Here is a 41457-nt window from a genome sequence, read left to right on the forward strand (position 1 = left end):
CCCACCCGCCCGGTCTGCCACCCCGGCGTGCGGATGCCGGTCCAACCGCTATGTTGTGGGCGTGCAGGCGATCCGGGGGAAGCAGGACCGACGGTGATCCATTTCCCGGCGCAGCGGCGGGGCCCGCTGAGCGCGTTGAGCCTCCGGCTGGCCGCTGCCCTGGGCCTGGTGCTGCTGACCATCGCGGTGGTCTTCCTCGACCGGAACGGCTACCGCGACGTCGACGAGCACGGGCTGACCCTGCTCGACTGCGCCTACTACGCGGTGGTCACCCTCTCCACGACCGGGTACGGCGACATCACCCCGTTCTCGCCGTCGGCCCGGCTGGTCAACGTCCTGTTCATCACCCCCGCCCGGGTGCTCTTCCTGATCATCCTGGTCGGCACCACCCTGGAAGTCCTGACCGAGCAGTACCGGACCGGCCGTCGGCTGGGGCGGTGGAGGAGAACCGTGAAGGACCACGTCATCATCTGCGGCTACGGCACCAAGGGCCGCAGCGCGGTCTCCGCCCTGCTGGAGAACGGCCTGGACAAGTCCCGGATCGTGGTGGTGGAGCGCAGCGGCACCGCGCTGCGGCAGGCGACCTCCGCCGGCCTGGTCGCCATCGAGGGCTCCGCCACCCGCTCGTCGGTGCTGGAGGAGGCGCACGTCCGCAACGCCAAGGCGGTGATCATCGCGACCGACAGCGACGACGCCTCGGTGCTGGTGGCGCTCACCGCGCGGCAGCTCACCGCCGGCCAGGTCCGGATCATCGCGGCGGTCCGCGAGGCGGAGAACGCCCCGCTGCTGCGGCAGAGCGGCGCGCACCACGTGATCGTGTCCTCGGCCACCGCCGGCCGGCTGCTCGGGCTCTCCACCTCGGCGCCGCCGCTGATCGACGTGGTGGAGGACCTGCTCACCCCCGGCCAGGGCATGGCGCTGGCGATGCGCTCCGCCGAGCGGCACGAGGTCGGCAAGTCGCCGCGTGAGTTGGAATCCCTGGTCATCGCGCTGGTCCGCCGGGGCAAGGTGGTCACCCTCGCCGACAAGGCCGGCGCGGTCATCGAGACCGGCGACATGCTCGTCCACGTCCGCGACGACCGCCCCCAAACCACCGCCACCCACCCCTGACCACCCCCTGGGGCGCCCGGGCGCACTTACCGAGAAAGAGCGGCTATTCCGTCGGGAACAGCCACTCTTTCTCGGTAAGAGGTGCGTGGAGCGGGTGGGTCAGAGGATGGTCCAGGTGTCGCCGGTGGCGAGGAGGCCGGCGAGTTGCTCCTCGGGGGTCTCGGTGACCTTCGCCTTGGCGGCGGCCACCTGCTCCTGCACCACGCTGTCGTAGGACGGGCGGTCGACCGAGCGGAACACGCCGATCGGGGTGTTGCGCAGGTCGAGACCGGGCAGCCGGGACAGCGCGAAGGCGTACGCGGGGTCGTTGACTCCGGCGTCGTGCACCACGATCTCCTCGGCCGGGGTGGCCGCGGTCTCCCGGACCTCCAGCCCGAACCCGCCCGGCGGGTGGACGACGCAGAACTGCCCGTCCTTGCCGAACGTGATCGGCTGCCCGTGCTCCAGCCGGATCAGGTAGTCGTCCCGGGTGGCCGGCTCCTTGAGCTGGTCGAACGCGCCGTCGTTGAAGATGTTGCAGTTCTGGTAGATCTCCACGAACGCGGAACCCTGGTGCTGGGCGGCGGCCCGCAGCACCGACTGGAGGTGCTTGCGGTCCGAGTCGATGGTGCGGCCGACGAAGGTGGCCTCCGCGCCCAGCGCCAGCGACAGCGGGTTGAACGGGGCGTCCGCCGAGCCGACCGGGGTCGACTTGGTGATCTTGCCGACCTCGGAGGTCGGCGAGTACTGCCCCTTGGTCAGGCCGTAGATCCGGTTGTTGAACAGCAGGATCTTGAGGTTGACGTTGCGGCGCAGCGCGTGGATCAGGTGGTTGCCGCCGATCGACAGCGCGTCGCCGTCGCCGGTGACCACCCAGACCGACAGGTCCGGCCGGGACACCGACAGGCCGGTGGCGATCGCCGGGGCGCGGCCGTGGATCGAGTGCATCCCGTAGGTGTTCATGTAGTACGGGAAGCGCGACGAGCAGCCGATCCCGGAGACGAAGACGGTGTTCTCCCGGGCGATGTTCAGCTCCGGCATGAACTGCTGAATGGCCGCCAGGATCGCGTAGTCACCGCAACCGGGGCACCAGCGCACCTCCTGGTCGGACTTGAAGTCCTTGGCGGTGAGCTTCAGGGCGACGGGCTCAGACATTCTTCAGGACCTCTTCCAGCGTCGTCTCCAGCTCGGCGGAGGTGAACGGCAGGCCGCGGACCTGGTTGTAGCTGATCGCGTCGACCAGGTACTTGGCCCGGATCACGTGGGCGAGCTGGCCGAGGTTCATCTCGGGGATGACCACCCGGTCGTAGGAGCGCAGCACCTCGCCGAGGTTGGCGGGCATCGGTGCCAGGTGGCGCAGGTGCGCCTGTGCGATCGACAGGCCGCGCTGGCGCAGGGCCCGGCAGGCCGCGCCGATCGGCCCGTACGTCGAGCCCCAGCCGAGCACCAGCACCCGGGCGTCTCCGTCCGGGTCCTCCACCTCGACGTCCGGCACCGGGATCGTGTCGATCCGGGCCGCCCGGGTCCGCACCATGAAGTCGTGGTTCGCCGGGTCGTACGAGATGTCACCGGTCTTGTCGGCCTTCTCCAGGCCGCCGATACGGTGCTCCAGCCCCGGCGTACCCGGGATGGCCCACGGCCGGGCCAGGGTCTCCGGGTCGCGCAGGTAGGGCAGGAAGGTGGTGCCGTCCTCGCCGTTGGGCGTGGTGGCGAACTCGACCCGCAGGTCGGGCAGGGACTCCACGTCGGGCAGCAGCCACGGCTCGGAGCCGTTGGCGACGTAGTTGTCGGACAGCAGGATCACCGGGGTGCGGTAGGTCAGCGCGATCCGGGCCGCCTCCAGCGCCGCGTGGAAGCAGTCGGAGGGCGACTTCGGCGCGATCACCGCGACCGGGGCCTCACCGTGCCGGCCGTGCAGCGCCATGTTCAGGTCGGCCTGCTCGGTCTTGGTGGGCATGCCGGTGGACGGCCCGGCCCGCTGCACGTCGACGATGACCAGCGGCAGCTCCAGCGCCACCGCGAGGGAGATCGTCTCGCTCTTGAGCGCCACGCCCGGGCCGCTGGTGGTGGTGACGCCGAGCGAGCCGCCGTACGAGGCGCCCAGCGCGGCGCCGACCGCGGCGATCTCGTCCTCGGCCTGCATGGTGATCACGCCGAACCGCTTGTGCTTGCTCAGCTCGTGCAGGATGTCCGACGCCGGGGTGATCGGGTACGCCCCGAGGAACACCGGCAGCCCGGAGCGGACGCCGGCGGCCACCAGGCCGAGCGAGAGCGCCGCGTTGCCGGTGATGTTCCGGTAGGTGCCCGGCAGCATCTTGGCCGGCTTCACCTCGTACCGGACGGAGAACGAGTCGGTGGTCTCGCCGAAGTTCCAGCCGGCCCGGAAGGCGGCCACGTTCGCGGCGACCAGCTCCGGACGGGCGGCGAACTTGCGCTCCAGGAAGCGCAGCGTCGACTCGTACGGCCGGGAGTACATCCAGGAGAGCAGGCCCAGCGCGAACATGTTCTTGGCCCGCTCGGCGTCCTTCTTGGACACCGCCTGGTCGGCGAGGGCGCCGACCGTCATCGAGGTCAGCGCCACCGGGTGCACCACGTAGCCGGCGAGCGAGTCGTCGTCCAGCGGGCTGGACTCGTAGCCCACCTTGGCCAGGTTGCGCCGGGTGAACTCGTCGGTGTTGACGATGATGTCCGCGCCGCGGGGCAGGTCGGCCAGGTTGGCCTTGAGCGCCGCCGGGTTCATCGCCACCAGCACGTTCGGCGCATCGCCGGGGGTGAGGATGTCGTAGTCGGCGAAGTGCACCTGGAAGCTCGACACGCCGGGCAGCGTGCCGGCGGGCGCCCGGATCTCGGCCGGGAAGTTGGGCAACGTGGAGATGTCGTTGCCCAGCTGCGCCGTCTCGGAGGTGAACCGGTCGCCGGTCAACTGCATGCCGTCGCCGGAGTCACCGGCGAACCGGATGACCACCCGGTCCAGTTGACGGATCTGCTTGGTCACGCCTGCACCTCGCTTCGCTCAGCCCCGTCGCGCGGGCGGCTGAACCTGATGGTGACCCGGCCTTGCCCCGCCACGTGACCTCCTTGACGCGCCGCTGCGCCGATCCGCCCGTGGCAGGTCCGGCCCGCTGTTGATTCTCACCCCAGAGCCTACGTCGAGCCGTTAGGGCATCCTTGGTGGAGGTCCGACGAGTGGGAACGAATCCGAAGGTTGTTCGTCCGGTTGTGGGCCGTTTCGGGGTGACCGCCGTAATCGAGATCACGGCCGCCGACCCTTACCGGGCCGGCCGGTTCAGTCGGATGCCGGATTCGCCGACGGGTCCGGCACCGGCCCGCTCATCCGCCGCCGCAACGAGCTGGTGGCCAGCGCGAGCGCCAGCACCACCAGCAGCCCGGAGCCGGCGATCAGGGTGACCGCGATCCGCTGCGCCGAGTTCATCGCGCCCCGGTCGGAGGTCTGACCGCCGGCGGCGATCACGCCCTGCGAGCCGGTGGGGACCGGGGTCGCCGCCGGCGGGGTGGCCAGCGCCACCGCCGCGGTGATCCGGAAGCTCATCTGCATCTGCCGGGTCCGCCCGGCGCGCGGGTCGAGCTGGGCGATCACCGCTCCGGCCAGCGGCGCCGCGCGCTGGGCCTGCGGGGTGGCGGCGACCGGCAGGCGCAGGGTGGCGGTACGGCCCGCCGCCACGGTCCCGGCGTCGCACCGGGTACGCGTCGGTGAGACCACCTCGCAACCGGGCGTGGCGAGCACGCTGACCCCGTCCGGCAGCACCACCTCCACCCGTCCCGCGGCGTCCACCCGGCCGGTGTTGCCCAGCCGAACGCCCAGTTCGGCCGGGCCGCCGCTGATGTCGAAGGCCACCTCCTCGGCGGCGAGGCTCATTCCGGGCGCCGGCGGGCCGGGCGGGAAGAGGACCGCGAAGCCCTCGTTGTCCGCGGCGGTGGCCGTCCCCGCGCCGGACGCGGTGGCCCGGACCGAGCCGCTGAGCGGCATCTTCCGCCACGCCCCGCCGTCGACCCGGACCCGGATCAGGCTGGTGAACTTCGCGCCCGGGGCGGCGGCCCACTCGCCGCACTGCCAGTTGCCGCCGCCCATCGCGGCGCAGCCCGGGGTGCCCGCGTCGGTCACCCCGGCGGGCAGGGTGTAGGCGAGGTGGACCCGTCCGGCGAGCGTCCCGGTGTTGGCGATGGTCACCCGGAGCGTGGTGGTGGTGGTCCGGGCGTTCCAGTAGCCGGGGCCGAGCACGATGTCGCGGGTGGTGACCCGTACCCCCAGGCCGCCGGTGTCCTGCTGGCTCGGCGCGGGGTCGCCCGGGGGCACCGGCCGGCCGCCACCACCCTGCGGGGGCGGCGGCGGGGCGGGCGCGGTGGTGGTCGGCGCGGTGGTGTTCGGGGCGGGGTCGCCGGGGGCGGGCGTCGTCGGGGTGGCCGTGGTCGGCTCGGGTGCCGGGGTGGTCGGCTCCGGGTCGGGGGGCAGCGTCGGCGGCGCGGTGGTCGGCAGCGGTTCGGTGGCGGTCGGCTCGACCGGCGGAGTGGTCTCGTCCGTCGGCTCACCACCCGGCGTCGTCGCGTCGGTCGCGGCGGTGACCACCCGCAGCACCGTCGGGGAGGCGGTGGCCAGGCCCGGCGCGGCCGCGAGCGCGACCGCCAGCCCGATGGCCAGCGACGCCGCTACCAGCGAAGAGGTACGCCGGGCGAGCGTCCGCCGACCGGGGCGTACGTCCACGCGGGCCATCTGTCCTCCGTGACACTGGGTGAGCTTTCATTATTCGGTAACAGTTGCCGGGGGGCACTAGTCCCACCGGGAAACAAATTCGTAACGTGTTCGGTACGCCTCCCGGGCCGGTCGGGCGGGACCGGTGGCCGGTAGGCTGATCCACCGTGACCGGTTACCTGGGCTCGTACGCGACGCTCGGGCTCCTCCTGCTCGCCAGCGCTCTCTTCTTCGTTACGGCGTTCTCGGCCAATCGGGTGTTACGTCCTGGCCGTCCGGCTGACCCCTGGGGCAAGCGGACCAGCTACGAGTGCGGTCTCGACCCGGTCGGCGGCGACTGGGCGCAGATGCAGATCCGCTACTACGTTTACGCGTACCTCTACGTCCTGTTCGCCGTCGAGGCGGTCTTCCTCTTCCCCTGGGCGCTGGTCTTCGACCGTCCCGGCTTCGGCCTGGTCACCGTCGCCGAGATGGGCATCTTCGTGGCCGTGGTGGCGCTCGGCATCCTCTACGCCTGGCGCAAGAACATCCTCCGCTGGACCTGACGCCGGCGCCGGTCAGGCGAGACCGCGGCGGGTGAGCGTCGGGGGGCGGTCGCCGCGGATCGAGGCGACCATGTCCAGCACGCGGCGGGTGGGGCGCACCTGGTGGGCGCGGAAGACCCGGGCCCCGAGCCAGGCCGAGACGGCGGTCGCGGCGAGGGTGCCCTCCAGTCGTTCCGGCACCGGCAGGTCCAGCGTCTCGCCGATGAAGTCCTTGTTCGACAGGGCCACCAGCAGCGGCCAGCCGGTCCCGGTCAGCTCGTCGAGCCGGCGGGTGATCTCCAGCGAGTGCCGGGTGTTCTTGCCGAAGTCGTGCGCCGGGTCGATCAGGATGCCGTCGGGGCGTACCCCCAGAGTCACCGCGCGCTCGGCGAGCCCGGTCACCGTGTCGACCACGTCGGCGACCACGTCGTCGAAGGTGGCCCGGTGTGGCCGGGTACGCGGGGCGAGCCCGCCGGCGTGCGAGCAGACCAGCCCGGCCCCGGTCTGCGCGGCGACCCGGGCCAGCGCCGGGTCGGCGCCGGACCAGGTGTCGTTGAGCAGGTCGGCGCCGGCCGCCACCGCCTCCACCGCGACCTCGGCCCGCCAGGTGTCGATCGAGATCACCACGTCGGGGAAGGCGGCCCGGACGGCGGCGATGGTGTCCACCGTCCGCCGGATCTCCTCGACGACGTCGACCTCGTCGCCCGGCCCGGCCTTCACCCCGCCGATGTCGATGATCTCCGCGCCCTCGGTCACCGCGGCCTCCACCGCGCGCAGCGCGCTGTCCTGGGCGAAGGTCGCGCCCCGGTCGAAGAACGAGTCCGGCGTGCGGTTGACGATCGCCATCACCACCAGCTCGCCCGGTCCGAACGTCCGCCCACCGAGCCGCAGTGCCCCGGCCATCCCGCCTCCCGCCCGTCGCCGGCCGGGTCACCCGGCCGGTGACGACGCTATCCGGTCGACCGGCACGCCGGCGGGCCGGGACGTCACCAGGGGATCCGGGGCGCTGCGGTGGTTGGGGTCGCTCGGGGGGCGGTCGCCGTGCCACGATCTGTCCATGGGTCAGGTTCTGCTCGTACTGGTCATCGCGTTGACCGTGGCGGCGGTGGTGTTCGGGGTGACGGTGCTGGTCTCCGGCCGGGACGCCGGCCTGGCGCCGGCCGAGCCGGACGGCCGGGCCGTGCCGCTGCCGGGCAGCCGCCCGCTGCGCGAGGCGGACGTCGGCGAGGTCCGCTTCGACACCGCGCTGCGCGGCTACCGGATGGTCCAGGTCGACCAGGCGATGCGCCGGGCCGCCTACGACATCGGCTACAAGGCCGAGCTGATCGGCGTGCTGGAGGCCGAGGTCGCGGCGCTGCGCGAGGGCCGGCTGGCCGACGCCGACGCGCTGCGCCGCGCCCGCGAGGAGGCGGCCGGCGAAGCCCCGGCCACCGACCCCGGGTACGCCGAACTCGCAAGTGCCGCCGCGACACCGGCGGACGGATCGACCGACGCGCCACGGGACGTCGAGCCGAGCGCGGCGGTCTCGGACGGCGTCCGCCCGCTCGACGCCGACCGGTCGGCGGCCGACGACGCCGACCGGCCGCTCGACGCCCCGGCCCTGCGCACCGCCGCCGCTGACGCCGGGGCCCCGCCCGAGGCGGCCGACGACGCCGCGCCCGCCCTGCGCACCGCGGCCGTGGACACCGACCCCCGCTCCGACGGCACCGACCCCGATGCCGACCCGGCCGGCGGGCGGCCCGGCGACAGGGTCCGCTCGGAGTCGCTGTGACCGGCCCGGAGGGCGTGGACGGCCTGCGTGAGGCCGCCCAGCCCGGGGCCGGCGAGTTCACCGCCACGGTGATCGTGGACGCCCCCGCCCCCCGGGTCTTCGCCGCGCTCACCGACTGGGAGCGGCAGTCCGAGTGGATCCCGTTCACCACGGTCCGCGTCGTCGAGGGCGACGGCGGGGAGGGCACCCTGGTCGAGGCGGTCACCGCGCTCGGGCCGGCGGTGCTGCGCGACGAGATGCGGGTGGTCCGGGTCGACGCGCCGTACGAGGTCGGCGTCGTGCACTGCGGCAAGCTGCTCCGCGGTCCCGGCGTGCTGCGCTGCACCCCGCTGGCCCGGGACCGCACCCAGGTGGTCTGGCACGAGTGGTTCCACCTGCCCGGCGGGCCGGCCGGCCGGGTGGCGTGGCCGCTGCTCTGGCCGGGCTCCAAGGCGAGCCTCACCCTGGCGCTGAAGCGTTTCGCCCGGCTGGTCGAGCAGGGCCGGTTGCCCTGACCCCACCCGGCGCTGTCGGAGCCAGGCCCTAGCCTGTACGCCGTGACTGACCTGGTGACCGGCCCCGACGGCCTGACCCGCTGCGCCTGGGGGTCGAGCACCCCGGACTACGCCGTCTACCACGACACCGAGTGGGGCCGGCCGCTGCGCGGCGACGACGCGCTCTACGAGCGGCTGACGCTGGAGGCGTTCCAGTCCGGCCTGTCCTGGCTGACCATCCTGCGCAAGCGCCCGGCGTTCCGGCTGGCCTTCGACCAGTTCCGGATCGAGCGGGTCGCCGGTTACGGCGAGGCCGACGTGGCCCGGCTGCTCGCCGACGCGGGGATCGTCCGCAACCGCGCCAAGATCGAGGCGGCGATCGCCAACGCGCGGGCCGCCCTGGAGCTGCCCGACGGGCTCTCCGCGCTGCTCTGGTCGTACGCGCCGCCGGCCCGGGCCGCCCGGCCGGCGTCGTTCGCCTCGGTGCCCGCCCTGACGCCGGAGTCCACCGCGCTGGCCAAGGCGCTCAAGAAGAGCGGCTTCCGCTTCGTCGGCCCCACCACCGCGTACGCGCTGATGCAGGCCACCGGCATGGTCGACGATCACCTGGCCGGCTGCCACGTGGCCGCCGCCGAGGCGGCCCGTGATGAGATGGGGGCATGACCGCGACCGACCACCGCGCCAGCGGGACGACCGACGTCGACGGGCCGGCTGAGGGCGCCTGGGCGCTGCTCCTGCCGGCCGGCCGGTACGACGCCGAACGCCTCGTCCACCACGACATCCTGGAGCTGCCCGCCCCGGTCGGGGAGTCCCGGCCGCGCCCCGGTGACCCGGTGGCGGTGCTGGTGCCGGAGCCGCCCCGGCTGGTGGCCCTGGGTCGGGTGGCCCGCGCGGGTGCGGACTCGCTGGTGGTGACGTACACCCGGCGGGCCTTCGACGAGCCGGCCCCGGCCGACCAGGTGCCGGTCGCCGGGCCGGTCACCCCGCTCGACGCCGGGATCTACCGCGAGCTGGCCGACCGGCTCGGCCCGCCGCCGCTGCGCCGCACCTGGCTGGTCAGCCTGGACCTCCCGATCGAGGCGGACTCCCGGGCCGAGGCGGTCCGGCTCTTCTGGTCGTACGTGCAGGAGCTGGGCCCGGCCGAGCTGCCCGCGTTCGTCTCCCCGTCCGGCGACGAGCTGGCCATGCAGGCGTTCGTGCTGGGCGCCGAGGCGAACCAGGACCCGGAGGAGGACGACTGACCGGGTGAGCGCCGGCCGGCCCCGCGGACCGGGCCGGCGCTGGTGCCGTCAGTGGCCCTCGAAGACCGGCCTGCGCTTCGCCACGAACGCCATCGTGGCGGCCTTGTGGTCGGCGGTGGCGCCGCAGATCGCCTGGGCCTGCGCCTCGGCGGCGAGGGCGTCGGCGAGGGTGCCCGCGTCGGCGATGGAGAGCTGACGCTTGATCGCCGCGTACGCGACGGTCGGGCCGGCGGCGAGCCGGGCGGCCAGCTCCTGCGCGGTCGGCAGCACCTGCTCGTCGTCCTCGACCAGCTTGTTGAGCAGGCCCAGCCGGCAGGCCTCCTCGGCGCCGACCGGCTCGGCGAGCATCAGCAGCTCGACGGCCTTGGCGTGGCCGACCAGCCGGGGCAGCGTCCAGGAGGCCCCGGTGTCGGCGGCCAGCCCCACCCCGGCGAACGCCATCAGGAACTTCGTCTTCGGGCCGCCGACCCGGAAATCGGCGAGGAAGGCCAGCGAGGCGCCCGCCCCGGCCGCCATCCCGCGCACCGCGGCCACCACCGGTTTGGGCAGGCTGGCCAGCCGGGCGGCGATCGGGTTGTAGTGCGCCCGCACGGTGTCCAGCGGGTTCGTGGTGGTCGACTGGAGGGTCTGCACGTGCTCGCGCAGGTCCTGGCCGGCGCTGAACTGCCCGCCCGCGCCGGCCAGCACCACGGCCCGGCAGGAACGGTCGGCCTCCAGCTCGGCCAGGGTGTCCCGGAGCGCCTCCTTGAGCGCCACGTCGAGCGAGTTCATCGCCGTGGGGCGGTTCAGCGTCAGGGTGACCACGGCGTCGGTGCGGTCGACGAGCAGCGGCTCGGTCACGTTTCTAACGACCCTTCTGTCGGGCGATGCGGTTGCTGGCGTCGAGGCAGTGCTCGACGTACCGGTCGGCGGCCGGCCGGAGCCGGGCCGCGTGCCGGTCGAAGAAGCTGGCCGCGGTGGTGCCGGGCCAGCGCTCCGGGAGCAGCGCCGGGGGCAGCTGCGGGTCCCGGAACAGGAACGTACGCCACGCGTGCACCAGCCGGAACCGGGCCGCGTACGCCTCCTCGTCGCCGCTGCGTACGGTCACCCCGGACAGCAGCGGCCGCTGCTCGGCGACGAACCGCTCGTACGCGTGCCCGATCTCGGTGAGGTCCCAGGCCCGGCGGACGACCCCCATCGCGCCCGGCGTGCCGGCGGCGTGCGCGGCGGTGAACCGCTCGTAGCGCACGCCCGCCTCCTCCAGGAGCAGGTCCACGTCCTCGCTCGCCCGGGTGGCCACCCAGGTGTGCTCGTCGAGGGTGCCGTAGCCTAGGAAGGCCAGGTTGGCGGCGAGGCGCTGCCGGTCCCGCCGGGCCGTCGGGGTCTGGAGCACCAGGAGGTCGAACCGGCCGTCCCAGGTGACCCGGCCGGTGCGGTAGATCCGGGCGCCCGCCTCGTCGAGTCGCCGGGCGGCCTTCGGTGTGATCGAATATCCGGGCCCGGTGGCCAGCCGGAGTGGGTCCAGCCAGCCCTGACGGACCATCCGGGAGACCGCGGTGCGCACGGCCGGAGGAGCGATCCCGAGCGGCGCCAGCAGCTTGACCAGGGCGGCGACCGGTGCACGGCCACCCCTCGGTCGGAGGTAGTCGCCGTACAGGTCGAAGAGTGCCGACCGTGCCTGCATGACCGCACATTGTGACAGGCCTTCTCAAGATAAGCTAGATGCTGTTACATCAATGCTGCTTCGGTTTGGGTCCGGCGGTGTTCATCAGGGAAAATCGTTGGTCGACACCTCCGCGTACGTTGCGGGTGGTCGTGACGAAGTGGCTGTGGGGCAACCCACCGACCCTGATACAGGTCTGAGGGGAGACAACATGGCGGCGATGAAGCCGCGGACGGGCGACGGTCCGCTGGAAGTCACCAAGGAGGGCCGGGGCATCGTCATGCGGGTCCCGCTGGAGGGCGGTGGCCGGCTCGTCGTCGAGATGACTCCCGACGAGGCCAATGCACTGGGTGACGCACTGAAGGCGGCCGCCGGCTGATCGACCGACAGGCCGCGCGGCGACGCGCGGGCGGTTCGTCGTATCCCTGAGCCACCGGCCACGGCCGGTGGCTCAGGGTCTTCACCTGTACGCGGGTGGCCAGGCCCCGCACCACGATCCTTTCCCGGAGGTACGGTCCAGCGTGCTCGCCATCCGCCTGTCAGCCGGTCCGGACCGGCTCGACACCCTCGTCCTGCCCGTCCGCGCAGCGGCCGACACCGACGGGGGCGACATTCCGGCGACGCTGGCCCCGACCGGACCGGCCCTGCCCGACGAGGTGCTGGCGGAGGCGACCGCCCTGCTGCCGGCCACCCGGCTGACCGGCCGGGCCGGCGAGACGTACGCGCACCTGCGACCGGCCCGTACCCCCGCCCGACTGCTGCTGCTCGGCATCGGCGACGGCGCCGACCGGGCCTGGCGGGCCGCCGGGGCGGCGTTGACCCGCGCCGGCAAGAATGAGACGCACATCACGTTTTCGGTGCCGACCGGGACCGGCGCGGAGGCGGTGCGCGCCCTCGTCGAGGGGCTGCTGCTCGCCTCCTACCGGTTCCGGATGACCGAGGCCGGCGAGTCGCCCGCGCTGACCGGGGTGGACCTGCTGGTCGACGACCCCGACGCGTACCGCGACGCGGTCGAGGTCGCCGAGACCACCGCCCGGATGACCCGACTCGCCCGGGACCTCACCAACACCCCGTCCTCGGTGAAGAACCCGCAGTGGTTCGTCGCGCAGGTCGAGGCGGCCGCGGCCGACCAGCCCGACCTGCACCTGCGGGTACGCGGACCCGAGGAACTGGCCGCCGAGGGCTTCGGCGGCATCCTCGCCGTCGGCGGCGGCTCGGCGAGCACCCCCCGCCTGGTGGAGCTGGACTGGCGGCCCGCCGACGCCCGCACCCACGTGGTGCTGGTCGGCAAGGGCATCACCTTCGACACCGGCGGCATCTCGATCAAGCCGGTGCCGGCGATGAAGCTGATGCGCAAGGACATGGCCGGCGCGGCCGCGGTGGTCGCGGCGACGCTGGGCGCGGCCGCGCTGCGGCTGCCGGTGCGGATCACCACGCTCGCCCCGCTGGCCGAGAACATGGTCAGCGGGTCGGCGTTCCGCCCCGGCGACATCGTCCGCCACTACGGCGGCCTGACCAGCGAGACCACCAACTCCGACGCCGAGGGCCGGCTGGTCCTCGCCGACGCGCTGGCGTACGCGGTCCGAGAACTCCAGCCGGACCTGCTCATCGACCTGGCCACCCTGACCGGCGCCAACGCGGTCGCGCTCGGCAAGCGCACCGGCGCCCTCTACAGCGAGAACGACCAGCTCGCCGCCGACCTGCTGGCCGCCGTCGACGCCGCCGGCGAGGCCGCCTGGCGGATGCCGCTGGCCGCCGACTACGTCGAGCACCTCGGCAGTGACCTGGCGGACCTGCACAGCTCGCCCGCCGTCGGCGCCGGCTCGGTGACCGCCGCGCTCTACCTGCGCGAGTTCACCGGTGACCTGCGCGACCGGTGGCTGCACATCGACATGTCCGCCCCGTCCTGGGCCGACGGCGACGACGCCGAACTGACCCGGGGCGCGACCGGCTGGGGCGTACGCGGGCTGCTGCGCTGGCTGGCGACGCTGGACTGAGCCGGCGGTCCCGGCCGGCGCGCGGCGGACGCCGGGCCGGGCGGTCGGCGCCGGGTCAGCACTTCACGGCGGCGAGCAGGCCGTGCCCCACCGGCAGCAGCGCCGGGATCCAGTGCTCGGACTCCCGGAGCGCCTTGATCGTCTCGCGGACGGTCACCGTCTCGGCGTCCCGCGCGGCCGGGTCGCCGATCCGCCCGCCGGCCAGGGTGCCGTTGAGGGCCAGCACCCCGCCGGGTCGCAGCAGCCGCAGCGCGGCGTCGACGTACGCGGCGTAGCCGGTCGCCTCGGCGTCGACGAAGACCAGGTCGTAAGCGCCGTCCGCGAGCCGGGGCAGCACGTCCAGCGCCCGGCCGGTGATGATCCGGGTACGCCCCGACGGGAAGCCGGCCTCCACGAAGATGCGCCGGGCGATCCGCTGGTGCTCGACCTCCAGGTCGATGGTGGTGAGCACGCCGTCGGCCCGCATCCCGCGCAGCAGCCAGACGCCGCTGACCCCGGTGCCGGTGCCGATCTCCACCACCGCCCGGGCGTTGCCGGCGGCGGCGAGCAGGCGCAGCGCCGCCCCGGCCCCGGGCGTCACCGCGTCGAGGCCCACCTCCCGGGCGAGGCTGCGGGCGGTCCGCAGGACGAGGTCCTCGCCGACGTACGACTCGGCGAACTGCAGCGCCTGCGCCGTCGGAGTGCCGGAATTGGCGACCGTGGCGATGGGACACCTCCGGGCGGCGGGAGTGGTGCGGGGGGCGGGTTGGCGGTATGAGCCTAGAGGCGAGCCTTCCGGCGCGCAGCCGCGCCGTCCGCCGTCGACGATCACGCCCGGCAAGAGCTGATGCCATCCGGCTCATCCGTGCAATCCTGGAAGCGGTATCCCTCGTTTCGCGACGGCCGCCGCACCACGCGGCACGGGGGGTCGGGGGACGGACTGGGAGGCACCGACGTGACCGACGGCTGGGACTGGCGCCAGCCCGGCGGGACTCCGGCACCGGCGGGACCGCCGGCCGGGGCGACGCCGGTGGGGCCGCCTACGGCGCCGCACGGCGCCCCGGGCGGGACGACATCGCCCTGGTGGTCCGACGCGTTGGCCGACCCGTGGCGTGACCCGTACGCGCCGGCCGCCGTGGTCATCCCGGGCGCGCCCGACGCCGGGGCCGCGCCGGAACCGGTCAGTGACCCGGACGCCCCGGGCCGCCCGAAGCTGCGCCAGCTGCTGCTCGTCCCGCTGATCACCGCGCTGCTCGCCGGGTCGCTCGGCGGAGCCCTCGGGTACGCCTTCGCGGTCCGCGGCGGGGCCGGTGGCGGGGTGGCGCTCGGCGCCCGACCGGCCGAGGCGCCGGGCCTGGCCCAGCGTCGCCCCGAGTCGCTGGCCGGGGTCGCCGAGAAGGTCCTGCCCAGCGTGGTGACCGTCCGGGTGTCCAGCCTGGGCGGGGTGAGCGAGGGCTCGGGCTTCATCGTCAGCGCCGACGGGCACGTGATCACCAACGACCACGTGGTCTCCGGCGCCACCGGCCGGGCCTCGGTGGTCTTCAACGACGGCAGCACCGCGCCGGCCACCGTCGTCGGCCAGGACCCGGAGTCGGACATCGCGGTGATCAAGGTCAGCCGCACCGGGCTGCGCCCGGTGGAGTTCGGCGACTCCGACGCGCTGGCGGTCGGCGACCCGGTGCTCGCCATCGGCTCGCCGCTCTCGCTGGCCAACACCGTCACCGCCGGCATCGTCAGCGCCCTGGACCGCACCATGCAGGCCGGGGAGCCCGGCGGCCCGGTCCGCTACTACGCGGCGATCCAGACCGACGCGGCGGTCAACCACGGCAACTCCGGCGGCCCGCTGGTCGACTCCGCCGGCCGGGTGATCGGGGTCAACTCCACGATCAAGTCACTGGTCGCCGAGGGGCAGGAGGCGGGCAACATCGGCCTCGCCTTCGCCATCCCGATCAACCAGGCCAAGCGGATCACGCAGGACATCATCGGCACCGGCAAGGCCCGCCGTACGGTGATCGGCGCTCAGGTGGGTGGCGCCGGCACGGTCACCGGCGGTGCCGGCGTACGGCTGGCGGCGGTGGAGCCGTCCGGGCCGGCTGCCGGCGCGGGGCTGAAGGCCGGGGACGTGATCCTCAAGCTGAACGGCCGCCCGATGACCGAGCCGATCGACCTGATCGCGCTGGTCCGCAAGTTCGCGCCGGGATCCGTGGTGACGGTGGAGTACCGGCGAGGGTCGGCCCGGCAGAACACCTCGGTGACGCTCGCCGCAGACGCCAAGTGAGGCCCGGTCACCCCCTCCCGGCCGGGCACCCGACGTGCGTAGTCTTGCCTTGACGCCGACGAGGAGGCCCCAGCAGTGCTCGACAACCTGAACTGGTGGGAGATCGGTGCGCTGCTGCTCCTGGCGCTGCTGATCTTCGGTGACCGGCTGCCTAACGTCATCAACGACGGCCTGCGGATGGTCCGCAACCTGCGCGGCATGGCCCGCAACGCGACCGGCGACCTGAGCCGCGAGTTGGGCACCGACATCCAGTTGGAGGACCTGCACCCCAAGGCGTTCATCCGCAAGCACCTGCTCAGCGAAGAGGACGAGCAGGCGATCCGGAAGCCGTTGCAGGGCGTCTACGACAATCTGCGGTCGGACGTGACCGGCGTGCACAACGAGCTCAAGGACGTCGCCGACGCCGCCGATCCGCGTGGCAGGGGCGGCCGCAAGGCCACCGCCACGGGCGGCGCGCCCGCCCCGGCCCCCCGCCCCAGCTACGACGACGCCACCTGACGCGTCCCGCACTCCCCACCTGACCCGCACCCGCACCACGCCCCCGTCGCGCGCGCTTCGTGCCCGACCCGGGCAGGGCGCGCGGAGCGTGCACATACAGAGAAAGAGTGGCCTCCCGAGCGCGGAAGGCCACTCTTCTCTGTATCTGTGCGGATCTTGGGGCGCGTGGAGCGCGGGGGAGGGAGGCGCGGGTCAGCGGCCGGCGGGCTTGAGGCCGAGGGGCTTGCCGAGGAGGGACTCGCGGCGGACGGCGAGGCGGTCGGCGATCTGGGCCAGCGCCTTCGAGGCCGGGGCGTCCGGCTCGGCCAGCACGATCGGGTTGCCGGCGTCGCCACCCTCGCGTACCCGGGTGTCGAGCGGGATCTGACCCAGCAGCGGCACCTGCGCGCCGATCGTCCGGCTGAGGGAGTCGGCCACGGCCTGGCCGCCACCGGCACCGAAGACCTCCATCCGCGAGCCGTCGGGCAGCTCCAGCCAGGCCATGTTCTCGATGACGCCGACCACCCGCTGGTGGGTCTGCAGGGCGATCGCACCGGCCCGCTCGGCGACCTCGGCGGCCGCGGCCTGCGGCGTGGTCACCACCAGGATCTCGGCGTTCGGCAGCAGCTGGGCGACCGAGATGGCGATGTCGCCGGTGCCCGGGGGGAGGTCGAGCAGGAGCACGTCCAGGTCGCCCCAGTAGACGTCACCGAGGAACTGCTGGAGCGCCCGGTGCAGCATCGGGCCGCGCCACACCACGGCGGCGTTGCCCGGGGTGAACATGCCGATCGAGATCACCTTCACGCCGTGCGCCTGCGGCGGCATGATCATGTCCTCGACCCGGGTCGGGCGGCCGTCCGCGCCGAGCATCCGGGGCACCGAGTGGCCGTAGATGTCCGCGTCGACCACGCCGACCGAGAGGCCCCGGGCGGCCAGCGCGGCAGCCAGGTTGACCGTCACGCTCGACTTGCCGACGCCACCCTTGCCGCTGGCCACCGCGTACACCCGGGTCCGGGAGCCGGGCTGGGCGAAGGGGATCACCGGCTCCTCGGTGGCGTTGCCCCCGCGCAGCTTCGACTGGAGTTCCTGGCGCTGCTCGGGGCTCATGACGCCGAACTCGATCTCGACGCCCGTCACGCCGGGGACCGCCCCCACGGCGGCGGTGATGTCGGAGCGCAGCTTGTCCTTCAGCGGGCAGCCGGCGACGGTGAGCAGCAACTCGACGCGTACGACGCCGTCGTCGCCGACCACGGCGGAGCGGACCATGCCGAGGTCCGTGATCGGGCGGCGGATCTCCGGGTCGTTGACGGTGGCCAGGGCGGCCTGGATCGCGTCGGAGATGGTGCTGACGGGAGCTGACATGCCCGCAATGCTACGTCGGGGGTGATCCGTCGCCGCCGCCAGCGGGGCCGGTGTGAGCGAATCGATGGCCCCACGGGCGGGCCCGGGCCCCTGTCGGTCAGCCCTCCGGCCGGCCGTCGCGGGCGTAGTCGCCGTCCAGGTCGTCGCGGGGCTCGTCGAGGCCCTCGCCGCCCCGCCGTACGGCCTTCTCCTGCTGCCGGCGTTCCAGCCGCTGTCGGCGCTGGGCCGCCTCGTCCAGCTCCTCGGCCAGCCGGGCCAGCTCCGAGCGGAGGAAGTCCCGGGTGGCCACCTCACCCATGGCGATCCGCAGCGCGGCGATCTCCCGGGTCAGGTACTCCGTGTCGGCCTTCTGCAGGGTGGCCCGCCGCCGGTCCTCCTCCAGCGCCACCCGGTCCCGGTCGGCCTGCCGGTTCTGCGCGAGCAGGATCAGCGGGGCCGCGTACGAGGCCTGCAACGACAAGATCAGGGTGAGGAAGGTGAAGGTGTACGGGTCGAAGCGCAGGTGCGCCGGCGCCAGGGTGTTCCAGCCGAACCAGAGCGCGATGACCACCGTCATGTAGACGATGAAGTTCGCCGTGCCCATGCCCCGGGCGATCCCCTCGGACCACCGGCCGAAGGCCTCCGGATCGAACCGGGGCAGCTTGACGCCCCGGGGCTCGCGCGGCTGGTCCAGTCGCTCGGCCCGTCGCTGGTCAGCCATCAGCGCCGTCCGTCCCCTCGGCGGGGCCCGGGGCCGGTCCGGCGTGCCGGTCCCGCCAGTCGCGCGGCAGCGAGTGGTCGAGCACGTCGTCGACCGTGACCGCGCCCACCAGCCGGTTGTTGCGGTCCACCACCGGCATCGCGACCAGGTCGTAGGTGGCCATCCGGCGGGTGATCTCCGGCAGGGGGGTGGTCGGCCGCAGCGGGTCGATGTCGTTGACCACCACCCCGCCGAGCATCTCCGCCGGCGGCTCTCGGAGCAGCCGCTGGAAGTGCACCATGCCCAGGTAGCGGCCGGTGGGCGTGGTCATCGGCGCGCGGGCCACGAACACCTGGGCCGCGACGGCCGGGGAGAGCTGCTCCTCCCGGATCCGGGCGAGCGCCTCCGCGACGGTGGCGTCCGGCGGCAGGATCACCGGCTCGGAGGTCATCACGCTGCCCGCCGTACCGGAGGCGTAGCGCAGCAGCTGGCGGACCGGGTCGGCCTCGTTCGGCTCCATCAGGTCCAGCAGCACGTCCTGCTCCGGCGGCGGCAGCTCGTTGAGCAGGTCGGCGGCGTCGTCCGGGTCCATCTCCTCCAGCACGTCGGCGGCCCGTTCCCGGTCCAGCGCGGCGAGGATCTCCACCTGGTCGTGCTCGGGCAGCTCGCTGAGCACGTCGGCGAGGCGTTCGTCGTCCAGCGCCGCCGCGACCTCGTTGCGCCGCGCGTCAGGCAGGTCCTGCAGGGCGTTGGCCAGGTCGGCCGGGCGCATGTCCTCCAGCACGGCGAGCAGGTTGGCGGTACCCCGGTTGGCGGCGATGCCGCTCAGCCCGCGCACCCGGTCCCACTCGACCTGGTGCAGGTGGCCCCGGCGGGTGAGCCGGCCGGTCTGCTCGCGGACGGCGACCCGGGACAGCGACCACTCGCCACCCCGGCTGCACTCCATCGCCACGTCGACCACCGCGCCCGGCTGGCCGCCCGGTTCGAGCTGGACCCGCCGGTCCAGCAGCTCCTGGAGCACCAGCAGCTCGTTGGGGCGCTTCTCGAAGCGGCGCAGGTTGAGGGTGCCGGTGCCGAGCACCACCGCGTCCGCGTCGATGGAGGTGATCCGGTTGATGGACAGGAAGATCCGCCGGCGCATCGGCATCTCGGCGACCAGACCCACCACCTCGGGGGGACGTTGGGTCGGCCGGATCCGGGCCACCGCGTCACGCACCCGGCCCACCTGGTCGCCGTTCGGGTCGAAGACGGCGACTCCGGCGAGTCGGGCGATGTAGACCCGGTTCGGCGTGCTCACGGGCACCAGCCTAAGCGCCTAGTGTTTATCAACATGTCGACCTTGGCCTACGAGATCGTGGACGTCTTCACCGATCGCCCGTTCGCCGGCAACCCGCTGGCCGTGGTGTTCGGTGCCGAAGGGCTCGCCACCGAACAGATGCAGGCGCTCGCGCTGGAGTTCAACCTCTCGGAAACGGTGTTCGTGCTGCCGCCCACCCAGGTCGGGGCCACGTACCGGGCCCGGATCTTCACCCCGGCCGCGGAGTTGCCGTTCGCCGGGCACCCCAGCGTCGGCGCGGCGGTCACCGCCAGCCGGCGCGGCATGTTCGGTGTGGGCAGTATCACCCAGGAGTGCGGTGCCGGGGTGCTGCCGATCGAGGTCGGCGAGACCGGTGCCACCCTGACCGGCGGCACCCCCACCCTCGGCCCGGAGCTGGACCCGGAGCCGCTGCTGGAGATGGCCGGCCTCACCGCCGACGACCACGCCGGCCCGGCGCCCCGGGTGGCCGGCTGCGGGCTGGAGTTCCCCTACCTTCCGGTTCGCCCGGACGCGGTGGCCCGCGCCAAGGTCAACGCGGCGGCGGCGGAACGGTACGGGGTGGAGCATGTCAGCGTCTTCTCCTGGGACGCCGAGGCGCAAACCGCGCACGCCCGCGTCTTCGTGCCCGGGCTCGGCGTGCCGGAGGACCCGGCGACCGGCTCAGCCGCCCTCGGGCTCGGCGTCTGGCTGGTCGCCAGCGGGCTGCTCCCCGGCGACGGGCGGTCCGCGTACGCGGTCCGCCAGGGCATCGAGATCCACCGCCCGTCGGCGCTGGCCTGCACGGTGACCGCGGCCGACGGGGCGGCGGTCGGCGCCACCGTCTCCGGTCAGGTCATGGCGGTGGCCCGGGGCGAGATCCTGGTCCCGCCGTTCGTCGGTTGACCGGTGACCGCACGCCCCACGTACGAGAGGATGCCGGTGTGACGGACGAGGTGGACGCCCCGGTGTCGACGCCCCTGGTCGACGAGGCGATGAAGAAGGCGGCCGTGGCCTGGGTGAGGGTCGGCGACGGCCCGGCGCTGGCGCTGTGGTGCGTGCCGCTGGAGGGGTCGCTCTTCGTGGTCAGCGGGCCGGGTGAGCAGTCCGCGCCCGGGCTGGCCGAGGCGGCGCAGGCGCGGGTGACCCTGCGCGGCGACCACGGCGGGCGGATCGTGACCTGGCCGGCCCGGGTGACCCGGTTGGCGCCGGGCACCGAGGCGTGGGAGACCTCCGCCCCGCTGGTGGCGGCGAAGCGGCTGAACGCCCCCGGGCCCACCGCCGACCTGGTGGCCCGCTGGGCGGCCGACGGCTGCGCGCTGACCCGGCTCGCCCCGGCCGGCGCGCCGGACGCCGGCACGGACCTGCCGGCCGACTCGCTGGCCGAGGTGCCGCGCGAGACTCCCGCCGTGCGCGCCACCCGTAAACCCTTCCGCCTGCACAAGGTCCGCCGCCGTTGAGCGGCTGTCGGGAAACCGCGCCCGGGGTTTCCCGACAGCCGCTGAGCGCTCAGCAACCCACCGGCACCGCGTCGACCAGCTCGACCACCTCGCTCAGCGAGCCGACGACCGGGCCGTCCCAGTCCGGCTCGGCGTCGAAGACCAGGTGACCGGCCAGGTCGGGGGCGGCCAGCCGCACGGCGGTCATCCCCGCTCGCTGCGCGCCGGTCAGCTCCCGGCTGCCGCCGTCACCGACGTAGAGGCAGTCCTCGGGCCGCACGTCGAGCCGACGGCAGGCGGCCAGGTAGAGCGCCGGGTCCGGCTTGCACCGGCCGACGTGGACGGAGAAGACCCGCGCGTCGAGCAGCGGGGCGACGGCCAGCTGCGGCAGGAACGCCGGCAGCTCGTGGGTGCAGTCGCTGACCACGCCGGTGCGGACGCCCCGCTCGCGCAGCGCGGCGAGCGCGGGTACGGCGTCGTCGCGCAGCCGGGTGTCGGCGCGTACCGCCCGGTGCCGGGAGGCCACCGCCGCCCGGACGGCGTCGTCGGAGGGGTGGACGCCGGCCTGGGCGCAGACCCAGCGCAGCGTCGCCTCGGCGTTGCCGTGCCGGCCGCTGGCCCGCTGGTAGAAGGTGCGGTCGAGGACCGCGGCTAGCGTGTCGACGGGACAACCGAGCAGCTCGGCGGTGGTTTCGTGGGCCGCGCCTCGCTGGACGCAGCGGGTCAGGGTGCCGAAGAAGTCGAACAGCACCGCGGGGTACCTGGGCATGGGAAAGCGCCTCCGGACGTCGAGGGATCGCCGGCGCGGACGCGCATGATCGTAACGGAGCGTTGACGCTGAGTGGTGTCCAAAGTTGTGTGAGTATTGCTCTCCGTGTCTCCCACCCCGCACCGCCCGACGGTGGACCCGCTGACGGTCGGCGTTCTCGCGCTCGCCGTCGCCGCCGTCTCCTCCTCCGCCCCGCTGATCGCCTTCGCCGCGGCCCCGGCACTGGCCGTCGCGTTCTGGCGCAACCTGCTCTCGGTCGCCGTGGTCGGCCCGTTCTCGCTGGCCCGCCGCCGGGCCGAGTTCCGGGCGCTGACCGTGGGGGCGGGCCGGCGGGAGGGCTGGTACTGCGCGCTATCCGGCGTGGCGCTGGCCGCCCACTTCGCCACCTGGATGCCGAGCGCGCAGCTCACCTCGGTCGCCGCGGCGACCGCGCTCGGTGCCACCCAGCCGGTCTGGCAGGGGCTGATCGCCCGCTGGCAGGGCCGCCACCTGCCGTACGCCGTCTGGGTCGGCATCGCGGTGGCCGTGACGGGCGCGGTGCTCGCCACCGGGGCGGACGTCGCCGTCTCCGGGCGGGCCTTCGCCGGGGACCTGCTGGCGATCACCGGCGGCCTGTTCGCCGCGGTCTACACCGCGTTCGGCGAGCGCGCCCGGGCCACCATCAGCACCACCACCTACACCACCATCTGCTACGGGGTGTGCGCGCTGATCCTGCTGGTGGTGTGCCTGGTCGGCGGCGTGCCACTGCGCGGGTACGACTCCGCCACCTGGCTGGCCATCCTCGGCCTGGTCGCCGGCGCCCAACTGCTCGGGCACTCGATGTTCAACTTCGCGCTGCGCCGCGTCTCGGCCACCACGATCAGCGTGCTGGTCCTGCTGGAGGCGCCCGGCGCCGCCCTGATCGGCTGGGTCTGGCTCGGCCAGCTGCCCCGCCCGCTCGCCCTGCCCGGGCTGGCCCTGCTGCTGGTCGGGGTGGCTGTGGTGGTGCTCGGTGGCGCCCGCGCCGGCCGCCGGCCCGAACCGGCCCCGGTCCCTGCCGACGCCGCCCCGCCGGCGGCCTGACTCCGGGTCGCCCCGTCCCCGCCGGGCGGTCGACCAGCAGCCCCGACGCCGAGGCCACCCGGCGCGCGACTCCGGATCGGCCCGCTGGGCCCACCGCCGGCCGCCCCGCCCGCTCGACGCTTCGCGGGAGAACGCCGATTCCACCGCCACGACCGCCGATCGCGCGTGAGAGTGCGGAGGGAGGTGTGGCGAGATGGCGCGGCGACAGGGCGACGAGGACGAGACCGACAGCGGCACCGTCGCCACCCCGTCGGCCGAGTTCCCGCCGCTCGCACCGGAGGAACTGGGCACCCTGCGCCGGATCGGCGGCCGCTGGCGCGCCGACCACCCCGGCGAGCTGCCGATCGACCCGACCCTCGGTCGGCACGGGAAGCGTCCCACCCCGACCCGCTTCGGCCGGCTGGCCCCGATCGCCATGTTCCGCCGGGAGCAGCCGGACGAACTGGTCGCCACCGAACCGGCCAACCTGCCCGGCACCCGGTTCGGCCGGGCGCTGACCCGGCTGCGCCGGGCCGTTTTCGGGCCGCCGCTGTCCAGCGCGGCGGTGCTCTACGAGCGGATGCGCAAGCTGGTGGCGCTGCCGGTGCTCTCCTCCGACCTGCTCAGTTCGGTGGCGTACGGGCCGGAGGCGATGCTGGCCGTGCTGGTGCTGGCCGGCAGCGCGGCATTGGGGCTCTCCCTGCCGCTGGCCGCCGCGCTGGTGGTGCTCATGATCGCCGTCGGCGTCTCCTACCGGCAGACCATCCACGCCTACCCGCACGGCGCGGGGTCGTACATCGTCGCGGGGGACAACCTGGGCGCCGCGGCGGGGCTGACCGCCGCGGCCGGGCTGATCCTCGACTACGTGCTGACCGTGGCCGTCTCGGTGGCCGCCGGGGTGCACGCGGTCACCTCGGCGCTGCCCGGGCTGGCGCCGTTCGCCGTCCCGCTCGGGGTGCTGGTCATCGCGGTGCTGCTCGCCGCCAACCTGCGCGGGGTCCGGACCGCCGGCAACATCTTCGTGCTCCCCACGTACGCCTTCGTGGTCGCGCTGCTGGCGCTGCTGGCGGTCGGCTACCTGCGGGTCGCCGGGCGCGGCTTCACGCCGGTGCCGCCGCCGGCGGTGCCGGCGGCCGAGGGGCTCGGCCTGCTGCTGGTCCTGCGGGCCTTCGCCTCGGGCGCGGTGTCGATGACCGGCATCGAGGCGGTGTCCAACGCGGTCCCGGCGTTCCGCCCGCCCGAGTGGCGCAACGCCCGCACCACGCTGGGCTGGATGGTGGCGATGCTGGTGCTGCTCTTCGCCGCGCTCACCCTGCTGATCCACCTGGCCGGCCTGGTGCCGACGACGGGGGAGACCCTGCTCTCCCAGCTGGCCCGGGTCACCTTCCCGACCGGCCCCTGGTACGGCCTGATCCAGGCCGCCACCGCGCTGATCCTGCTGCTGGCGGCGAACACCGCCTTCAACGGCTTCCCCCGGCTGCTGTTCTTCATGGCCCGGGCCGGCCACGCGCCGCGCCGCTTCCTGCACATGGGGGACCGGCTGGCGTTCAGCAACGGCCTGGTGGCCCTCGCCGCGACCGCCGCGCTGGTCTTCGTCGCCTTCGGCGGGTACACCGAGGCGCTGATCCCGCTCTACGCGGTCGGGGTGTTCCTCGCCTTCACCCTCTCCCAGGCCGGGATGGTGGTGCACTGGCGCCGCCGGCGCGGGGCCGGCTGGCGCGGCAGGCTGGCGGTCAACGCGATCGGCGCCACGCTCTCCGGGCTGGTGCTCGTCACCGCGGCGGTCGCCAAGTTCACCGAGGGCGCCTGGGTGGTGGTGATCGCCGTACCGCTGCTCGTGCTGATCTTCCACCGGGTGCACCGGCACTACCGGAACCTGCACGCCGCGCTGGCCCTGCACCCGCCGCCGGTCGCGCCCGTCGCCGCCGGGCCCGCCGAGGGGGAGGAGCTGCCCCAACAGGTACGCCACCTGGTGGTGGTCCCGATGGCCCGGCTCAACCGGGCATCGCTGCGCGCCCTGGCGTACGCGGTGTCGCTGGGCCAGCCGACCCTGGCGGTGCACATCGCGCCCGAGGAGACGGAGGCGGACCGGTTCCGCGAGCAGTGGCGGGCCTGGGGGGACCACGTGCGGCTGGAGACCATCGTGTCGCCGTACCGGGCGGTGATCGGGCCGCTGGCGCACTACCTGGAGGCGCTGCACGACACCGGGCCGGAGCTGGTGCTGACCGTGATCGTGCCGGAGGTGGTGCTGCGCCGGAGCTGGCACCGCCCGCTGCACAGCCGGACCGAGCAGCGGCTGCGCCGGGCGTTGCGGCCGCTGCCGGGGGTGGTGGTCACCAGCGTCCCGGTGCACCTCAGCGAGTGACCGCCGGGCCGCCCGGTGGGCGGTCAGCGGTCGTGGACCTCGATCACCCGGGTGGTCGGTGCCGCGTCGCCGATCGCCGCCCGCTGCGCCAGCCGGTCCGGGTCGGCCAGGAATCCCGCCAGCCCGGCCCGCGACGCGAACCGGATCAGGTGCACCTCGGTCCGTTCGTCGGTGCTGTGCAACCGCCGTTCCAGCCGTCCGCCGTGCCGCCCGAGCAGCCCGAGCACGGCGTCCTCGTACCGGCGGCCGGCGTCGACGGCGTCGGGTGCCAGGTCGACCACCGCCACCAGGAAGAGTTCCTCGTCCGGCGCGCTCATCCGTCGATGCCGACGGCCTCGGCGCTGGCCGTCCAGAGCCGGGCGGCGAGCTGCGGGTCGGACGCCTTGCGCAGCGGCCGGCGCAGCTTCCGGTCGGCGTAGTAGGCGCCGTCGACCAGCCGGGACGGGTCCTGGTTGGCCAGCCAGACCAGCGTCTCCGCGCCCCTCTCCGGGCTGCGGAACGGCAGCAGCCGCATGCCGAGGGCGACCAGCCGGCTGTCCGCCCCGAACCGGGTCCGCACCACCCCGGGGTGGAAGCAGTACGACCGGACGTCCGGCCAGCGCCGGGCCGCCTCCGCGGTGAACAGGATGTTCGCCTGCTTGCTGGTGCCGTACGCGCGGATCGGCCGGTACGGGCGCAGCGTGGCGTTCAGGTCGTCCGGGTCGAGCGCCCCGCTGCGGTGCGCGCCGGAGGCCGTCACCACCATCCGGCCGACCCGGTCGGCCAGCAGGTTGCTCAACAGGAACGGGGCCAGGTGGTTGGCCTGCATGGAGAGCTCGAAGCCGTCCACGGTGGTGAGCGGTTCCAGCACGATCGCCCCGGCGTTGTTGGCCAGCACGTCGATCCGGTCGTACGCGGCCCGCAGCCGCTCGGCGAGCCCGCGTACGTCGTCGAGCACGGCGAAGTCGGCGCGGAACAGCTCGGGGCGCTCGCCGCAGGCCTCGCGTACCCGGTCGCCGGCGGCCTGGAGTCGGGCCGGGTCCCGCCCGACCAGCACGACCCGGTCGCCCCGGCGGGCCAGGGCCGTCGCGGCAGCCAGGCCGATGCCGGAGCTGGCCCCGGTCACCACCACGGTCCGACGCTCAGTGAGATCTTCCACAGGTCCATTCACCCCGGTCACGGCACGAGGTTACCGTGGCGTCACAACGCCCTTTGGGATCGTTAAGTTCTCGTTCTCGTCATCCAGGTGGCGTCGGCGTGCCCGCCGGACGCTGGAAGGAGCGCATCCTATGGCCGCAGTCGGTCGCCCCCGCCGGTCCTGCCTCGCCGTGCCGGGTTCCAGCGTCAAGATGCTCGGCAAGGCCCAGGGCCTCCCCGCCGACCAGGTCTTCCTCGACCTGGAGGACGCGGTCGCCCCGCTGGCCAAGCCGGACGCCCGCATGAACATCGTCGCGGCGCTCAACGAGGGCGACTGGGCCGGCAAGACCCGGGTGGTCCGGGTCAACGACCTGACCACCCCGTGGACCTACCGGGACGTCATCGAGGTGGTCGAGGGCGCCGGCGCGAACCTCGACTGCATCATGCTGCCGAAGGTGCAGAACGCCGCCCAGGTGCAGTGGCTGGACCTGACGCTGACCCAGATCGAGAAGACCCTCGGCCTGGAGGTCGGCCGGATCGGCATTGAGGCGCAGATCGAGAACGCCGCCGGCCTGGTCAACGTCGACGCCATCGCCGCCGCCTCGCCCCGGGTCGAGACCATCATCTTCGGCCCGGCCGACTTCATGGCCTCGATCAACATGAAGTCGCTGGTGGTCGGCGCGCTGATCCCGGACTACCCGGGCGACCCCTACCACTACATCCTGATGCGGATCCTGATGGCCGCCCGGATGCACGACAAGCAGGCCATCGACGGCCCCTTCCTGCAGATCCGCGACGTCGACGCGTTCCGCGAGGTGGCCAAGCGCTCCGCGGCGCTGGGCTTCGACGGCAAGTGGGTGCTGCACCCCGGCCAGATCGACGCTGCCAACGAGGTCTACCAGCCGGCCCAGGCCGACTACGACCATGCCGAGCTGATCCTCGACGCGTACGAGCACTACACCTCGGAGGCCGGCGGCAAGCTCGGCGCGGTGATGCTCGGCGACGAGATGATCGACGAGGCGTCCCGCAAGATGGCCCTGGTGATCGCCGCCAAGGGACGCGCCGCCGGGATGACCCGCACCTCCACCTTCACCCCGCCGTCGGAGTGAGCCGTACGCCGCCGCCCCGGGCGACCGGGGCGGCGGCACCGGTCAGTAGGTGCTGCGGTCGTAGGTCGACGGGTCCTGGTTCGCCAGCCAGACGAAGAACACCACGATGGCGATGGTGGCCAGCAGTGCGATCACGGTGGCGATCCAGCCCACGATGATGCCGGCGGTGGCGAAGCCCTCGCCGCCTTCACCCCTCTCCCGGATCTGCTTGCGGGACATGTGGCCGAGAATCGCGCCGATGAGCCCGATCCAGCCGCCGAGCCCGTAGCCGCAGAGGCCGAGCGCGCCGAGGATCGAGACGACCATCGCGGCGATGGCCAGACCGTTGGTCTGCGGGGCGGGCGGGTAGCCGTACCCGGGGTAGCCGGTCGGGGGCGGGTAGCCGTGCGGCTGGTACGGATCGACCGGAGCCGCCTGCGGCGGCACCGCGGCGGCGTACGAATCCGGCGGGGCGTACGGGTCCCTGCCCGTCGGCTGCGCCGGGATCGGTTGGCCGCTGACCGGCAGTGTCGGGTCGCCGGCCGGGTTGCTCCAGCCGCCGGACGGTGGGGGATAGGTCATCAGGTCTCTCCGTCGCGTGTGGGTGCGCCGTCAGGGTAGTCATGACCGGCCAAACGAGAGGTCCCCGTGGTGCCGCGTTGCCCGGGACGTCCCGAGCGGGCAGGATCTCGGCATGGCTATCGACGCGCGTGGTGCCGACCGTTCCGGCAGCCGACCGAGGCGGGACGTGAGCCGGCCCGGGCTGGCCCGGCGTACCCGCGCCGTCGCCACCGCCGGGCCGGACGACCAGGACGAGCCGGTGCCGGTGGCCGAGCCGGTCACCATGCGGCTGGACGGGCGGGTCGCCCTGGTCACCGGCGCGGGCAGCCCCGACGGCATCGGGTACGCGACCGCCCGCCGGCTGGCCGACCTGGGCGCCCGGGTGGCGATCGTCTCCACCACCCGGCGGATCCACGAACGGGCCGGCGAGCTGGGCGTGACCGGCTTCGTCGCCGACCTCACCGACGAGTCCGAGGTCGGCGCGCTCGCCGACGCGCTGGCCGAGCAGCTCGGCGACGTCGAGGTGCTGGTCAACAACGCGGGCCTGGCCAGCCGGGCCAGCCCGGAGGTGCTGCGCCCGGTGGCCCAGCTCAGCTACGACGAGTGGCGGGGCGAGATCGACCGGAACCTGACCACCGCGTTCCTGTGCAGCCGCGCCTTCATCGGCGGGATGGCCGAGCGGGGCTGGGGGCGGATCGTGAACCTGGCGGCCACCGCCGGGCCGGTGAACGCGCTGCCCACCGAGGCGGCGTACGCGGCGGCCAAGGCCGGCGTGGTCGGGCTGACCCGTGCCCTGGCGATGGAGATGATCGCCGACGGGGTGACCGTGAACTCGGTGGCCCCGGGCACCATCTACACGGCGGCCTCGACGGTGGCCGAGATCAAGCAGGGGATGGGCACCCCGGTCGGGCGCCCCGGCACCCCGGACGAGGTGGCCGCCGCGATCACCTTCCTCTGCTCGCCGGCCGCCTCGTACATCACCGGGCAGATGCTGGTGGTGGACGGCGGCAACAGCGTCCGCGAGGCGCAGTTCCGCTGACCCCCGCCCGGGTCAGTTGTAGGTGCCGCCGCCGTCGGAGTTGGCCCAGACGGCCAGGGCGATCCAGCCGCAGCAGGCGAGCAGGCCGATCGCGGTGAAGACGTAGCTGAGGATCAGCCCCCAGGTGGCGAGCTGGTCACCGTCCTCGCCGGTCCGCCGGATCTGCCGCTTGGCCAGGTGGCCGAGGACGATCCCGGCCGGGGCGAAGACGAAGGCGAAGACCAGCGACAGGATCGCCATGGTGTTCGGTCCGCCGCCGCCTCCCGGTGGCGGGCCGTACTGGCCGTACGGGCCTTGCGGCGGGTACGCCGGCTGCTGCGCCCACTGCTGGTGCTCCTGCGGCTGCTGACCCCACTGCTGCTGCTCGGGCTGCTGACCCCACTGCGGCTGGTCCGGCTGTTGGCCCCACTGCTGCTGCTCGGGCTGTTGGCCCCACTGCGGCGGCCCGGAGGGCCGGCCCGGCTGCTCGTACGGCGACGGTGGCTGCTCCGGCTCGCCGGGTGGTGGATGACTCACGTCCGTTCGCCTCCTCCGCCGCAGGTCACAGCGCCTCTCTCTTGCGGACGCTACCCGCAGCGGTGAACCTTTTCACAGCGGTTGTGTGGACTGGTCACCTTGGCCTCGACCGTCCCGGGGCCGATACTGACCGAGCGTTCAGTTACCCATGAGTAATGCGCCGATTCCCCGGAGGCTGAGATGGCCAGACTCGCCCAGACGCCCGGCCTGACCGACGTGCAGCGGTCGATCCTGGAAACCGTCCGGGAGTTCGCCGACAAGGAGATCATCCCGCACGCGCAGCGGCTCGAGCACGCCGACGAGTACCCGACCGACATCCTCGACGGGATGCGCGAGATGGGCCTGTTCGGTCTCACCATCGACGAGGAGTACGGTGGCCTGGGCGAGTCCCTGCTGACCTATGCCCTGGTGGTCGAGCAGCTGTCGCGGGGCTGGATGTCGATCTCCGGCATCGTCAACACCCACTTCATCGTGGCGTACCTGATCTCCCAGCACGGCTCCGCGGAGCAGAAGGCCCGGCTGCTGCCGAAGATGGCCACCGGCGAGGTGCGCGGCGCGTTCTCGATGTCCGAGCCGGAGACCGGCTCCGACGTCTCGGCGATCAAGTCGAAGGCCGTCCGCGACGGCGACAACTACGTCCTCAACGGCCAGAAGATGTGGCTGACCAACGGGGCGTACTCGTCGGTGGTGGCCACCCTGGTCAAGACCGACACCGGCGCGGAGTCGGTCTACGGCAACATGAGCACCTTCCTGCTGGAGAAGGAGCCCGGCTTCGGCGAGACCGCGCCCGGCCTGACCATCCCCGGCAAGATCGACAAGATGGGCTACAAGGGCGTCGAGACCACCGAGATGGTGCTCGACGGCGTCACCGTCCCCGCGTCGGCCGTCCTCGGCGGCGCGGACCAGGTCGGCCGCGGCTTCTACCAGATGATGGACGGCATCGAGGTCGGCCGGGTCAACGTGGCCGCCCGGGCGTGTGGCATCTCCATCCGCGCCTTCGAGCTGGCCGTCCAGTACGCCCAGCAGCGCCGCACCTTCGGCCAGCCGCTCGCCAAGCACCAGGCCATCGCCTTCAAGCTCGCCGAGATGGGCACCAAGATCGAGGCGGCCCACGCGCTGATGGTCAACGCCGCCCGGCTCAAGGACGCCGGCCAGCGCAACGACGTCGAGGCCGGCATGGCCAAGCTGCTCGCCTCGGAGTACTGCGCCGAGGTCGTCCAGGAGGCGTTCCGCATCCACGGCGGCTACGGCTACTCCAAGGAGTACGAGATCGAGCGGCTGATGCGGGAGGCGCCCTTCCTGCTCATCGGCGAGGGCACCTCGGAGATCCAGAAGACCATCATCTCCCGGGGCCTGCTCAAGGAGTACAAGCTCTGACCGGTGCGCCGGTCACCGTCCGGCCGGCTCGGCAGCCGGCTCCGGGGCGGTGACCGGCCCGCCCGCCAACACGTACGGGCGCGACCGGTAGTCCTCGATCGCGGCGGCCAGCCGCTGCTCGGGCACCGCGGTGTCCCGACCACCGACCACCGGCGCCGGTTCCAGCGACTGCCACCTGACCGGTCGCAGCCGTACGCCGTTCAGCCGGCCCTCCCGCTTGTGCAGGCTGACCCGGTCGATGTTCGACCAGTCGTAGGACTGGCTGCCGTAGCGGATCCCGCTGGCGGTGAGCGCCAACCGGCCGGTGAACCGCGCCTCCTGGTAGGCGATCCGTCCCACCGCCGCCGCCGCGCCGAGGACCAGCAGTGTCCGGACGATCCGGCCCCACTCCCGGTCGGTCGGGAACGACGAGATCATCACCAGCGTCGCCCCGGTCAGCACGGCCAGGTCCGCCACGAGGTCCGTCCAGCCGGCCAGCGACCGGCCGGCCACCAGTCCGGGCTCGACCGCGTCCCGGCCGGCCACCCGGGCCGTCCAGGCCAGCCGGCCGTTCCGCCGCGGCCGCCAGCGCCGTCCCAGTTGGTGCACGCCGAACATCAGCCAGGCGACGCAGGCGAAGCTGTCGAAGGTGGTGGACCGGGTCAGCGCCAGCAGTGGCGCGACCACCGCCGCCGTGACCGCCGCGGCGACGGCCAGGGAGAGCAGCCGACGCGACCAGAGCCCGTCCCGGGCCGGGGGCAGGCGCGGCGTCCGCAGCAGAGGCATGGGCGCAGGGTACGGTCCGGCCGCCAGCATGTCCGTACCGCTTCGGGGCCGGTCCGTCCCGCCGTGGAGGCCGCGCTTCACGCTGGCCTTCGCGCCCGCCGGAGATCGCGCTCGAGGCCCAGCCCGATCTGATCTTCGGACCGGACGGGTCGGCCGACTGAAAAGGCCGTTCAGCCCAGCCGGGTCAGCCCGGCGGCGGCGCGCTCCACGATCAGGCAGCGGTCCTCGACGTAGTCCATGCCCGCCTCCTCGGCGATCCGCCGCGCCTGCGCCGAGACGATGCCCAGTTGCAGCCACACCGCCGGCGCGCCGATCGCCGCGGCGTCCCGGACCACCTGCACGGCGTCCGCCGCCGGCCGGAACACGTCCACCAGGTCGACCGGGTGCGGGATGTCGGCCAGCGACGCGTACGCCCGCTCGCCGAAGAGTTCGTCGACCGTCGGGTTGACCGGGATGATCCGCCAGCCGTACCGCTGCATCTGCAACGGCACGCTGTGCGCGGCCTTACGGGGGTCGCGGGACGCGCCCACGACGGCGATCACGGCCGAGTCGGCGAGGATCTGCTGAGCGGTACGCACCCGCCGACTCTAACCCCACCGGCGCGGTGGCCCGCCGGCTACAACAGCGACAGTTGCTCGGCGGCGGGCGGCGCCTCGGGGGTCGGCAGCCGCCGGTTGTCGCCCCGCTCGCCCCGGTGCAGCCCGTGCCTGCGCGCCGCGATCCGCACCCGCGCGGTCAACTCCCGCTGGTACGCCTGCGGCGCGTACGCGCCCGCCCGGTAGAGCTCGCGGTAACGCGGCACGAGGTGCGGGAACTCCCGGGCCAGCCAGTGCGCGTACCACTCGCGGGCGCCGGGGCGCAGGTGCAGCGCCATCGGCGTCACGCTGGCCGCCCCGGCCGCCGCCACCGCCGCCACCGTCGCGTCGATCGAGTCGTCGCTGTCGCTGAGCCCGGGCAGGATCGGCGCCATCAGCACGCCCACCTCGAAGCCCGCGTCGGTGAGCGCGCGTACCGCGTCGAGTCGCCGGCGCGGGCTCGGGGTGCCCGGCTCGACCGCCCGCCACAGCGCCTCGTCGACGAACCCCACCGAGTACGAGACGCCGACCCGGGTCACCTCGGCGGCCTGGCGCAGCAGCGGCAGGTCCCGCAGGATCAGCGTGCCCTTGGTCAGGATGGAGAAGGGGTTGGCGAAGTCGCGCAGCGCCTCGATGATCGGCGGCATCAACCGGTAGCGTCCCTCGGCCCGCTGGTAGCAGTCCACGTTGGTGCCCATCGCGATGTGCGCGCCGCGCCAACGCGGGGCGGCCAACTCGCGCCGGACCAGCTCGCCGGCGTTGACCTTGACGATCACCTTGCGGTCGAAGTCCGCACCCGCGTCGAGGTCCAGGTAGGTGTGGGTGTTGCGCGCATAGCAGTATTTACATGCATGGCCGCATCCCCGGTACGGGTTGATGGTCCACTCGAACGGCACGCGCGACGCGCCCGGCACCTTGTTGATGATCGATTTGGCCTGCACCTCGTAGAAGGTCATCCCGGCGAAGCCGGGGGTGTCGAAGGTGCGGGCGATCGCGCCGGGCAGCGCCAGCGGCAGGGGTGGAGTCGCCGGCGCCGACCCGTCGGGATGCCCCTCGTCCGGGGGAGCGGAGAGGTTCTCCCAGCGCATGACACTCATTCGAACATGTGTACGAGAAGAGCGCAAGTGACCCGCCGGACACCGGCTCCCGCCCGCCGGGCGGCGGGTGGAGGATGGAGCCATGGAGAGGTCGACCTTCGTCTACGACGGGGACTGCGCGTTCTGCACCCGGTGCGCCGAGTTCATCGAGCGGCGCATCCCGACCGGCGCCCGGGTGGTGCCGTGGCAGTTCGCCGACCTCGACGCCCTCGGGCTGACCGAGGCCGAGTGCGAGGAGGCGGTGCAGTGGGTCGGCGCCGACGGCTCCCGCGCCGCCGGGCCCGACGCCATCGCCCGGCTGCTCGGCGAGAGCGGTCCGCTGTGGCGGGTGGCCGGCGCGGGGCTGCGCGTCCCGCCGGTCCGCCTCGCCGCCTGGCCCGCGTACCGCTGGGTGGCCCGCAACCGGCATCGGCTTCCCGGTGGCACCGCCGCCTGCGCCCTGCCCCAGGAGGCGCGGGAGCGCCTGTACGGCCCGAGCGGCCGCCCCACCACCGACGCCTGACCCGCCGCCGGCGTCGCCGGGCTACGGCGTCGCCGGACCGACCGCCGGTGCCGGGCCGGCCGCCGGTGGCGCCGCAGCGGGTACGTCGTCGGGTGCCGGCCCCTGGTCCTCCGGTGCCGGCGAGTCCGGTGCCGGGCCGGTCGGCGCGGCGCCGTCGCGGCGACGGGTGATCAGTTGGCGGGCCCACACCACCGGCCTGATCCGCTCCAGCGGCAGGAAGCTCGTCAACGCCACCAGGTGTGGCGCGAACGAGATGGTGATCGTCGCGATGGTCACCAGGTGGAACGAGTAGAAGAAACCGACCGTGGCCACCCGCCAGCGCTCGGGCAGCAGGAACACCACCGGGCTGAGCAACTCGAAGGCGAGGATGCCGAACTGGGCGACGAGCAGCAGGTACGGCACCTGCGCGATCAGGTCGGCGAGGTCGGTGCCGCGCCGGATGATGGCCCGGGCGAGCACCGAGCCGGTCGCCCAGTCCAGCCCGCCGAAACGCAGCTTGGCCCAGGCGGCGAGGAAGTACGTGCAGATCACGGCGAGCTGGGTGACCCGCAGCGCCCAGCCGCCGGCCTCGGTGCGGGTCGGGTCGCCGTGCCGGGCGCGGCCGGCGGTGGGCAGGGCGACCAGCGCGACGAGGAGCCCGATCCGGTCGTGGTCGACCTTCCCGTAGCTCATCGCGATGATCATCCACTCGAGGTAGAGCGCGAAGACCGACCAGCCGAGCAGTCGTGGCGCGCGGCCGGTCGCGGCGAGCAGGGCCAGTGGCAGCAGCGTCCAGAAGATGGCCGCGACCATGGTGGGGGTTGGGGTGGGCAGCGGGAGCAGCCGGCCGATCAGCAACGGCTGGTAGAGCTCGCCCGGTACGTCGACCCGGGTGCGCACCCACGGGGTGAAGACGACCAGGTCGGCGGCGACGAAGAGGTAGACCAGGGTGCGGAAGGCGGCCACCCGACCGCGGGGGACCGCCTCGGTCAGCCAGTGGGTCACCGGGCCTCCTGCCAGCGCACCGTGGTCTCGTCGGTCCACCGTCCGGTGGGTCGGCCCTGGTGGATGCCGTACCAGCGGATCACGATGCGGACCTCGACCAGGTCCGGCGCGCCGGGGTGGCGTTCGGCGTACGCGTCGGCGACCTGCCGCAGCAGCGTCGGGTCGGCGGCGTAGCGGTCCTGCTGGCCCTCGATCTCGGCGCGGCGGATGCCGGTGGCGTCTTGGCCCAGCGCGATCACCGCGCCGGTGCGGTCGACACCCTCCACCCGGGTGTCGGGGGCGGGCGCGTTCGGTGGCTCCGACGTGGAGTACATCCGGAACGGCCCGAACGGGAAGTGGTCGTCGACCCCCCAGAGGGTGCCGGCGAGCAGCAGGGCCAGACCGAGCGCGGTCGCGCCCAGCCGGACCGCGCGGCCGCGGGGAGTCAACGTCTCCATCGGGTCGTGACGATACGGGACCGGGACGTCGCGACGGTGTCCCTGCGCGGTCTGCCGCTGGCCCTGCGTGTCGGCGGGTACGCCGATGGCCGGACCCCCTGGTGGGAGCCCGGCCATCGTGGGTGGTGCTCAGTGCTTGTGGTCGGCCAGCTGCTTGCGCACGTCGTCCATGTCGAGGGCCTGGACCTGCTCGATCAGGTTCTCCAGCGCCGACTCGGGCAGCGCGCCCGGCTGGGCGAAGACGATCACGCCGTCCCGGATCGCCATGATCGTCGGGATGGAGCGGATGTCGAACTTGGCGCCGAGCTCCTGCTGTGCCTCGGTGTCGACCTTGCCGAAGACGATGTCCGAATGCTTCTCCGAGGAGCGCTCGTAGACCGGGGCGAACCGCTTGCACGGGCCGCACCAATCGGCCCAGAAGTCGACCAGCACGATGCCGTCGCTCCCGGTCACCTCGTCGAAGTTGGCCGTGGTCAGCTCAACCGTTGCCATTGCACTCTCCGATCAGCGGATTGCTTTTTCGTCCCGTAGAACCAGGGCAGCCCCGCTTGAATTCCCGGCCCGGGCGGGCCGAAACCGGCGCGGCCCGGGGCGGGGCCGGCCGCGGGCCGGGAACCATCGAACCGCATCTGTCGATCCCGCGCTGCGGAACGCAAATGCACCACGCACTTGCGTCACCTCCCGTGATGGGAGCGTTTCCAAGGAGATCCACGCCACTGGCCGGTACGAATCGGTAACTTCAGCCTTGACAAGGGGTGATCGTGCGGCTAGAGATCGCATAGCACGATGCCGTCGACTACTCACAGTGATGTCACAAAACGGTAAATGTGACGTCCGTCTCTGTCGATGTGTACACCGCGTACGGCAGAATCTCTGGCATCAGAGCGTGGGCGGCGGGTGCCGGGGAGGGCCCCGCCGCTCATTGCGTCTCCCCCCGGATGCGCCCGGTGTGACATTTCCACTCGGCCTCCGCCCCCGTCATCGCCTTAACCACCGGTAAGGCATGCTGTGCCGAACTCCATCGCCGCCCGTCGAAGGGGACAAGGATGCAGTTCGGCCGCTACTTCGAGGAGTTCGAGGTCGGCGCGGTCTACCGGCACTGGCCCGGCAAGACCGTGACCGAGTACGACGACCACCTCTTCTGCCTGCTCACCATGAACCACCACCCGCTGCACATGGACGCGCACTACGCCGAGTCGGCGAGCCAGTTCAAGCGCAACGTGGTGGTCGGCAACTACATCTACTCGCTGCTTCTCGGCATGTCCGTGCCGGACGTCAGCGGCAAGGCGATCGCCAACCTCGAGGTGGAGTCGCTGCGGCACGTCGCGCCGACCTTCCACGGCGACACCATCTACGGCGAGACCACCGTGCTGGACAAGCGCGAGTCCGGGTCGAAGCCGGACCGGGGCGTCGTCGCGGTGGAGACCCGCGGCTACAACCAGGACGGCACCCTGGTCTGCGTCTTCCGGCGCAAGGTCATGGTCCCCAAGAAGGAGTACGCCGCCGCGGCGGTGCCGGACGGCGTCGACCCGGAGCGGCCGAGCTTCCCCGAGCCCCGCTGACCGCAGCCCCGACGGGGCCCCTTCCCGCCGTGTTCTGGTCGGGAAGGGGCCCTTTTCGCGATCCGGGGCATATGCTGACGCCGGAGGTCTGAGATGAGCCACTCCCTCGCCGGAGAGCCGCCCTCTGCCGGACGCCGTGCCGCACCGCTGACCACCGCCGTCTACTCCGCCGCCGAGTGGGACCTGCTCACCACCCTGCCCGGCCGGGTACTCGTGGCCGCCGCCTCCCCCACCCCCGGCCGCCCGCCCCGCGGCGTCGCCGCCGGGCTCGCCGGGCTCGACGCCGTCGCCGCCGGCCGGGCCTCCGACAGCGACCTGGTACGCGCCGTCGTCACCGCCATCTACGCCCGCCACGACGGGGCGCCGGCCCAGGCCGACCAGCTCACCGACCTGGTCGACCTCCTCGCCGCCTGCCGGGCCGCGGTACGCGTACTAGGCCGGCGGGCCGACCCGGCCGACTCGGCCGCGTACCGGCAGTGGGTGGAGTCGGTGGCCGCCCGGGTCTGCCGGGCCGGCGATCCGCCCGGTCCCGCCGACCGACGGTTGCTGGACCGGCTCGGTGGTGCCCTGGGGCTGCGGTGACCGGGGTGGCGTCCGGCGGTGCCCCGGCCGGCCGTACCCTCTTGTGACCGTGACCGAGGACCAGCTCGACGTGGGTGTCGGACCGTGGCCCGGCGACCCGCCGGACGACCCGCGCTACGACCCGGAGCTGCTCGCCGCCGGCGACCGGCGCAACGTCGTCGACCGCTACCGGTACTGGCGGCGCGAGGCCGTCGTCGCCGACCTGGACGAGCGCCGGCACGACTTCCACGTGGCGATCGAGAACTGGCAGCACGACTTCAACATCGGCGCGGTGGTCCGCAACGCCAACGCCTTCCTCGCCGCCGAGGTGCACATCGTCGGACTGCGCCGGTGGAACCGGCGCGGCGCCATGGTGACCGATCGCTACCAGCACGTCCGGCACCACCCGACGATCGAGGAGTTCGTCGCCTGGGCCGCCGGGCGGGATCTGCCGGTGGTGGGCATCGACAACCTGCCCGGCTCCCGGCCGCTGGAGACCACCACCCTGCCCCGCCGCTGCGTGCTCCTCTTCGGCCAGGAGGGACCGGGCCTGTCCGACCCGGCTCGCGCCGCCTGTGACCAGCTCTTCTCCATCGCCCAGTACGGCTCGACCCGGTCGATCAACGCCGGCGTGGCCAGCGGCATCGCCATGCACGCCTGGATCCGCGCCCACGCCGGCCCGCCGCCCGGCTGAGGTCGCCCAGGGCTCGCTGAACGGAAACGGCCGCTCCGCTTGACGGGCCGGTGGCAGGGGGCCACGGTGGGGATGTGAGTGTCGTGGTGAGTTGTCCGAGGTGCGCCGGGCAGGTCCGGCTCCCCGACCTGATGCACCCGGAGTCGCGGTGCGCGCGGTGCGGCCCGGTCGCGCCGCTGCACGTTCCGGAGAACATCGGAGCCGAGATCATGGCGAGCGTGGTGGACCGCGTCGTCGCCGACGAGAAGGCCGAGCGACCCCGGGTGCCGCTCTGGTGTCCGTGGCCGCTGCCGCAGGGTTGGACGGTCACCGGGGTCGGCTGGGCCGGGGACGACTCCTCCGGCGTACGGGCGACGGCGGTCGCCTGCGCCGGTCCGGCCCCGCTGGGCGGGGGACCGGCCGAACTCCTGCTGGTGGCCGAGGAGCCGGGCGTCGGGCTGGGCACCCGCTTCGCCGGGGTGTCCGGACCGGACCCGGGGCCCGAACTCGCGGAGGCGCTCACCGGCCCCGGCCCCGGGCTCGGCCACCCGGAGCACGTCGAGCCGGCCCGGATCAAGGTCGGCGGCCACCCCACTCCACTGTGGCTGGTGAATTCGGCGGCGGATCGAAGCGCGTACGCGGGCGAGGCTCGGGGAATGTGGCTGCATGCGATAGCCTGGCCGGCGAGCGCGGGTCACCTCCTCGCGGAAGACGTCGTCCTGCACGACCTTTCCGAGTGGACACCGCCCGAGCTCGTGTACGGCGCGCCGTCACCCAACCTGCACGGCAGGGCCTGACCGCCCTGACGGACTTGTCAGGGAACGGACGCAGATATTCACTGTACGACACCATACTGATACTCTGGGTGCCGCTGCGGTAAACGGACCCGGCCCCGCGCGAGAGGATGGCCCGCTATGGTCAAGAAGGTCCTCACCTGGGCCGGCGTCGCATTCTTGATCTTCTTCGTCGCCTACCGGCCGAACTCCGCCGCGGACGTCTTCAAGTCGCTCGGCGGCGGCATCATGGACATCGCCCAGGGCTTCGGCGACTTCTTCACCAGCCTCGTCGCCTGACCGCCCATGGGCAGCCCCTCCGGACCCCCCTTTGATCCCGACGACCCCGACCGGGAGCGCCGGGAGCGGGACACCGAGCCGATCCCGCGGTTCCGTCCCGACGACGGTCCGGGTTACGGCTCCGGCCCGGGCCTGGGTGACGGTCCGTCCCTTTCGGACGACATCGGCTACGGCGAGGGGCCGGGATACGCCGGTGAGGGCCGCTCCGGGCGGACCTGGGCGCGCGACCCGGAGGCCGGCTACCAGCAGGCCACCATCTCCGAGGAGGAGCTGGCCGGGCTGCGGGTGGACGCCTCCGGCATGCCGATGGGTCCCCGGCGGGTGCTGCCCCTGGAGGACGAGCCCAGCTCGCTGGTCGCCCGCTACCTCTTCCCCACCGAGCGCTACCGGGGCGAGTGGAAGCGGCACTGGATCCACCTCGCCACCCCGATCGTCGTCGGCGTCGCCGCGACCTTCATCCTCGGCTACCTCTCCGGCTTCCTCGCCGGGCAGGACGTCGGCGCCCTCACCACCGTCGCGGTGCTGCTCTGGTTCGCGGTGATGGGCTGGGTCGCCTGGCGGGTCGCCGACTGGTGGTACGACCGCTTCATCCTCACCAACAAGCGGGTCATGGTGGTCAACGGCATCATCACCCGCCGGGTCGCCATGATGCCGCTGGTCCGGGTCACCGACATGAAGTACGAGCAGACCCCGACCGGCCGCGCGCTCAACTACGGCACCTTCGTGCTGGAGTCGGCGGGCCAGGAGCAGGCGCTGCGGGAGATCAAGAATCTGCCCAACCCGAACGAGCTCTACCTGCGTGTGGTCGAGGAGATGTACGAGCCGCAGGCGGTCGAGGCGCGGCTGGGCAAGGAGGCCGACGAGGCCAAGGCCGACGACGGCGCCTGAAGCTTTTCGTCCGTTCATCGGAGGAACTGCGAACCTTTCGCCGTCGACCCCGCCGCCTCGGCCATGGCACCCTGCCTGCAGGGACGGGGTGCGGAGGTGACGTGTGGCCGAGCGGGATCCGCTCGAGGAGGAGTTTCGCGACTTCGTCGCGGCGCGCTCCAGTGCCCTGCTGCGCACCGCGTACCTGCTGGCGGGGGACTGGGCCACCGCCGAGGACCTGCTCCAGACCGCGCTGACCAAGACGTACCTGGCCTGCAAGCGGCTCGGCGGGATCGAGGCGATCGAGCCGTACGCCCGCCGGGTCATGGTCAACACCTCGACCAGCTGGTGGCGGCGGCGCTGGCACGGTGAACGCCCCACCGAGGTGCTGCCCGAGCGGGCCGGGGTCGACGAGATCGAGCAGCAGCTCGACCGGGACGTGCTCTGGCGGCACCTGACCGCGCTGCCCGCCCGGCAGCGGGCCGTGCTGGTCCTGCGCTTCTACGAGGACATGTCGGAGGCGCAGACCGCCGCGCTGCTGGAGATCTCGCCCGGCACGGTGAAGAGCCAGACCTCCCGCGCGCTGGCCACCCTGCGCCGTCGACTCGGCGAGGAGGCGGCCCGGGAACTGCCGGAGACGGCGACCCCGACCGGAGGGCGGCCGGCGTCGTCCGGGGCGGCTGCGGTCGTACCCCCGGAACCCGCCGGCCCACGGCGTGCCCCGCAGGCCGGGCGACCGGGGCGGACGGCCGGGAGCGGCGCGACCACCCCGTCGCCCCGCCCGGCCGAGGCCCGCGGTGCCGGCCGGGACGTGCCCGCCGGAACGGGTCGACGGCCCGAACTGCCCGTGCCCGGCGCCGTCCGCCCCCGGGCGGCCGTCCCGGCGGAGACCCGGTGAAGCCGACCCCGGCAGCCCGGGACAACCAGACCGGCGGCCCGGAGCGTCCAATGGCTGTGACGCAGGACGACCTGGAGCGGGCGCTGCGGGAGACCTTCTCCCGCCGGGTCGCCGTGCCTCCGCCGTTGGCCGCCGACCCGGCGGGGCTGGCCATCGGCCGGGCCCGGCGGATCCGTCACCGGCGGACGCTGACCGGGCTGTCGCTGGCGGCGGTCGCCACGGCGGCGGTGACCGCCGGGATGGCGCAGCTCGGGGGCCACCCCGGCCGCTCCACCACGCCCACCGTGGTGCTCGGCGACCCGCGCGGCGCGGCCACCGCGGCCGCCTGGCCGGTCGCCCCCGCCCCACCGGTCCCGCGCGCCGGGGGAGACGTCGAACTCATCGTCGGCGGTGCGCTGGTCACCGCCGAGGGAAAGCGGTACGACCTGGGCATCGGCCCGGTCGAACGGGCCCAGCGGCTGCCCGAGCACGGTGGCTGGCTGCTGGTGGGGGCACCCACCCCGGCCGGGCGCACCCTCTGGGTCGTGCCGTCCGGCACCGCCCCGCAGGTGCTGCTGGCCGGTGCCGAGGCGGTCGTGCTGAGCCCGGACGGCCGGCAGGTCGCCTGGCGGGACGGCGACGGGCTCTTCGCGGCCGGC

46 protein-coding genes and 1 pseudogene are annotated in these 41457 nt (G+C 73.6%); 26 read left to right on the plus strand and 21 right to left on the minus strand.

Annotation, left to right across the window (positions count from 1 at the left end; all coding sequences use genetic code 11):
• Nucleotides 1–93: 93 nt before the first annotated feature.
• Nucleotides 94–1110: a TrkA family potassium uptake protein gene (locus KBX37_RS19920; protein WP_210777449.1), complete on the plus strand. Its 1017-nt coding sequence runs from the start codon at nucleotides 94–96 to the stop codon at nucleotides 1108–1110.
• A 99-nt stretch (nucleotides 1111–1209) separates the two neighbouring features.
• Here the strand turns inward: KBX37_RS19920 and KBX37_RS19925 are convergent, their stop codons facing one another.
• From KBX37_RS19925 to KBX37_RS19935, 3 genes are all read right to left on the minus strand, one after another.
• Nucleotides 1210–2244 carry a 2-oxoacid:ferredoxin oxidoreductase subunit beta gene (locus KBX37_RS19925; RefSeq protein ID WP_210777450.1) on the minus strand — a complete coding sequence of 345 codons (1035 nt, stop codon included), beginning with the start codon at nucleotides 2242–2244 and terminating at the stop codon, nucleotides 1210–1212.
• A complete protein-coding gene (locus tag KBX37_RS19930) occupies nucleotides 2237–4084 on the minus strand; it encodes a 2-oxoacid:acceptor oxidoreductase subunit alpha (RefSeq protein WP_210777451.1) in 1848 nt (615 codons plus the stop codon). Before KBX37_RS19930 ends, KBX37_RS19925 begins: the two co-directional genes overlap by 8 nt.
• Before the next feature lie 291 nt (nucleotides 4085–4375).
• On the minus strand, nucleotides 4376–5818 hold the full coding sequence (locus KBX37_RS19935; RefSeq protein WP_210777452.1) for a hypothetical protein: 1443 nt from the start codon (nucleotides 5816–5818) through the stop codon (nucleotides 4376–4378).
• A gap of 146 nt (nucleotides 5819–5964) precedes the next feature.
• Here KBX37_RS19935 and ndhC point away from each other — a divergent pair, with 146 nt between their 5' ends.
• Nucleotides 5965–6342 (plus strand): NADH-quinone oxidoreductase subunit A, encoded by a 378-nt coding sequence (ndhC, locus tag KBX37_RS19940; RefSeq protein WP_088964137.1) that lies wholly within the window; start codon nucleotides 5965–5967, stop codon nucleotides 6340–6342.
• A 12-nt stretch (nucleotides 6343–6354) separates the two neighbouring features.
• On the opposite strand, the gene folP is transcribed toward ndhC, so the two are convergent.
• Complete coding sequence (folP, locus tag KBX37_RS19945; RefSeq protein ID WP_210777453.1) at nucleotides 6355–7224, minus strand: dihydropteroate synthase; 870 nt, start codon at nucleotides 7222–7224, stop codon at nucleotides 6355–6357.
• Between the two features lie 154 nt (nucleotides 7225–7378).
• Between folP and KBX37_RS19950 the strand changes: the two genes are divergently transcribed.
• Genes KBX37_RS19950 through KBX37_RS19965 form a run of 4 tightly spaced genes read left to right on the plus strand, consistent with a single transcriptional unit; the run spans nucleotide 7379 to nucleotide 9806 of the window.
• Nucleotides 7379–8092 (plus strand): DivIVA domain-containing protein, encoded by a 714-nt coding sequence (locus KBX37_RS19950; protein WP_210777454.1) that lies wholly within the window; start codon nucleotides 7379–7381, stop codon nucleotides 8090–8092.
• Nucleotides 8089–8586 (plus strand): SRPBCC family protein, encoded by a 498-nt coding sequence (locus KBX37_RS19955; RefSeq protein WP_210777455.1) that lies wholly within the window; start codon nucleotides 8089–8091, stop codon nucleotides 8584–8586. The genes KBX37_RS19950 and KBX37_RS19955 overlap by 4 nt, the downstream gene beginning before the upstream one ends.
• 42 nt (nucleotides 8587–8628) lie before the next feature.
• Entirely contained in the window at nucleotides 8629–9228 is a 600-nt protein-coding gene (locus tag KBX37_RS19960) for a DNA-3-methyladenine glycosylase I (RefSeq protein ID WP_210777456.1), read from the plus strand.
• Nucleotides 9225–9806, plus strand: a complete 582-nt coding sequence (locus KBX37_RS19965; RefSeq protein ID WP_210777457.1) for a hypothetical protein — start codon at nucleotides 9225–9227, stop codon at nucleotides 9804–9806. Before KBX37_RS19960 ends, KBX37_RS19965 begins: the two co-directional genes overlap by 4 nt.
• A 48-nt stretch (nucleotides 9807–9854) precedes the next feature.
• Here the strand turns inward: KBX37_RS19965 and KBX37_RS19970 are convergent, their stop codons facing one another.
• Nucleotides 9855–10646, minus strand: coding sequence for an enoyl-CoA hydratase/isomerase family protein (locus KBX37_RS19970; protein ID WP_210777458.1), 792 nt, complete (start codon nucleotides 10644–10646; stop codon nucleotides 9855–9857).
• Between the two features lie 4 nt (nucleotides 10647–10650).
• Nucleotides 10651–11469, minus strand: coding sequence for a PaaX family transcriptional regulator C-terminal domain-containing protein (locus KBX37_RS19975; protein WP_210777459.1), 819 nt, complete (start codon nucleotides 11467–11469; stop codon nucleotides 10651–10653).
• Between the two features lie 190 nt (nucleotides 11470–11659).
• Here KBX37_RS19975 and KBX37_RS19980 point away from each other — a divergent pair, with 190 nt between their 5' ends.
• Both KBX37_RS19980 and KBX37_RS19985 read left to right on the plus strand, forming a co-directional pair.
• Entirely contained in the window at nucleotides 11660–11827 is a 168-nt protein-coding gene (locus tag KBX37_RS19980; protein WP_007455245.1) for a DUF3117 domain-containing protein, read from the plus strand.
• Between the two features lie 142 nt (nucleotides 11828–11969).
• Nucleotides 11970–13445 carry a M17 family metallopeptidase gene (locus tag KBX37_RS19985; protein WP_210777460.1) on the plus strand — a complete coding sequence of 492 codons (1476 nt, stop codon included), beginning with the start codon at nucleotides 11970–11972 and terminating at the stop codon, nucleotides 13443–13445.
• A 55-nt stretch (nucleotides 13446–13500) separates the two neighbouring features.
• Here the strand turns inward: KBX37_RS19985 and KBX37_RS19990 are convergent, their stop codons facing one another.
• A complete protein-coding gene (locus KBX37_RS19990) occupies nucleotides 13501–14109 on the minus strand; it encodes an O-methyltransferase (RefSeq protein ID WP_210777482.1) in 609 nt (202 codons plus the stop codon).
• Nucleotides 14110–14364: 255 nt separating this feature from the next.
• Between KBX37_RS19990 and KBX37_RS19995 the strand changes: the two genes are divergently transcribed.
• Together KBX37_RS19995 and KBX37_RS20000 are read left to right on the plus strand one after the other, a co-directional pair.
• On the plus strand, nucleotides 14365–15702 hold the full coding sequence (locus tag KBX37_RS19995; protein ID WP_210777483.1) for a S1C family serine protease: 1338 nt from the start codon (nucleotides 14365–14367) through the stop codon (nucleotides 15700–15702).
• Between the two features lie 75 nt (nucleotides 15703–15777).
• Complete coding sequence (locus KBX37_RS20000; protein WP_210777461.1) at nucleotides 15778–16200, plus strand: preprotein translocase subunit TatB; 423 nt, start codon at nucleotides 15778–15780, stop codon at nucleotides 16198–16200.
• Between the two features lie 192 nt (nucleotides 16201–16392).
• On the opposite strand, the gene KBX37_RS20005 is transcribed toward KBX37_RS20000, so the two are convergent.
• The 3 genes from KBX37_RS20005 to KBX37_RS20015 all read right to left on the minus strand — a co-directional run bounded on the left by KBX37_RS20005 (nucleotide 16393) and on the right by KBX37_RS20015 (nucleotide 19517).
• A complete protein-coding gene (locus KBX37_RS20005) occupies nucleotides 16393–17541 on the minus strand; it encodes an Mrp/NBP35 family ATP-binding protein (RefSeq protein ID WP_210777462.1) in 1149 nt (382 codons plus the stop codon).
• A 97-nt stretch (nucleotides 17542–17638) separates the two neighbouring features.
• On the minus strand, nucleotides 17639–18241 hold the full coding sequence (locus KBX37_RS20010; protein WP_154939861.1) for a DUF1003 domain-containing protein: 603 nt from the start codon (nucleotides 18239–18241) through the stop codon (nucleotides 17639–17641).
• Complete coding sequence (locus KBX37_RS20015) at nucleotides 18234–19517, minus strand: magnesium transporter MgtE N-terminal domain-containing protein (RefSeq protein WP_210777463.1); 1284 nt, start codon at nucleotides 19515–19517, stop codon at nucleotides 18234–18236. The genes KBX37_RS20010 and KBX37_RS20015 overlap by 8 nt, the downstream gene beginning before the upstream one ends.
• A gap of 33 nt (nucleotides 19518–19550) precedes the next feature.
• On the opposite strand from KBX37_RS20015, the gene KBX37_RS20020 reads away from it, so the two are divergent.
• Nucleotides 19551–20420 carry a PhzF family phenazine biosynthesis protein gene (locus KBX37_RS20020; RefSeq protein WP_210777464.1) on the plus strand — a complete coding sequence of 290 codons (870 nt, stop codon included), beginning with the start codon at nucleotides 19551–19553 and terminating at the stop codon, nucleotides 20418–20420.
• Nucleotides 20421–20509: 89 nt separating this feature from the next.
• A complete protein-coding gene (locus KBX37_RS20025) occupies nucleotides 20510–20974 on the plus strand; it encodes a hypothetical protein (protein WP_210777484.1) in 465 nt (154 codons plus the stop codon).
• 49 nt (nucleotides 20975–21023) lie between these two features.
• On the opposite strand, the gene KBX37_RS20030 is transcribed toward KBX37_RS20025, so the two are convergent.
• Nucleotides 21024–21722, minus strand: coding sequence for an HAD family hydrolase (locus KBX37_RS20030; protein WP_210777465.1), 699 nt, complete (start codon nucleotides 21720–21722; stop codon nucleotides 21024–21026).
• Nucleotides 21723–21818: 96 nt separating this feature from the next.
• On the opposite strand from KBX37_RS20030, the gene KBX37_RS20035 reads away from it, so the two are divergent.
• Entirely contained in the window at nucleotides 21819–22784 is a 966-nt protein-coding gene (locus KBX37_RS20035) for a DMT family transporter (protein WP_374103802.1), read from the plus strand.
• Between the two features lie 193 nt (nucleotides 22785–22977).
• Nucleotides 22978–25128, plus strand: coding sequence for an APC family permease (locus KBX37_RS20040; protein ID WP_210777467.1), 2151 nt, complete (start codon nucleotides 22978–22980; stop codon nucleotides 25126–25128).
• Between the two features lie 23 nt (nucleotides 25129–25151).
• Here the strand turns inward: KBX37_RS20040 and KBX37_RS20045 are convergent, their stop codons facing one another.
• On the minus strand, nucleotides 25152–25445 hold the full coding sequence (locus tag KBX37_RS20045) for a hypothetical protein (RefSeq protein ID WP_210777468.1): 294 nt from the start codon (nucleotides 25443–25445) through the stop codon (nucleotides 25152–25154).
• Nucleotides 25442–26266, minus strand: coding sequence for an SDR family NAD(P)-dependent oxidoreductase (locus KBX37_RS20050; RefSeq protein WP_210777469.1), 825 nt, complete (start codon nucleotides 26264–26266; stop codon nucleotides 25442–25444). The genes KBX37_RS20045 and KBX37_RS20050 overlap by 4 nt, the downstream gene beginning before the upstream one ends.
• A 130-nt stretch (nucleotides 26267–26396) precedes the next feature.
• On the opposite strand from KBX37_RS20050, the gene KBX37_RS20055 reads away from it, so the two are divergent.
• Nucleotides 26397–27353, plus strand: a complete 957-nt coding sequence (locus KBX37_RS20055) for a CoA ester lyase (RefSeq protein ID WP_210777470.1) — start codon at nucleotides 26397–26399, stop codon at nucleotides 27351–27353.
• A 42-nt stretch (nucleotides 27354–27395) separates the two neighbouring features.
• Here KBX37_RS20055 and KBX37_RS20060 read toward each other — a convergent pair whose 3' ends face one another.
• Nucleotides 27396–27914 carry a DUF4190 domain-containing protein gene (locus KBX37_RS20060; RefSeq protein WP_210777471.1) on the minus strand — a complete coding sequence of 173 codons (519 nt, stop codon included), beginning with the start codon at nucleotides 27912–27914 and terminating at the stop codon, nucleotides 27396–27398.
• 112 nt (nucleotides 27915–28026) lie between these two features.
• Here KBX37_RS20060 and KBX37_RS20065 point away from each other — a divergent pair, with 112 nt between their 5' ends.
• Nucleotides 28027–28932 carry an SDR family NAD(P)-dependent oxidoreductase gene (locus tag KBX37_RS20065; RefSeq protein ID WP_210777472.1) on the plus strand — a complete coding sequence of 302 codons (906 nt, stop codon included), beginning with the start codon at nucleotides 28027–28029 and terminating at the stop codon, nucleotides 28930–28932.
• A gap of 12 nt (nucleotides 28933–28944) precedes the next feature.
• Here the strand turns inward: KBX37_RS20065 and KBX37_RS20070 are convergent, their stop codons facing one another.
• Nucleotides 28945–29448 carry a DUF4190 domain-containing protein gene (locus KBX37_RS20070; protein WP_210777473.1) on the minus strand — a complete coding sequence of 168 codons (504 nt, stop codon included), beginning with the start codon at nucleotides 29446–29448 and terminating at the stop codon, nucleotides 28945–28947.
• 180 nt (nucleotides 29449–29628) lie between these two features.
• Between KBX37_RS20070 and KBX37_RS20075 the strand changes: the two genes are divergently transcribed.
• Nucleotides 29629–30825, plus strand: a complete 1197-nt coding sequence (locus tag KBX37_RS20075) for an acyl-CoA dehydrogenase family protein (RefSeq protein ID WP_210777474.1) — start codon at nucleotides 29629–29631, stop codon at nucleotides 30823–30825.
• Nucleotides 30826–30837: 12 nt separating this feature from the next.
• Here KBX37_RS20075 and KBX37_RS20080 read toward each other — a convergent pair whose 3' ends face one another.
• The 3 genes from KBX37_RS20080 to KBX37_RS20090 form a co-directional block, all read right to left on the minus strand.
• Nucleotides 30838–31590 carry a hypothetical protein gene (locus KBX37_RS20080; RefSeq protein WP_210777475.1) on the minus strand — a complete coding sequence of 251 codons (753 nt, stop codon included), beginning with the start codon at nucleotides 31588–31590 and terminating at the stop codon, nucleotides 30838–30840.
• A gap of 170 nt (nucleotides 31591–31760) precedes the next feature.
• Nucleotides 31761–32168, minus strand: coding sequence for a CoA-binding protein (locus KBX37_RS20085; RefSeq protein WP_088964111.1), 408 nt, complete (start codon nucleotides 32166–32168; stop codon nucleotides 31761–31763).
• A gap of 38 nt (nucleotides 32169–32206) precedes the next feature.
• Nucleotides 32207–33253 (minus strand): Rv2578c family radical SAM protein, encoded by a 1047-nt coding sequence (locus tag KBX37_RS20090; RefSeq protein WP_210777485.1) that lies wholly within the window; start codon nucleotides 33251–33253, stop codon nucleotides 32207–32209.
• 91 nt (nucleotides 33254–33344) lie between these two features.
• Here KBX37_RS20090 and KBX37_RS20095 point away from each other — a divergent pair, with 91 nt between their 5' ends.
• Entirely contained in the window at nucleotides 33345–33764 is a 420-nt protein-coding gene (locus KBX37_RS20095) for a thiol-disulfide oxidoreductase DCC family protein (RefSeq protein WP_154939833.1), read from the plus strand.
• Between the two features lie 21 nt (nucleotides 33765–33785).
• On the opposite strand, the gene KBX37_RS20100 is transcribed toward KBX37_RS20095, so the two are convergent.
• The 3 genes from KBX37_RS20100 to trxA all read right to left on the minus strand — a co-directional run bounded on the left by KBX37_RS20100 (nucleotide 33786) and on the right by trxA (nucleotide 35677).
• Nucleotides 33786–34748, minus strand: coding sequence for an HTTM domain-containing protein (locus KBX37_RS20100; RefSeq protein WP_210777476.1), 963 nt, complete (start codon nucleotides 34746–34748; stop codon nucleotides 33786–33788).
• On the minus strand, nucleotides 34745–35185 hold the full coding sequence (locus KBX37_RS20105) for a hypothetical protein (protein ID WP_210777477.1): 441 nt from the start codon (nucleotides 35183–35185) through the stop codon (nucleotides 34745–34747). The genes KBX37_RS20100 and KBX37_RS20105 overlap by 4 nt, the downstream gene beginning before the upstream one ends.
• 129 nt (nucleotides 35186–35314) lie before the next feature.
• Nucleotides 35315–35677, minus strand: coding sequence for a thioredoxin (trxA, locus tag KBX37_RS20110; protein WP_210777478.1), 363 nt, complete (start codon nucleotides 35675–35677; stop codon nucleotides 35315–35317).
• Nucleotides 35678–36231: 554 nt separating this feature from the next.
• Between trxA and KBX37_RS20115 the strand changes: the two genes are divergently transcribed.
• The 8 genes and pseudogenes from KBX37_RS20115 to KBX37_RS20150 all read left to right on the plus strand — a co-directional run.
• Nucleotides 36232–36747, plus strand: coding sequence for a MaoC family dehydratase (locus tag KBX37_RS20115; protein ID WP_179802973.1), 516 nt, complete (start codon nucleotides 36232–36234; stop codon nucleotides 36745–36747).
• Nucleotides 36748–36840: 93 nt separating this feature from the next.
• The gene (locus KBX37_RS20120; protein ID WP_210777479.1) at nucleotides 36841–37329 is read left to right on the plus strand and encodes a hypothetical protein; all 489 of its coding nucleotides are present in this window, start codon (nucleotides 36841–36843) and stop codon (nucleotides 37327–37329) included.
• Between the two features lie 49 nt (nucleotides 37330–37378).
• Complete coding sequence (locus KBX37_RS20125; protein ID WP_210777480.1) at nucleotides 37379–38002, plus strand: RNA methyltransferase; 624 nt, start codon at nucleotides 37379–37381, stop codon at nucleotides 38000–38002.
• Between the two features lie 74 nt (nucleotides 38003–38076).
• Nucleotides 38077–38778 (plus strand): DUF6758 family protein, encoded by a 702-nt coding sequence (locus KBX37_RS20130; protein WP_307849131.1) that lies wholly within the window; start codon nucleotides 38077–38079, stop codon nucleotides 38776–38778.
• 117 nt (nucleotides 38779–38895) lie between these two features.
• Complete coding sequence (locus tag KBX37_RS20135) at nucleotides 38896–39054, plus strand: hypothetical protein (RefSeq protein ID WP_170285364.1); 159 nt, start codon at nucleotides 38896–38898, stop codon at nucleotides 39052–39054.
• A gap of 6 nt (nucleotides 39055–39060) precedes the next feature.
• Nucleotides 39061–39942, plus strand: a complete 882-nt coding sequence (locus KBX37_RS20140; protein WP_210777481.1) for a PH domain-containing protein — start codon at nucleotides 39061–39063, stop codon at nucleotides 39940–39942.
• Nucleotides 39943–40045: 103 nt separating this feature from the next.
• On the plus strand, nucleotides 40046–40819 hold the full coding sequence (locus KBX37_RS34620) for a SigE family RNA polymerase sigma factor (protein WP_307849132.1): 774 nt from the start codon (nucleotides 40046–40048) through the stop codon (nucleotides 40817–40819).
• A 50-nt stretch (nucleotides 40820–40869) separates the two neighbouring features.
• Nucleotides 40870–41457, plus strand: a pseudogene (locus KBX37_RS20150) (hypothetical protein); the annotation flags it as partial.

Origin of the sequence: Micromonospora sp. U56, assembly GCF_018070095.1 — a bacterium.
Lineage (GTDB): Bacteria > Actinomycetota > Actinomycetes > Mycobacteriales > Micromonosporaceae > Micromonospora > Micromonospora purpureochromogenes.

Coding starts and splice junctions, on each gene's coding strand:
- KBX37_RS20030 (WP_210777465.1), bottom strand. CDS start 21,722: ATGCCCAGGTACCCCGCGGTGCTGTTCGACTTCTTCGGCACCCTGACC.
- KBX37_RS19965 (WP_210777457.1), top strand. CDS start 9,225: ATGACCGCGACCGACCACCGCGCCAGCGGGACGACCGACGTCGACGGG.
- folP (WP_210777453.1), bottom strand. CDS start 7,224: ATGGCCGGGGCACTGCGGCTCGGTGGGCGGACGTTCGGACCGGGCGAG.
- KBX37_RS20005 (WP_210777462.1), bottom strand. CDS start 17,541: ATGTCAGCTCCCGTCAGCACCATCTCCGACGCGATCCAGGCCGCCCTG.
- KBX37_RS20065 (WP_210777472.1), top strand. CDS start 28,027: ATGGCTATCGACGCGCGTGGTGCCGACCGTTCCGGCAGCCGACCGAGG.
- KBX37_RS19935 (WP_210777452.1), bottom strand. CDS start 5,818: ATGGCCCGCGTGGACGTACGCCCCGGTCGGCGGACGCTCGCCCGGCGT.
- KBX37_RS20055 (WP_210777470.1), top strand. CDS start 26,397: ATGGCCGCAGTCGGTCGCCCCCGCCGGTCCTGCCTCGCCGTGCCGGGT.
- KBX37_RS20020 (WP_210777464.1), top strand. CDS start 19,551: ATGTCGACCTTGGCCTACGAGATCGTGGACGTCTTCACCGATCGCCCG.
- KBX37_RS20010 (WP_154939861.1), bottom strand. CDS start 18,241: ATGGCTGACCAGCGACGGGCCGAGCGACTGGACCAGCCGCGCGAGCCC.
- KBX37_RS20075 (WP_210777474.1), top strand. CDS start 29,629: ATGGCCAGACTCGCCCAGACGCCCGGCCTGACCGACGTGCAGCGGTCG.
- KBX37_RS19925 (WP_210777450.1), bottom strand. CDS start 2,244: ATGTCTGAGCCCGTCGCCCTGAAGCTCACCGCCAAGGACTTCAAGTCC.
- KBX37_RS20025 (WP_210777484.1), top strand. CDS start 20,510: ATGAAGAAGGCGGCCGTGGCCTGGGTGAGGGTCGGCGACGGCCCGGCG.
- KBX37_RS20105 (WP_210777477.1), bottom strand. CDS start 35,185: ATGGAGACGTTGACTCCCCGCGGCCGCGCGGTCCGGCTGGGCGCGACC.
- KBX37_RS19975 (WP_210777459.1), bottom strand. CDS start 11,469: ATGCAGGCACGGTCGGCACTCTTCGACCTGTACGGCGACTACCTCCGA.
- KBX37_RS20140 (WP_210777481.1), top strand. CDS start 39,061: ATGGGCAGCCCCTCCGGACCCCCCTTTGATCCCGACGACCCCGACCGG.
- KBX37_RS19950 (WP_210777454.1), top strand. CDS start 7,379: ATGGGTCAGGTTCTGCTCGTACTGGTCATCGCGTTGACCGTGGCGGCG.
- KBX37_RS20080 (WP_210777475.1), bottom strand. CDS start 31,590: ATGCCTCTGCTGCGGACGCCGCGCCTGCCCCCGGCCCGGGACGGGCTC.
- trxA (WP_210777478.1), bottom strand. CDS start 35,677: ATGGCAACGGTTGAGCTGACCACGGCCAACTTCGACGAGGTGACCGGG.
- KBX37_RS19980 (WP_007455245.1), top strand. CDS start 11,660: ATGGCGGCGATGAAGCCGCGGACGGGCGACGGTCCGCTGGAAGTCACC.
- KBX37_RS20045 (WP_210777468.1), bottom strand. CDS start 25,445: ATGAGCGCGCCGGACGAGGAACTCTTCCTGGTGGCGGTGGTCGACCTG.
- KBX37_RS20095 (WP_154939833.1), top strand. CDS start 33,345: ATGGAGAGGTCGACCTTCGTCTACGACGGGGACTGCGCGTTCTGCACC.
- KBX37_RS20090 (WP_210777485.1), bottom strand. CDS start 33,253: ATGCGCTGGGAGAACCTCTCCGCTCCCCCGGACGAGGGGCATCCCGAC.
- KBX37_RS20135 (WP_170285364.1), top strand. CDS start 38,896: ATGGTCAAGAAGGTCCTCACCTGGGCCGGCGTCGCATTCTTGATCTTC.
- KBX37_RS20115 (WP_179802973.1), top strand. CDS start 36,232: ATGCAGTTCGGCCGCTACTTCGAGGAGTTCGAGGTCGGCGCGGTCTAC.
- KBX37_RS20120 (WP_210777479.1), top strand. CDS start 36,841: ATGAGCCACTCCCTCGCCGGAGAGCCGCCCTCTGCCGGACGCCGTGCC.
- KBX37_RS20040 (WP_210777467.1), top strand. CDS start 22,978: ATGGCGCGGCGACAGGGCGACGAGGACGAGACCGACAGCGGCACCGTC.
- KBX37_RS20060 (WP_210777471.1), bottom strand. CDS start 27,914: ATGACCTATCCCCCACCGTCCGGCGGCTGGAGCAACCCGGCCGGCGAC.